Source organism: Flexivirga lutea, assembly GCF_054778955.1.
In genome coordinates, this window is the sequence record NZ_BAAGZB010000004.1 from 1 (window position 1) to 55,992 (window position 55,992).

Sequence of the window (55,992 nt, forward strand, 5' to 3'; positions counted from 1 at the left end):
CGGTTGGCGTTGTGCCGCGAACACGACGTGGTCCCCAACGTGTTCACCGACCTGGCCGACCTACGACTGATCCACGACACCAGCCCGCGGCCGGATCCGCGGCCGGATCCGCAGACGGATCCGCAGAGGGATCCGCAGACACGCCCCAAGCCGCCCGGACGGGTGCACCTCTTCCGCCCCCGCGGCGAGGTCCGCATCGAGTTCCCCGAGCCACCCCCACCATTCTGACGCGTCGGTGACCGCATGTGACGCCGTGCTGAGCTACGTCGCCGCCAGGCATGGATGACCGGGCAGCGTGCGCTGCAGCATGTCGCGCAACCAGTCGCGCCGGCCGGCGTCGAGCAGTGGCCAGGTCACCTCGACGTCGCGTTGATCGGCACAGAACTCGTCATCACCAGGCCGCCAGTGATCAACCACGTCGCCTCACTCTTCGCCGATCGCCTCACGCCATTCGGCGTCCTCGACCGCCGACGCCTCGGTGGCCTCGCTCGCCAGTTGCTGCGGATCGAGATCCGGGTCTCCGGGTTGGTCGTCATCGGTGCGCGCACCCGGATTCGCTTGGTGGGTGAACCTTTCCAGCTCGGCCAGCACCGTGGAGTGCTGGTCGGCGCACAACATCACCAGGTCACCGGGATTGGCCAGGTGCACCGCGTGCCGGGTCGCCTCGAGTTCGTCGAGCACAGTGAGCACCTGACGGCAGCGCGCTCCCTCGGCCATCGCCTCGCGCACACCTTCCTCGACGAGTGCAGCGGCTTCTCCAACGGGGCGGCGGCGCAGGTTGTCGTCCTCACGCACGACCAGCACGTCGAAGTAGCGGGCGGCGACCCGACCCAGCTCGCGGATGTCCTCGTCGCGGCGATCGCCTGCGGCACCGACCATCCCGATGCGGGAGATCCGGTGATCGGCAGCTCCCTGTCGCTGATCCACGTAGCCCTGCACGAATTCGCCGAGCCGCTGCATGCCGGGCGGGTTGTGGCAGTAGTCGACGAACACCTCGGCGTGGTTGACCTCGACCCGGTTCAACCGGCCAGGGGACAAGTAGTACGTCGTGGTGAAGGTGCGCAGGCCTTGCCGTATGTCGTGCAGCGGCGCACCCGCGGCGAAGGCGGCCCCTGCCGCGGCCAGTGCGTTGGCGACGTTCATCCGGGCGGTCCCGCCGAAGGTGGCGGGCAACAGGTGGGTCCAGGCAAGCGGCATGGAGCGACGCCCCTGCTTCAGGACGATCATCTCGCCCCGGTCCGACGGTTCCAGCACCACGGCACGGGCACCGCGCCGGCACTTCTCGTCGATGAAATCGCGCACCCGGCTGCCCGGCGGCTCCATGGAGAACCACACGATCGTCCCCGAGCATCGGCGGCGCATGGCACGCACCAGCGGGTCGTCGGCGTTCAGCACGGCATACCCGTCCCGCGGAACCGCTTCGACGACAACGGACTTCACCCGAGCCAGCTGTTCCAGCGTGTCGATGCCGTGCATACCCAGGTGGTCCGGTTGCACGTTGGTCACGATGGCGATGTCGTTGCGGTCGTAACCCAGGCCCTCGCGCAGAATGCCGCCGCGAGCGACCTCCAGCACGGCGAAGTCGACTCGCGGGTTCTGCAGCACCATCCGGGCCGATCGCGGGCCCGAGGCGTCCGCCTTGATGACCAGTCGTTCGTCGATCACGATGCCGTCGGTCGACGTCATACCGACCTTGCGGCCGAGGCCCTTCATGATGTGCGCGAGCATGCGGGACGTGGTGGTCTTGCCGTTGGTGCCGGTCACTGCGACGACGGGCACCCGCGACGGGGCACCGGGCGGGAAGAGCAGATCGACGACCGGCTTGGCGATGAACTGTGGCTCGCCGACCGTCGGATGCGTGTGCATGCGGAACCCCGGCGCCGCGTTGACCTCGCAGATCGCGCCGCCCGTCTCGCGCACCGGGGCCGTGATGTCCGGACAGATGAAGTCGATGCCGGCGACGTCCAATCCGATGAGTTGCGCTGCCTCCTCGGCGATCTCGACGTTGTCCGGGTGCGCGTCGAAAGTGCGGTCGATCGAGATGCCACCGGTGGACATGTTGCCGGTGAGCGCCAGCTTGACCATCTCGTCCTGCGGCGGCACGTCGCTCATCGCATAGCCCTGCTCGCGCACCAACTCGACCGCGGCGTCGTCGACGACGATCCTGGTGAGCACCTTCTCGTGCCCGACGCCGCGCCGCGGATCGGCGTTGGTGAAGTCGACCAGTTCCTCGACGGTGTGCTCGCCGTCGCCGACCACGTGCGCGGGAACGCGTTCGGCGATCGCGGCCATCCGGCCACCGATGATCAGGCATCGGTAGTCCTTGCCGGTGATGAACGACTCCACCTGCACCACGCCGCGCCGGCTCTGTGCCGCTGCCAGCGGGAATGCGTCACGCACCGCCAGCGCCGATTCCAGACCGAGGATCACCCCGCGGCCGTGGTTGCCGTCCAGCGGCTTGATCACAACGGGGAAGCCGATCTGGTCGGCCGCCTCGCCGGCTCCTTCCGCGGTGCGGACGGTGACCGTCTTCGGCACCGGCAGACCGGCCGAACCCAGCAGCGTCGCCGTGAGGTTCTTGTCCCCGGCGATGTCGACCGCCAGGGCCGACGTGCGCGACGTCATGGTCGCCCGAATCCGCTGTGCGTGCACACCCTGGCCCAGTTGCACGAGCGAGTACTGATTGAGCCGGTGCCACGGTATGTCGCGGCTGACGGCCTCCTCGATGATCGCCGAGGTGGACGGCCCGAACGCCATCCGGGCCGCTGCCCGCAGAAAGCGGTCGAGCTCTCGGTGGAAGTCGAAATCGGGTGTCGGCACAATGATCTCGTTGACGATGCGGATCGCGAGTTCACCGGCTGCGGTGCCGACCCGCTCGTCGAAGTAACCGAAGATGACGTTGTAGACGCCCGGTCGGCCGTTCGCACCCCGTGTCTTGCCACGGCGCATGTCGTGCCCGGCTTCCTGCTGCAGTTGCAGGGCGACATGCTCGGCGACGTGGCCGAGCCAGGTGCCCTCGCGCAGCCGCTCGACGAATCCTCCGCGATGGCCACGCGAGCAGGTGTGGTCCTCCAGCCCGGGTAACCACTCCAGGAGACGGTCGCTGAAGCCGGGGAGCTTGTCGGTGGGGAAGTCCTCGAGCTCACCCAGGGCGACCAGCAGATGGATCGCTTGCTCGTAGGCCCAGATGTTCGGGCCGCGATAGACGCGCGTGCGAAGGACCGTCAGTTGTCCGCTGGTCGGGAACTGCTCCATGGTTGCTGCTCCTGTCGGGGTTGTCGCCGGCGTTCCTCCGGAACGCGGCGAGTTGCTATCGGCGCAGGGCGGCAGCCGCCGTCGCGGTGTCGTGCCGGTCCCGGCTGGTGGAGACCGACAGATCGGCATACTTCTCGGAAAACTCCGTCAGTGTTGCAGTTTCGAGGTCGAAGATCGCGCCGTAGGGCAGCGTGTGGACGATCGCACCGGTGACCAGCAGCGGAGCGTCCCGCTCGGCTTGATGCGCGTCGGTGACGGCCGATCGGGCGTCGACGACGAAGACCGCACCCGACCCCACGACGGACAACTCGGTGCCGTCGGTGATCTCGGCAGCGGTGTCCTCATCGATGCCCATCCCCAGCAGGTTGGGCGAGGACGCGACCAGGGAGAGCAACCGGCCGTAGCGGGCGCGCTGGTCGAAGTGCTGGTCGACGATCACGCCTGGCAGCAGACCCAGCCCGGCGGTCAGCTGACTGGACCGCTGACGGGGGGTCACCCCCTCGTCGCCCATGGAGATCATGAACTGACTCATGATCGAGGCCCCGGCGGACGTGCCCGCGATGACGGCGCCGCGCTCGTAAGCGCGCAGGATCGCCGCGCCGAGCGGGGTGCCGACGATCAGCTGACTCAGTTTGAGCTGGTTGCCACCGGACAGGAACACTCCGGTGGCCTCGTCGACCAGTTGCTGCAGGCCGGCGTCGCTGCTGTGCGCCCGGTCCGACGGGTCCACCGCGTCGATCTGTGGCGCGCCCAGCCGGGAGAACACCGTCGAGTAGACGTCCACGACCTCGTCCGGGACCGACGATGCGGTCGGGATGATGACGATGTGCGACTTGCGGCCGCCGGCCAGTCGGACGAACCTGCGCAGGATGGTGACACGGCCGACCTTGTCCTCGGCGCCGCCGATGATCAGCAGGGATCGGGTGGCCGGATCAGGCGCAGGATCAGACATGGGGCGATTCTAGGGAAGGGCCCACTCGGTCGGCCTCCTCGACGTCGTCGCGCGAGATGCCCAGCATGAACAGCACCGTGTCGAGATACGGCACGGTGAGGTTGGTGTCGGCCTGCTCGCGCACCACCGGCTTGGCGTTGAAGGCGATGCCGAGCCCCGCACTCGCCAGCATGTCGAGGTCGTTGGCGCCGTCGCCGACGGCGACGGTGCGGGAGAGCGGCAGGCCCTCGGCCTCGGCGAACCGACGCAGGGCGCGGGCCTTCTCCGCACGGTCCACTACGGCGCCAGCCACTCGGCCGGTGAGCTTGCCGTCAACGACTTCCAGCGTGTTCGCGTGCGCGCGGTCGATGCCGAGTTCGGTGGCCAGGGGCTGCACGATCTCGAGGAATCCGCCGGAGACGACGGCGACCGAGAATCCCAGCCGGCGGACGGTGCGCACCAGCGTGCGGGCGCCGGGAGTCAACCGGACCGCTCGTCGTACGTCCTCGAAGACCGACACGTCCAGGCCAGCGAGGCAGCGCACCCGCTCGTGCAGACTCTGCACGAAGTCCAGCTCGCCGCGCATCGCACGCTCGGTCACCGCTGCCACTTCGGGCTCCCGACCGGCGTGCGCGGCCAGTAGTTCGATGACCTCGTCCTGGATGAGGGTGCTGTCGACGTCCATCACCAGCAACCGGCGACCGCGCCGGGCCAGCCCGCCGGGGGAGACCGCGATGTCGACACCGTGCTCGGCGGCCAACAGTGCCAGCGTCCGTCGCAGACTCGGCACATCGGCACCCGACAGGTCGAGTTCCAAGGTGGTGACCGGATCGCGGGAGAGCCGGCGGATGCGGTCGATGTTGGCTCCCTGGTCGCCGATCGCCGCGGTGACGGCGGCCAGGCCCGACGCCTGCAACGGCGCACCGAGCACCGTGACCGAGACACGTCCGGTGCGACGAGCGGGATTGTCGCCGAGACCCGGCTCGATCGTCGCAGTCAGCCCGAACTCCTGCGCCACCAGGCCGATCGCCGCGGTCAGTGCGTCGCTGTCTCTGGCCGGTTGCAGCAGCGCAGTCAGCAGCAGACGTCCACGCACCACCGCCTGCTCGAGGTCCAGCACGACGGCGCCCGCGTCGGCCGCGGCGCACAGCAGACGCGCCGAAACGGCTGGGCGGTCGTGGCCGGTGAGGGTGACCAGGAGTGTGTTCATGGGTGGAATCGATGATGGCACAGGGGCGTTCACGGCTGTATGACGGTGCCCTTACCGACGACGGTGATGCCGGACTCGGTCACCGTGAACCCGCGGGCGCGGTCCTCCTCGTGGTCCAGCCCGATGCTGGCCCCGTCGGGCACGTGCACGTCCTTGTCGATGATCGCCCGGCGGATCCGGCAATGCCGGCCGACGTCGACGTTGTCCATCAGGATCGCGTCGTCGACCTGGGCGAAGGAGTGCACCCGCACGTTGGTGGACAGGACCGAGTTGCCGATCACCGAACCGCTCACGATGCATCCGGAGGAGATCATCGATCCGGTCGCCATACCGCTGCGGTCGGATCCGCCGTGCACGAATTTGGCCGGCGGGTAACCGGTGTCGCTGGTGCGGATCGGCCAGGCGTAGTTGTAGAGGTTGAAGATCGGGTGAATCGAGACCAGGTCCATGTGCGATTCGTAGAACGAGTCGATCGTCCCCACGTCCCGCCAGTAGCCGGTGTCGCGTTCGGTGGAGCCCGGGATCTGGTTGTCCCGGAAGTCGTAGGCGTGCGCCTCGCCGCTGTCGACGAACGCCGGAATGATGTTGCCGCCCATGTCGTGCTTGCTGCCCGAGTCGTCGGCGTCGGAGGTGACCGCCTCGATCAGGGCGTCGGTGTCGAAGACGTAGTTGCCCATCGAGGCAAGCACTTCGTGCGGGGCGTCGGCGAGGCCGACCGGGTCCGAGGGCTTCTCGCGGAAGGCGGCGATGCGCTGACCCTGCCCCTCGGCGAGCTCGATGACACCGAACTGGTCGGCGAGCTCGATCGGTTGCCGGATGGCGGCGACGCTGGCGCGCGCGCCCGATTCGATGTGCCGATCGACCATCTGCTCGAAGTCCATCCGATAGACGTGGTCGGCACCCACCACGACGACGATGTCCGGCTTCTCGTCGTGAATCAGGTTGAGACTCTGGTAGATCGCGTCCGCCGACCCCGAGAACCACTGCTTGCCCCGACGCTGCTGGGCCGGCACCGGAGCCACGTAGTTGCCGAGCATCGTCGACATGCGCCACGCCTTGGCGATGTGCCGGTCGAGACTGTGTGACTTGTACTGCGTGAGCACGACCATTTTCAGGAAGCCGCTGTTGGCGATGTTCGACAGAGCGAAGTCGATCAGCCGGTAGATGCCGCCGAACGGCACGGCGGGTTTGGCCCGGTCCGCGGTGAGCGGCATGAGTCGCTTGCCCTCGCCGCCGGCCAGGACGATCGCCAGCACGGTTGGTCCACCTCGTCGCACCATGGACCTAACCTACGGTGCCCGCACCCGCTAGCGTCAGCTCTTGTGAGAGTCGATCTGCTGACCAAGGAATATCCGCCGAACATCTACGGCGGTGCCGGGGTGCACGTCGCGGAGCTGGTGCGGGCGTTGCGCGCGCTGGGTGACACGGTGCAGGTGCGCGCCTTCGGTCGTCCGGTGCCCGAGACGGACACCACCGGCTATCCGAACCTGCCGGAACTCGACGACGCGAACGCGGCGCTGCAGACGATGGGTGTCGACCTGCGCATCGCCGACGACTGCGCAGGCGCCGACGTGGTCCATTCACACACCTGGTACGCCAATTTCGGCGGCCACGTAGCGTCGCTGCTGCACGGCGTCCCGCACGTGGTGACCGCGCACAGTCTGGAGCCGATGCGGCCGTGGAAGGCCGAGCAGCTCGGCGGCGGCTACCGCCTGTCGTCATACCTGGAGCGGACGGCGTACGACGCGGCGGCCGCGGTGATCGCGGTGAGCCACGGGATGCGCAGGGACGTGCTGGCCAGCTATCCGGGTCTGGACCCGGACAAGGTGCGCGTCGTGCACAACGGCATCGATGCCCAGCTCTGGGACCGCGACACGGGTGCGGAAGCGACCGCGACGGTGCAGCGGCACGGCGTGGACCCGCAGCGTCCGAGTGTGATGTTCGTGGGCCGGATCACCCGGCAGAAGGGGTTGCCCTATCTGCTGCGTGCAGCTGCCGAGTTGCCGTCCGAGGTCCAGCTCGTGCTGTGTGCGGGGGCACCGGATACGCCGCAGATCCTGCGGGAGGTGGAGGAGTCGGTCGCGCGGTTGCGGCAGTCACGTGACGGAGTCGTGTGGATCGCGGACATGCTGCCACGCGCTGAGGTGGTCGCACTACTCTCTGCCGCAACGGTTTTCGTGTGTCCGTCGGTCTACGAACCGCTCGGGATCGTCAACCTGGAGGCGATGGCGTGTGGCTGCCCGGTCGTGGGCACGGCGACCGGCGGCATCCCGGAGGTGGTCGCCGACGGCGAGACCGGCTGGCTGGTGCCGATCGATCAGCTCGCCGACGGCACCGGCACACCGACGGATCCGGACGTCTTCGTCGCGGACCTGGCGCGCACGCTGACCGCCGCGGTGAGTGACCCCGCCGAGGCGCGCGGGCGCGGTGCGGCCGGCCGGGAGCGCGCGGTCCGCGAATTCGGCTGGGAGACCATCGCGCGGCGCACCCGGGAGGTCTACGACTCGCTGGTCTGAGGGCGCATGCCAGCCAGGTGCAGCGCGGCGGCGGTGGTGGCCTGTGCCATGGCGCGATCGGTCGCGGCTTGCAGGTCCAGCAGTGCCCGTTGTCGCCCCACGTCGGCGCTGAGGTCGATGGCGTGCGAGTGACCGAGCGCGAAATCGATTGCCGCGCCGACGATCCCGGCCGTCTGCAGGATCCGGATGGCCCGCCCCGGCAACCCGGACGGCAATCCCCACCGGCGCAGCGTGGCGACCTCGTCGGCCTGCGCACGCAACGAGGACCCGGCGAACGGCCGGATGTCCAGCGACTCCAGATCCGAAGTCGCCTCGGCGAGCCTGCCGCGCAGTTCGCGTTCGATCTGCGACTCGTGCAGTTCCTCCAGCCGGTGTGCCGGCGTCGGCGCGCAGTCGTATGCCGTGAGCCGTACCGCCATGCCCTCGTCGCCCTCCGGCCCGAAGATCTCCACGGACGGCACGAGCGCACCGCCGAGCGCGGGCACGTAGACGCATTCACCGGATTCGGTTGCCGCGGCGGTGAGTTCCGGGTTGCCTCGCGGCATCCCGGAGATGTCACCGGCGCGGGGGAGTGCACAGGCCAGGACGCGTTCCCCGAAATCCTGCCACGTAGCCAGGTGCTGGAGGTCGCCGGTGACGTGGTCGGCATCCGGCAGCGCGCGCCGGACGGCCTCCTCCAGATCGAGGTGGCCGGCCCAGGCGGCGGTCACCCACAGGCTGAGACGCACGGCGGCTGGCAGATCTGACATGGCGGCACCAGCGTAGAACGCGAGCCGCGGATCATCCGCTGACCGGTGCCCGATCGGCCGTGGCCACGCCGTAAGGTGCCTGACATGAGCGACGTGCTGGCACTGGCCGACGTGAGCGTGGTCCGCGGCGACAAGCGCCTGCTGGACGCTGTCAGCTGGGAAGTCGAGGAAGGCGAACGCTGGGTCGTCCTCGGCCCCAACGGTGCCGGGAAGACGACGCTGTTGCAGGTCGCTGCAGCCCGGATGCACCCGTCCTCCGGGGTCGCCGGCGTGCTGTCGGAGGTGCTCGGCGCGGTCGACGTCTTCGAGTTGCGTCCGCGCATCGGCCTGGCGTCCGCCACGATCGCCGAGCGCATCCCGGGCGGCGAGCGTGTCGGTGACGTGGTGGTGACGGCGGCATACGGCATGGTCGGCCGCTGGCGCGAGGTGTATGACGACCTGGATCACGCTCGGGCCCGGGAACTGCTCGACGCGCTCGGTGCCGGGCATTTGGTGGAGCGGCGCTACGGGACGCTGAGCGAGGGCGAACGCAAGCGGGTGCAGATCGCGCGGGCCTTGATGACCGACCCGGAGTTGATGCTGCTGGACGAACCGGCCGCCGGCCTCGACCTCGGCGGCAGGGAGGACCTGGTCAGCAGGCTGGGGGAGATCGCTCTCGACATCGAGGCTCCCGCCCTGGTGCTGGTCACCCATCACGTCGAGGAGATCCCGGTCGGCTTCACCGACGTGCTGTTGCTGCGGGACGGCCAGGTGGTCGCCGCCGGGCCGATCGAGGCGACGCTGACCGCCGAGAACCTCAGTGCCACCTTCGGACTCGACCTGACCCTCGAGCGGGTCGGTGACCGGTGGGCTGCCCGTGCGGTGCAACCACCCCGTGGACGGCACGCCGCAGGCTGAGCCCGTCTCCCGTAGGTTGTCCGCACCATGTCGCTGACCCAGATCCTGCTGATCACCCTTGCCGGCGTCGCCGCCGGCACGATCAACACGGTCGTCGGATCCGGCACGCTGGTGACATTCCCGACGCTGCTGGCGTTCGGATACCCCGCGGTGCCGGCCAACATCTCCAACTCGGTCGGCTTGGTCGCCGGCGGCGTCTCGGGGTCGTGGGGGTACCGCCGTGAAGTGGCCGGCGCCGGACCACGGCTGCGGCAACTGACGCCGATGTCCTTCCTGGGCGCGGCGGTCGGGGCACTCCTGCTGATCTGGTTGCCGCCCGCGGCCTTCAAGGCGATCGTGCCGACGCTCATCCTGATCGGCATCGTGCTGGTGATCGTCGGCCCCTGGTTGCAGCGCCGGGCGGCCGCGCGCCGGCCCGACGAGATGGCACCGGTGACCGTGCCGATGTCTGCGCCGGTTTCGAAGGCGCGTCAGTTCGCCCTGACCGGTGGGGTGTTCGTCTGCGGCGTGTACGGCGGCTACTTCGGCGCCGCCCAGGGTGTGCTGCTGATGGGTCTGCTGAGCGCCGTGCTGCCCGACTCCCTGCAGCGGCTCAACGGCATCAAGAACATCCTCAGCACGGTCGTCAACGCGGTGGCCGCACTGACCTTCATCGTCGTGTCGTTCCACAACGTGCGCTGGTCGGTGGCACTGCTCATCGCGATCGGCTCGGTCATCGGCGGCGTCATCGGTGCCAAGGTCGGTCGCAAGCTGCCGCCATGGCTGCTGCGTGCCTTCATCGTCGTGGTCGGCGTCATCGCGATCGTCACGCTGATCTGAGGTCGCTCCGCGCCACCGTCATCGCGCCGGAGCGCGCGTCCTAGGCTCATCTGCCGTGCCTGTCATCGAGATCACCGACCCCGCCGACGAACGCGTGCGCGACTATTTCCGGCTGACCGACGTGGCGCTGCGGCGCCGACTGGAGCCGGCGAACGGGCTCTACCTCGCCGAGAGCGAGAAGGTCATCCGGCGCGCCCTCGGTGCCGGGCACCGGCCGCGGTCCTTCCTGATGGGCCGCCGCTGGCTGACCGATCTGGCCGACCTGGTCGAGCAGGCGGACCGGCAGGGCGTGCCGGTGTATGTCGGTGCCGACGACGTCGTCGAGGCGATGACCGGGTTCCACCTGCACCGGGGTGCCCTCGCGTCGATGCACCGGCCGGTCCTGCCGGCATACGCCGACCTGCTGCGCGGGGCCCGACGTGCCCTGGTGCTGGAGGACATCGTCGACCACACCAACGTGGGCGCCATCTTCCGGTCCGCGGCCGCCCTCGGAGTCGATGCCGTGCTGGTCACGCCGCGGTGCGCCGACCCGCTCTACCGGCGCAGCGTGCGCGTGTCGATGGGCACCGTCTTCCAGGTGCCGTGGACCCGGATCGCACCGTGGCCGGCTGCGATCGACGACCTGCGGTCCCAGGGCTTCACGGTCGCCTCACTGGCGTTGCACGACGACGCCGTGTCGCTGGACCAACTCGCCGCAGATCCGCCACAGCGGCTGGCGATGGTGCTGGGCACGGAGGGCGACGGGCTGGGCGCCCGAACCGTAGAAGCCGGCGACCTGGTCGTGCGGATCCCGATGGCCGGCGGTGTCGACTCGCTCAACGTGGCGGCAGCCTCCGCAGTCGTCCTGTGGGCGACACGCCCTGTGGTCCAGGCATCCCCACGAGGGCGCACCGGGCAGTAGTTTCGAGGTGTCAACGGCATCGGTAGTCCGTCGAAAGGCGTGTCATGGACAGCAAGACCTGGTGGATCATCATCGCCATCATCGTGGTGATCGTCATTCTGGTGCTCATCGCGATGTGGCAGGGCAAGCGACGCACCGCCGCCCGGCGGGAAGAGGCGCAGGAGCTGCGCGGCAGGGCGAAGGGCAACGAGGAGACGGTCGCCGAGTCGCGCCACCGCGCCCAGACTGCTGCCGACGAGGCGCAGCAGGCACGCGCGGAGGCCGAGGCCAAGGCGCGGGAGGCCGATCAGCTGCAGGCGGAGGCCGAACACGAGCAGAAGACGGCCGAGGCCGTCGAACGCGACCACGCCGAGACGTTGCGCAAGGCCGATCGGCTCGACCCCGACACGCCCACCGACCGGCACGGCAATCGCGTCGAGGGCACCGGCTCCGGCGACCGCGACGGGGAGAGCCGCATCGACCCGGACACCGGCCGGCCGGTCGAGGAGGCGGCGCGCGAGCGTGATGTGCGCGCGGACCGCCCACGCACCGGTGGCGCGCACGCAGCCGCCGAGGACCGTGGTGACGACGACGAGCGTCCGGCGGCGGAGGACGGCGGCACCGACAACGACGCCGGAGAGGCCGACACCGGCGCGCCGGGCGTCGGGCGGCACTCCTCGGAGGGCGGCTGGGATCGCTTCAAGGACATCGGCGAGACACCGGACGACCGACCGGAACGCTGACGCGAGAGGCTATTTCGCCTGGTAGGTGGCGGTGATGACACCGCGGGCGAGCAGGCTGCCGGCGGTGGTGAACATCGCCACCGCCGGGCTGGCCGAGTCGTCGAGGCCGAGGTCGTCGCCGACCGCGTGCACCGCGAACATGTAGCGGTGGGGCCGGTCGCCGACCGGTGGTGCGGCGCCGTCATACCCCTTGTCACCGAAGTCGTTGCGCACATGGAAGGCGCCGGCCGGCAGGTTTGTGCCGTCGCCGGCGCCCAGGTCGAGTGACGTCACGTCGGCGGGTATGCCGAGCAGCAACCAGTGCCAGAAGCCGGACGGCGTGGGCGCATCGGGGTCGAAACAGGTGACGACGTAACCGTTGGTGCCCTCCGGCGCGCCGGACCAGGACAGCTGGGGAGACGTGTTGCCGCCGGTGAATCCCCAGTCGTCGTAGACCTGCTCGTCGGGAAGCGGGTCACCGTCGGCGAACGTCTCGCTCGTCACCGTGAGCGATGCCGTCTGCGGGAGGAGGGTGTAGGGGTCGGGGGCTTCAGGGCGTTCCAGATCCATGTGCCCAACGTACTCGGCTCACGCCTGTTGGCCAGCGGCCTGCGCGATGAGCGTGTATGACGCCCGCCGCTCCGCCGGGTCGTGCACGTTGGTGGTGATCATCAGCTCGTCGGCGCCGCAGGAGCGCGCGCGGTCGGTGATGCCGGCCAGCACCTCCTCGCCCGTGCCCGCGGTGACGAACCGGCCCAGTCCGTCGACCAGTTGTTGCTCCGTGGCGGTCCAGTCGTGGGCGACAGCCTCCTCCGGGGTCGGCAGCGGACCGGGCCGGTTCTGCCGCAGCCGGACGGTCGACAGTGCCGCGGCACGCTCGAGTTCGGTTGCACGCTGCGGAGTTTCAGCTGCGATCGCCGACACGGCGAGCATGCTGTGCGGCTCGATGAGACTGCCCGGGCGACCGTTGGGCTGGAACGAACTGCGATAGGCGTCGAAGGCGTCCCTGGGGTCGACACTGCCGAAGTGGCCGGCGAAGGCGAAGTTGGTCCCGAGCAGACCGGCGGCCTGGGCGCCATACAGGCTGGAGCCGAGGATCCACACCGGTGGCAGCGGCACGTCCGTGGGCTGCGCACTGATCGGCGCGAACGGGTGATCGTCGGGGAAACCCTCGACATACGCACGCAGTTCGGCATACTGCTGCGGGAAGTCGTCGGCGGTCAGGGCCTCCTTGCTGCGGCGCAGTGCGAACGCGGTGAGCTGGTCGGTGCCCGGCGCCCGCCCCAGGCCCAGATCGATGCGGCCAGGGTGCAGCGCCTCCAGCACCCGGAACGTCTCGGCCACCTGTAACGGCGCGTGGTTGGGCAGCATGATCCCTCCGGCGCCGACCCTGATGCGCGAGGTGGCAGCCGCGACGGTGGCGATCATCACCACCGGTGAAGAACTGGCGACACTGGGCAGGTTGTGGTGTTCGGCGACCCAATAGCGCTGGTAACCCAGCGATTCGGTGTGTTGCGCGAGCGCGATGGTCTCCTGCAGCGCATCGGATGCGGTGCGGCCGGCGGCGATGGGGGACAGGTCGAGCACGGAGAGCGGTATGGCGGCATCAGTCACCCCACGTCCAACACCGATCGCCGGGTCCGGCATTCCACGGAGCGGACAGCGTGCTTACCGCTCGGTAGGGTTCGACCATGGAACCCGTCTACTCCGGCGTCATCGCCTTCGCCCGCAGCGTCTTCGCCGTCCAGGGGCTGAAGTTCGAACGCACCGGAGCCGAGCACATCCCCCGCACCGGCGGGGCCGTGATCGCGATGAATCACATCGGCTACTTCGACTTCGCCTATGCGGGCTATCCCGCGCTGGACGTCGGCCGGAAGGTGCGCTTCCTGGCCAAGAAGGACGTTTTCGACCATCCCGTCTCCGGGCCGCTGATGCGCGGCATGCGGCACATACCGGTCGACCGCGCCGCCGGTGCGGACGCTTACCGCGCGGCCGTGGACGCATTGCGGCACGGCGAACTGATCGGTGTCTTCCCGGAGACGACCATCTCCCGGTCGTTCGAGCTGCGCTCCTTCAAGTCCGGCGCGGTGCGGATGGCGCAGGAGGCGGGCGTTCCGGTGATCCCGATGGTGCTGTGGGGCTCCCAGCGGGTGTGGACCAAGGGTCTGCCCCGGCAGATGTGGCGTCCGAAGGTGCCGGTGCGGATCGACATCGGCGCGCCGAGCCCGATCGCAGCCGACGCGGACCCGGACACCGAGACGGCGGCGCTGCGCGCCCGGATGGAGACGATGCTGCACGCTGTGCAGGACGGCTACGAACCGCTCACCGGTGACGACCTGAAGTACCTACCGGCCCGGCTCGGCGGCACCGCGCCGACGCTCGAGGAAGCCAATGCCATGGACACCGAGGAGGCGGAGGCCAAAGCCCGGGGTGTCGGTGGCTGACCACAGACTGTCAGCATGGCCAGCGTGACTTCGAGGACGATCGAGACAGTCGCTGACGAGACGCTCTCCGTGCTCGCCGGCCCCGGTGCGCGACTGCGCGACGGGCAACTGGAGGCGTTGCAGGCCCTCACTCGGCCGGGCGCGCGCGTGCTGGTGGTGCAGGCGACGGGCTGGGGCAAGTCCGCGGTCTACTGGATCGCCACCTCGTGGCTGCGCGCACAGGGCCGCGGACCGACCCTGGTGATCTCCCCGCTGCTGTCGTTGATGCGCGACCAGGTGGCGGCGGCGGAGCGTGCCGGCCTGCGGGCCGCGACCCTCAACAGCTCCAATGTCGGCCAGTGGCAACGGATCGAGCAGGCGTTGCAGGACGGCGAGGTCGACGTGCTGCTGGTCTCTCCCGAGCGGCTGGCCAACCCCACGTTCGGTGCGCGGGTGATGCGGTCGCTGACCGGGGCGCTTGGCCTGGTCGTGGTCGACGAGGCGCACTCGGTGTCCGACTGGGGTCACGACTTCCGGCCGGACTACCGCCGCGTCACCGATGTGTTGCGTCGGCTCAATCCGGACACGCCGGTGCTGGCGACCACCGCGACGGCCAACGCCCGGGTGGTCGACGACATCGCGGCCCAGTTCGGCGACGACACCCTGGTGTTGCGTGGGCCGCTGGCCCGTGCCAGCCTGCAGCTGGCCGTGCTGCCGCAACTGGACCCATTGCAGCGTTTCGCCTGGGTGGTGGACCACCTGGCCGAGCTGCCCGGCTCCGGCATCGTCTACACCCTGACGGTCGCGGATGCGGAGCGGCTCACCGAAGCCGTCCGGCACCGCTACGGCGCCGACGCGCCCGTGGCGGCATACACCGGGCAGCTCGATGGGGACACGCGTGAATCGCTGGAGGAGGACCTGCGGGCCAACCGGGTCAAGGCGCTGGTCGCCACCTCCGCGCTCGGCATGGGGTATGACAAACCGGACCTGGGTTTCGTCATACACGTCGGCGCGCCGCCGTCGCCGGTCTCCTACTACCAGCAGGTCGGCCGTGCGGGACGCGCGATCGACCACGCGTTGGTGGCGTTGCTGCCGTCGGCGGGCGACGACGGCGTATGGGACTACTTCGCGACCGCGACCATCCCGAAGGAGCCGCAGGTGCGCCGGCTGTTGGACGCTCTCGGCGGAGCCGAGCAGCCGATGTCGGTGCCGCAGCTGGAGGCGGAGAGCGGGCTGCGCCGCACCAAGGTCGACCTGCTGCTCAAGCAACTCGCCGTCGACGGCATCACCGAGCGCACCGCCGACGGGTGGAGCGCCACCGGCACCCCGTGGAGCTACGACCAGGAGCATTACGACGGGGTGCTGGCGGTGCGTCGTCGCGAGGCGGACATCATGCGCCGCTACATCCGCGGTGACCAGTGTCTGATGCAGCTGCTGCAGCAGTCGCTGGACGACCCGGAGGCCGAGCCGTGCGGCCGCTGCTCGGTGTGCCTGGGTCGGTTGCCGGAGCCGTTGCGGCCGGCGGCCGCGGCCGACACGGTCGCCGGGGTGCGTCAGTTGCTGCGATCGCAGCAGCAGGTGCTGGAGCCGCGCAAGATGTGGCCGGGCGGCGCATTCGGCCGACGTGGCCGGATCCCGGCCGGGGAGGCCGCCGAGGACGGGCGGGTGATCGTGCACGCCGACGCGACGGAGTGGGCGGACCTGCTCGCCGGCGCCCTGCGGGTCGATGCGCCGCCGCCGCCGGAGCTTCTGGAGGCGTGCGTGCGGACGCTCGCGCAGTGGGGATGGCTCGAGCGGCCCGAACTCATCGTCGCCCTGAACGCCGCGGGCCACCCGCAGCTGGTCGGTGGGGTGGCCGAGGCACTCGGCGCTGCCGGGCGGCTGCCCGTGCAACGGTGGACGACCGAGGGCACGCCACCGCAGGACGCCACGTCGGTCGACGAGGCCGGCTTCTGGCGCGACGCGGTCGAGCGCAGCGCCCTGCCCGACGTGGCGGGCCGATCGGTGCTGCTGGTGGTCGACGAGTCCTCGTCCGGCTGGGTCGTCACGGTCGCGGCGGCTGCTCTGCGCACGGCGGGTGCGCGCGCCATACTCCCGTTGCTGCTGCATCGCACCATCGGCTGACCGGCTCGGCTGCGTCTGTCAGGTTCGTCGCAGCGGACGTCGGGTAACTTCGTGGGCATGCGAGCACTCACGATCATTCCTGGACAATCCGGCAGCCTGGCGGTCGAGGACATGCCGGAGCCGGACGAGGCACTCGGAGACGTGCTGGTCGACGGCCTGGCCATCGGCGTGTGCGGCACCGACCACGAGCTCGCCGAAGGCGACTACGGCTGGGCTCCGGAGGGTTCGGAGCGGCTGATCATCGGACACGAGTCGCTGGGCCGCGTGCGCGAGGCGCCGGAGGGCGGCCGCTTCGCCGCCGGTGACCTGATCGTCGGCGTGGTGCGGATGCCCGACCCGGTGCCGTGCGGCGCTTGTGCGCACGGCGAGTGGGACATGTGCCGCAACGGCGAATACACCGAGCACGGCATCAAATCGCTGCACGGTTTCGCGGCGGAGCGGTGGCGGGTGCGCGCCGAGCACGCGGTCAAGCTGGATCCGGCGCTGGAGTCGGTCGGCATGCTGATGGAACCCACCACGGTCGTGGCCAAGGCCTGGGAAGAGGTCGACCGGATCGGGGCACGTGCCTGGTTCGAGCCGACATCGGTGCTCATCACCGGCGCCGGACCGATCGGCCTGCTGGCGGCGATGATCGGAGCCGCGCGCGGTCTGCAGGTGCACGTGCTGGACCGGGTCGAGGACGGCCCGAAGCCGCAACTGGTCAAGGACCTCGGCGGCAGCTACCACACCGACCCGGTCGACCAGGTGATCGACAAGATCGAGCCGGACATCATCATCGAGGGCACCGGCGCCACCCCGGTCATCAAGGCAGCGTTGGCCAATCCGAAGCCCTACGCGATCACCGTCCTCACCGGCATCTCCGACGAGGGCAAGGAGGAGACGGTCGACCTGGGCACCATCAACCGCACGGCGGTGTTGGGCAATGCGGCCATCGTCGGATCGGTCAACGCCAACCTGCGCCACTACGAGGCAGCGGCCGAGGCACTCGCCGCGGCGGATCACGCCTGGCTGGAACGCCTCGTGACTCGCCGTGTGCCGCTGGAGAAGTTCGCCGACGCGTTCGCGCCCCAGCCGCACGACGTGAAGATCGTGCTGACGATCTGAGCGTCGTCGGGAAGAATGTCGGGGTGCGTTCGACGGCCAGCATCATGCATCTGGACCTCGACGCATTCTTCGCGGCGGTCGAGCAGCGGGACAAGCCGTCGTTGCGGGGCAAGCCGGTGTGTGTCGGCGGCATCGGAGCCCGCGGTGTGGTGGCGACGGCGTCGTACGAGGCTCGGCGGTTCGGGGCGCGATCGGCCATGCCGACCGCGGAGGCACGGCGCCGCTGCCCATCCGGGACCGCGTTCCTCTATCCACGCGGCGACGCCTACCGGGCATCCAGCCGGATCGTGATGAGCCTGTTGCGTGAGGTGTCACCGGTCGTGGAGCAGGTCAGCGTGGACGAGGCGTATGTCGACCTGGCCGCCGCCGGTGGGATCGACCTCAGTCCGGACGGCGTGCGAGCGGTCGCACAGCGACTGATCGACGAGATCGCCTCGGCGACCGGGGGTTTGACCGCGTCGGCCGGCATCGCCACCTCCAAGATGCTGGCCAAGATCGGCTCGGACCTGGACAAGCCGGCAGGCCTGGTGGTCGTGCCGCCCGGTCAGGAGCTGCAAGTGCTGGCACCGTTGTCGGTGCGGGTGGTCAGCGGCATCGGCCCGGCGACCGAGGCGCGGCTGCGATCGTTCGGCGTCGAGACGGTCGCGGACCTGCAACGGATGGAACGTGCGGACCTGGTGAGCATCTTCGGCGCCGCGCACGGCGGCAGCCTCTACCAGCTGGCACGGGCACAGGACGACCGCGAGGTCGTGGTCGAACGCGAGGCCAAGAGCGTTTCGGCCGAGGAGACCTTCGAGCACGACGTGGTCGACCGCGAGGTGCTCGACGCCGAACTCGTCAGTCTCGCTCGACGCACTGCGGCACGACTCGGCAAGTCGGCGGCCTTCGCCCGGACCGTCACGATCAAGGTCCGCCAGCACGACTTCGCGACGTCCACGCGCTCCGAGACGCTGCTGCACCCGACGGGGGACGCCGGCGTGATCCTGGATGTGGCCCGTCGGCTGCTCGCGGCCGTGGATGTCTCGAACGGCTTGCGGTTGTTGGGTGTCGGCGTCTCCGGGCTCAGCACCCACGCGCAGGAGCAACTGCGTTTCGACACGCCGCACGAGGAGGACGAGGCGGTGCGACCGGCGTGGGACGGGACGGCCGACACCGAGGGTCTCGACATCCCGGCCACTCCGGCCGGTGACGTCCGGCGGACCCCCGGGCCGGCGGCGTACAGCGGTGAGGGGCCGCCGGCATGGTGGCCCGGCCAGGACGTGGAGCATGCCGAGCACGGCGCCGGCTGGGTCTGGGGCAGCGGTCTCGGTCGGGTGACCGTGCGTTTCGAGGGACCGACGACGGCGCCCGGGCGGGTGCGCACGTTCCGCTCGGACGACCCGCAGTTACGCACAGCGGAGCCGCCTCAATGGTGAGCATGCCGACCGAGGAGCCTTCCGTGGGGCTACGCGGGTCTGCTCGCCGCCGCGCATGGCGGTCACCGAAGGCTGGCCGCCGAATGCCGAAATGGCCCGTCAACGCTTGAGCCGCAGGGGAGTCGAGGTGGTCGAAGCAGGTGTCGACGCGCCACTGCCGTGGCCGGACGGATCGTTCGAGCTGGTCACGTCCCGCCATCCGGTGTCCACGCCGTGGCCGGAGATCGCAATGAACTCTTCGTGGCGCACGCCACCCGTCTGCTGGTGCGTGCGCATCAACCCTGAGGAGCGGAGCCCGGTCAGCCCGCGGAGGTCGCACGGCGTGAGCGGACGAGGCATTCCAGCTCGAGCCGCAGCACCGGTCTGCCGTGCTGATTGCGCAGGCAGCCCTCGACGACGACCAGGCACCGGCCCGGCTTGTCGGGCTCGACCGAGCACACCGTCGCCGCGCAGGTGAGCACGTCACCGGCGCGCACCGGCCGGACGAACTCCACGCGCCGGAAAGCGCGTCCGGCGATGACGTCATACCGCTGGTAGACGGCGGAGACCACGAGCCGCTGGTAGATCGACATCGTGTGCAATCCGCTGGCGATCAGGCCACCGAAGTCGCTGTCCGACGCGCGCGCCGGATCGACGTGGAAGTATTGCGGGTCCCACTGCGTCGCGAACGCACACAACTCCTGCTCGGTCAGCTGGTAGCTGCCGCAGTCCAGCTCCTGCCCGACGGGCAGCTCCTCGGCCGGGAGGAGCGTGTTCGGGCCCGGACCGTCCGTGCCGGCCGTTGTCACGCTGTCCTCGGGCCGGCGTCGTCGACCGGTGAGGTATCCAGGAACCACCCGTGGACCATGCCGTCCGGACGCCCTCGCTCCAGGAAGTACTCCGTGCCGAAGCCCGCGGCGAAGACCGGCTCGGGCATCGCCATGAAGGTGCCGATGTCGGAGACCTGGCTCCGGTGCGCTCGCATGGCGGCCCGGATGCGGTCGAGGTAGTCCGTAACGTCCACTGCCCAATGGAGTTCGGCCTCCGGCATACCCATCGGATTGCCGTCGTCCATCGGTCCGTCGGGGTCGAAGGGGATCTCCATCCCGGCGTCGCGGGCCGCCTGCATCGATGCGCGCATGACGTCGCGGTTCATGGTCTCCTCGAGCACGCGCGGTGCCTTGACGGCGAGCCCGGCTGCGGCGTAGGTGACGGCGTGCACCTTGACGTGGTCCGGGTGGCCGTAACTGCCGTGCCAGTCGTAGCCGACGAGGATGTCGGCCTCCTCCTCGTCGAGGATGCCCGCGAGTCGGGCAGCTGCCTCGGTGACCGGTGCCTGGTGGAAGGAGCGCGGATCGGAGTTCTGCTCCCAGCCGGTCATGCCGGAGTCGTGGTAGCCCAGCCAGGCAACGCGCGCCGTCCCGGTGACTCGCGCCGAGGCCTCCGCTTCGGCGCGTCGACGGTCCGCGAGGGATTCTGCAGGGCCGAGATCGTCCGGCACCTCACCGTGCTCGCCGCCGGTGGCGTAGACGACGACCACGCGGTGGCCTTCGTCGGACGCGCGGGACATCGAACCGGCGGTCTGTGAGCTCTCGTCGTCGGGGTGGGCGTGGAAGAACACGATGGTCGACACTCAGTCAATCTTGGCACCAGACACCGACACCCGATACAACCGGGGGATGACCATCCCGATGAGCGATCCGCATCCCGTCACCGGCCAGCTCTTCGAGTCTCCGGTGACCCCGGGCAGCGGTTGGCCGGGGGACACCGCGACGGCCGAGACGCCTGTCGCCGGATCCGCGGCCGGCGTGCGAAGCCTCGCCCGCTCTGCCGGTTCGATCAGTGAGCTCAACACCGCGGTCTCCGTATGCCGGGCCTGCCCACGTCTGGTGGCGTGGCGGGAGACGGTTGCCACCACGGGCCGCCGCAGGTCGTTCGCGGACGAGCCCTACTGGGGCCGGCCCGCTCCGGCATTCGGGGACCCGGACGCAACCCGGCTGATAGTGGGCTTGGCGCCCGCGGCGAACGGCGCGAACCGGACCGGCCGGATGTTCACCGGGGACCGCTCCGGTGACTGGATCTTCGCCGCCTTGCACCGCGGCGGTTTCGCGACGCGGTCGACGTCGGTCGCAGCCGGTGACGGCCTCGAACTGCACGGTATCCGGATGACGGCACCGGTGCACTGCGCGCCGCCGGCGAACAAGCCCACCACCGAGGAGAAGGCGACCTGCCGGCCCTGGCTGGAGAAGGAACTCCAGCTCTCGCAGGAGAACCTTCGGGTCATCCTGGTGCTGGGTGGAATCGGTTGGGACTCCACGGTTTCCACGGCCCGCGCCATCGGGTGGCAGATCCCGCGGCCGAAGCCGAGATTCGGGCATGGTGCTCGCGCCACGCTGCTGAGCCCGTCCGGCCCGGTGGAGCTGGTCGGCTGCTATCACGTCAGTCAGCAGAACACCTTCACCGGCCGACTGACCGAGGCCATGCTCGACGAGGTGATCGCCACGGTGCGCGCCCTCGGCTGACAGCCGGCAGACGGCACCCGCCGGCGCCAGGGCCCAGACCGCCCGGTGCCCGGAGTCGGCACAGGGGTGCTTCCGTAGGTGCGCGGCCGAGCATGCAATCCGAAACTGGCCAGTAGTAATCGGGATTCGCCGCGGCCGGCTCCTCCAGGTGCATATAGTGACTTACGCAAGTGGGGAACTTACCTTCAGGTAGGTTTCCGGGGGTACGGGGGTAAGTCATGAAGAATCGACGCGCGTGCTATGGGCTGCGTCTGCTGCGGAAGACCGTCGTCGGGCTGGGCCTCTTCGCCGCCGCCGCGGTGCTGACATGGCACGGCGCCGGTCTCGTCGCCCGATGGATGAATCGCGTCGAGCCGTCGCCGGTCAGTTTCGCCGAGGACGGTGCGACGGCGCAGCAGCTCGCGACCGCGAATCATGCGCCCGCCACGGCAGGCGGCAGCTTCCGGGTCGACGTCTCGATCGGCGAGGCGAATGTTCGCGGCGTGCCGGTCTGGAGCGACTCGGCGCCGGAGATCCAGGTCGACACCGACATCGACAGGCCGAGTGCGGGGTGAGCATCTGAGGTCCGAGATGGGCGGGGAGGCGCGGGGCCTCAATTGACCATAGGGTAAGTCCCGTGACGAACCACCTCGAGGCGCTGCGTCGGTCCGTGCGGCGCATGGAGAAGGCACGTGCGGAGCGTGATCGGCTGATCGTCGAGGCACGGGAGCACGGCGCGACCTGGCGATCGATAGCAGCTGCGGCGAGCCTGACCGAGCTCGCCACTCGGCAAGCGGCTACGCGGGCGAACGACGGCGAACTGCCGACCCCGGAGTAACGGCGGATGCCGCGCTGGCCGGACCTCGTGCAGGCTCCCGTCGGGCGATGTGGCACGGTGCGGGGGTGAACCTGCCACACGATGACATCGACCCGGACGGCCTGCTGGAGTACTCGGTCGTCTTCACCGACCGCTCGCTGAACCACATGTCGCAGCGCTTCGTGCGCGTCATGCAGGACATCATCGACGTGCTGCGCACGACATACAGCGCACACACCGTCGCGATCGTCCCCGGTGGCGGTTCCTACGGCATGGAAGCGATCGCCAGACAGCTGGCGACGGGCAAGCGCGCCCTCGTCATACGCAACGGTGCGTTCTCCTATCGTTGGTCGCAGATCTTCGACGCCGGACACATCACCGATGAGACGACGGTCTGCGCCGCGCGACCGGTCACGGACGAGCACCAGGCGGCGTGGCAGCCCGCACCCGTGGACGAGGTGGTCGCGGCGATCCGCGACAAGCGTCCCGAGATCGTCTTCGCCCCGCATGTGGAGACGGCATCCGGGATCGTGCTCCCCGACGACTACGTGCGCGCCGTGTCGACGGCCGTCCACGAGGTCGGTGGCCTCTTCGTCCTCGACTGCGTCGCATCCGGCGCACTGTGGGTCGACATGGGCGACCTCGGGGTCGACGTGCTGTTGACGGCGCCGCAGAAGGGGTGGAGCGGCACGCCATGCGCCGGTTACGTGATGCTCAACGAAGCGGCGCGCGCTGCCGTGGAGGCATCGACGTCCACCAGCTTCGCGATGGATCTGAAGAAGTGGCTCTGGATCACCGAGTCGTATGTCGGGGGCAAGACGCCCTACCACGCCACCATGCCGACCGACGGTCTCGCGCACAACGCCGAGCTGATGCTCCAGGCGCGGGAGATCGGCCTGGCGAAGCTGCGCGCGGCGCAGCTGGACCTGGGCGGCAAGGTGCGCGCGGTGCTGGCCGAGGCGGGCTTCCGGTCGGTTGCCGCCGCCGACTTCGCCTCTCCCAGTGTCGTGGTCGTGCACGCCGACGACCCGGAGCTGCAGAGCGGGGCGAAGTTCAAGGCGGTCGGCCTGCAGGTCGCGGCCGGCGTCCCGCTGCAGTGCGGCGAGCCGGAGGACTTCTCGACGTTCCGGCTCGGGCTCTTCGGTCTGGACAAGTTGTCCGACGTCGACGGCACCGTCGAGCGCTTCAAGGACGCGCTGGCTGCGCTTGACGGCTGAGTCGGCGTCCGCTCAGTCCTGCGGGACGATCAGGCCGGCGGTCTGGGTGCGTGCTCGCGCGAAGCGCTCGGCGACGTCCGCCCAGTTGGCGATGTTCCACCACGCCGTGACGTACTCGTCCTTGACGTTGCGGTACTGCAGGTAGAAGGCGTGCTCCCACATGTCGAGCATGAGTAGGGGAGTGAGGCCGACCGGCAAGTTGCCCTGGTGGTCGTAGAGCTGGCAGATCACCAGGCGCGCGCCCAGACTGTCCCAGGCCAGGATCGACCAGCCGGAGCCCTGGATGCCGAGTGCATTCGCGGTGAAGTGGGACCGGAACGCGTCGAACGAGCCGAAGAACTCGTCGATCGCCTGCCCGAGCTCGCCGTCCGGCTTGTCGCCGCCGTCCGGGCTCATGTTCGGCCAGAAGACCGAGTGGTTCACGTGCCCGGCCAGATTGAACGCGAAGTTCTTCTCCAGTAGATTCACCGGCCCGAGGTTCTCGGTCTCGCGGGCCTCGGCCATCTGCTCGATGGCCGTGTTGGCGCCCTTGACGTATGCCGCGTGGTGCTTGTCGTGGTGCAGCTCCATGATCGCGCCGGAGATGTGCGGCTCGAGGGCCGAATAGTCGTACGGAAGGTCCGGGAGGTCGTAGTCGGACACGTGGATCACCTTTCACGAGAACGAGTGTGGTCATATGCGACTATGTCGCATATGACCACCGTATCCCGCGGTCACGACTCCTTCGGCACGCGGCCCATCAGGTAGAACTCCTTGTTGGGCATCAGCCCGCTCCAGTGCACGAGCCGGTTGCTCATCGAGAAGAACGCTGTGATGGCGCCGACGTCATACACGTCGTCCTCCGAAAGGCCCTGGGAACGCAGGAGATCCAGATCGGCGTCGACGATCTCGGAGGGCCGCGAGGCGAGCTTCACCGCGACCGAGATGATCGTGTGCTGCCGCTCGTCGAGATCTGCCTTGCGCCAGTCGGTCGCCAGCTGATCGGAGATGTAAGGGTTCTTGGAGCGAATACGGGCGATCGCCCCGTGCGCGACGACGCAGTAAAGACAGTCGTTCTCGGCGCTCGTCGCCACCACGATCATCTCGCGGTCGGCCTTGGACAGCCCCGGCGTCTCGCGATCCATCAGCGAGTCGTGGAAGTCGAAGAACGCCCGCATCTCGTCGGGGCGTTGTGCGATGCCGATGAACACGTTGGGGATGAAGCCGGACTTCTCGCTGACCGCGGCGATGCGGTCCTGCAGATCCTGCGGCAACTCGTCCACATCGACCACGGGGAAACGCCTCATGATCTCGGGGTCGATCCGGCCAGCCATGTCGTTCTCCTTTTGTTTCAACGGGTTTCGTCGATCCAGTCGTCGTAGAAGGCGGGCATCTCCGATGCCCGGCCGGTGAATTCCGGTGCACGCTTGTCGAGGAAGGCGGCGACACCCTCCTTGCCGTCGCCCACGCTGGTCCAGAACATCCCGAGCGAGTCGACCCGATGCGCGTCCGCGGGATGGTCGTATGACGCGTTGCGCCGCAGCATCTGCCGGGTCAGGGCAACGGCGACAGGGGAGCGGCCCCTGGTCCACCGATCGACCAGGTGACGCGCGGCGGGCAGCAGCTCATCCGGCTCGTATGACGCTGTGGCCAGGCCGTTCTCGACCGTCGCGGCCGCATCCAGGATGTCCGCGGACAGGGCGAGGTCCAGGGCACGCGGAAGACCGACGATGCGCGGCAGGAACCACGAGGACGCAGCCTCCGGCACGATCCCGAGGCGGCCGAACACCAGCCCGAAGCGCGCGGTGCTCGACATCAGCCGTGCGTCCATCGCCAGGGTCATCGTCGCCCCGATCCCGACGGCCGCGCCGTTGATGGCCGCGACGACCGGTTTGCGGCAGTCGTGGATCGCCAGGGTCACCCGGCCGCCGGTGTCGCGGACGCGAGCCAGCTCGGGACCACCCAGATCGGTCAGGTCCGCGAGGGTGGGCCGCCGGTCCTCGTCGAGCCCGAACACGTTGCCAGGCGTCGACAGGTCCATTCCGGCACAGAACGCGCGCCCGGAGCCGGTGACGATCACCGCACGGACTGCGTCGTCGTCGTTGACCTCGCGAAAGGTGCGTTCCAGTTCGTCCGCCATCGTCACGGTGAAGGCGTTCAGCTGCTCCGGACGGTGCAGCGTGACCGTGAAGACTCCGTCGTCGACCGCGTGGTGCAGCGTCTCGAAACTCATCCGATGTCCTTCCGGTGCCGTGATCCGTCTTGCGGACCCTAACCGGGCGGACGCGGTCACTGGGCGACGTGTGGCAACATCCGAAGCATGGCTCGCATTGAGGACTACGCAATTCTGGGCGATCTGGAGACCGCGGCGCTGGTCAGCAACGAGGGTTCGGTGGACTGGCTCTGCCTGCCCCGTTTCGACTCGCCGGCCTGCTTCGCCGCGCTGCTGGATGATCCGAGCGCCGGGCGCTGGATCCTCGCACCGGTCGACGGCGGACCGTGCACACGCCGACGGTATGTCGACCAGACGCTCGTGCTGGAGACCGAGTGGGAGAGCGCCGAGGGCACCGTGCGGGTCATCGACTTCATGCCACCACGCGGCAAGGCGCCCGACATCGTGCGCATCGTGGAAGGCATCAGCGGCACGGTGCAGATGCGCGGGGAGCTGACGCTGCGCTTCGACTACGGCAACATCCGGCCGTGGGCACACCATGAGGGCGACCAGATGCTCGCCGTCGCCGGCCCCGACGCCATACGGCTGCGCACGCCGGTGCCCACGCACGGCCACGAGTGGTCCACGGTCTCGGAGTTCACCGTGTCGGAGGGGGACCGGGTGCCGTTCGTCCTGACCTGGTCGCCGAGCCACGAGTCGCGCCCCGAACCGGTCGACGCCGAGCAGGCACTGCAGGGCACGCTGGACTTCTGGCGCGAGTGGTGTGGCCGCGGCCACGACCTGTCCGGTCCCTACCGTGATGCCGTCCAGCGCTCGCTGCTGACGTTGAAGGCGCTCACCTACCAGCCGACCGGCGGCATCGTGGCGGCGGCGACGACGTCGTTGCCCGAGCAGCTGGGCGGCCCGCGCAACTGGGACTACCGCTATTGCTGGTTGCGCGATGCGACATACACCCTGCAGGCGCTGATCGCGGGCGGCTACCTCGACGAGGCGAGCGCCTGGCGCGATTGGTTGCTGCGTGCGGTCGCCGGGGACCCGGCGGACCTGCAGATCATGTACGGCCTGGACGGCACCCGGCGGCTGCCGGAGAGCGAGCTGGGCTGGCTGCGCGGCTACGAGAACTCCTCACCGGTCCGCGTCGGCAACGCCGCGGCCGATCAGCTGCAGCTCGATGTGTGGGGCGAGACACTCGACGGTCTGGCCCTGGCCCGCGAGGCCGGCCTGGCCAGCACCGAGGACGCCTGGGACCTGCAGGTCGCGCTGATGGAGCACCTGGAGGGCATCTGGGACGATAAGGACAACGGTCTGTGGGAGGTGCGCGGTCCGCGGCGACACTTCACCCATTCGAAGGTGATGGCCTGGGTGGCAGCCGACCGGATGGCCAAGGCCGTGCGCCGTCACCCGACGCTGCACGGACCGGCCGATCGCTGGGAGACCCTGCGCGACACCATCCACGCCGACGTGCTGGCGCACGGCTTCGACGAGGACCGCAACACGTTCGTGCAGTCGTATGGCGCCCAGGCCCTGGACGCGAGCCTGCTGATCATTCCGCGAGTGGGATTCCTGCCCGGGGACGACCCGCGCATGCTGGGCACGGTCGACGCGATCGAGCGCGAGCTGACCGAGGACGGCCTGGTGCTGCGCTACCAGAACGCCGAGTCCGACGACGGTCTGCCCGGCGGTGAGGGACTCTTCCTGGCCTGCTCGTTCTGGATGGTCGACGCGATGCACCTGGGTGGCCGGCAGGCCGACGCGGTCAAGCTCTTCGAGCGGCTACTGGACCTGCGCAACGACGTGGGCCTGCTCAGCGAGGAGTGGGACCCGAAACATCAGCGACAGCTGGGCAACACGCCGCAGGCGTTCAGCCACTTCGCACTGGTCACCAGCGCGTTGCAGCTGCATGCCGGACGTGGCCACAACAGCCACGAACCCATCCGGCACCCCGGCGTGCCTACGGACTGACCGAGGTCGGCGAACAACCCCGGACCGCGGTGTGCGGTCCGGGGTTGTTCGCGGCCGAGGCAGCGCGCGCTCAGTCCGGCGGGTGCGTCGCCCAGCGTCGTCCCGGACGATCGGGATCGTCGCTCAGCACGATCACGCTGGCCGGCGCCTGACCGGTCTTGGCGGTGATCAGCTCACGCGCGGCACGTTCCGCCCGGGAGCGCACACGCACGGTCGTCACGCCGACACCCGGCACGACGATCCGCCAGTGCGCCCCCCGGCGCTGCAGCAGGGCCGCATAGATGACCTTCACGGGTCGCGTCATCGAGTGACGGTGCGGCGACCGCCCATCCGGGTGTAGATCAACAGTGCGATCACGGCGCCGATGATCGAGCCGATGATGCCCGACGGCTGGAAGAAGCCGTTGCCGGCATCCTTGTGGAAGATCAGGTAACCGAGGAAGCCGCCGATGAACGATCCGATGATGCCCAGCACGATCGTGGCGAGGATCCCGATGTTCTGTCGTCCCGGTACCAGCAGGCGGGCGACGGCTCCCGCGATCAGGCCGACGACGATCAGGCTGATGATGAGACCAAGCATGGGTGAATGTGCTCCTTCAAAGGTGTTCGGGCAAATGTGTGGGGGCACGCGTATCGGCACCGCAGCTACCTCTGCTGCCGTGCCGTCGGCGAATCCCCGCGGACCGGTCGATCCGCACTGAACCGTCTCACCCCAGGGGCGGGTCCGGCACACCCCAACGGGTTATCTTTGCGGCGTGCGCGCACCCGAGACCGAACCCATTCGGCTGGCCCTCCTGGACGACTACGACGTCGTGCTCAAGGGACTCGCCCGGATGCTCGAGCCCTACCAGGACCGCGTCGTGGTGACGGAGATCGACGCGAACAAGCCCCTGGTCGACATCGTCGACATCGCGCTGTACGACTCGTTCGCCCAGGGCGAGGCGGACGCCGAACAGATCGATGTGCTGGTCGCCAGCCCCCGCGCCCGGCGCGTGGTGGTCTATACCTGGAGTTTCCACCCGAAGCTGGTGGCGTTCGCGCAGGAACGCGGCGTCGACGGGTATCTGTCCAAGACGCTGCCGGCACAGCAACTGGTGGAGGCATTGGAAGCGGTCCACGCGGGCCGGCGGGTGGTCAGCGATCAGTCGCGCGGGGCGCACGTCGGCCCCGGACTGGACTGGCCGGGGCGGCACGAAGGGCTGACCGATCGGGAGTCGGAGATCCTGGCCCTGATCACGCAGGGGCGCAGCAACGCCGAGATCGCCGCCCTCACCTATCTCAGTCCCAACACCATCAAGTCCTACGTGCGCAGCCTCTACCGCAAGATCGGCGCGGACAGCCGGACCAAGGCCGTGCTCTGGGGCATCCGGCACGGCTTCAGTCCGGACCACCACCGCATCGAACTCTGGCGCGACGGGCGGTGACATGGACGCGCGGGGCGGTGCAGGTGGAGGCGTGGTCGATCTGAACGCCGATCTGGGCGAATCCTTCGGCCGGTGGACACTCGGGGAGGACGCCGCGATGGTGCGGCTCGTGACCTCGGCCAACGTCGCGTGCGGCTTCCACGCCGGTGACCCCCAGGTGCTGCTGCAGACCTGCCGGGATGCCGTCGCGCACGGTGTCGTGATCGGCGCCCAGGTCGGCTACCGGGATCTGCCCGGCTTCGGCCGGCGCTTCATCGACGTCGCACCGGATGAGCTGTATGCCGATGTGCTCTACCAGATCGGGGCGCTGGACGGCCTGGCCCGCAGCGTGGGCGGTGTGGTGGCCTACGTGAAACCGCACGGCGCGCTCTACAACGCCGTCGTCCACCACGAGCAGCAGGCGGCGGCCGTGATCGCGGCGGTCCGTGACCACCCCGGCGCCCTGCCGGTGCTCGGGCTTCCGGGGTCGGTGCTGCTGGCCCTGGCCGAGGACGCCGGCCTGCGGGCGGTCCGCGAGGCGTTCGTCGATCGTGGCTACCGCGCGGACGGCACCCTCGTGTCGCGGCGGGACGCCGGGGCCCTGTTGGCACCGGACGCGGCGCTGCGGCAGGCGCTGAGCATCGCCTCGTCCGGCACTGTCACCGCGATCGACGGCACGCAGGTGCGCGTCGATGCGGAAAGCCTTTGTGTTCATGGGGACTCACCGGACGCCGCCCGTCTTGCCGCGGCGGTGCGACAGCAGTTGGCGGTCGCTGAGATCACCGTGCGGGCCTTCGTATGACGCCCGACGACGTGTCGATACGCCGCGCCGGGGACCGGGCGCTGCTGCTCGTGCTGCACGACCCTGGGGACGTCGAACTGCTGGACCACGTGCTGCGCAACGACCCTCCGGTGGGTGTGTGCGACCTGGTGCCCGCGTCGGAGACGATCCTGCTCACCACGCAGCAGGGTGTCCGACTGGCGGAGGTCGAGCGCGCGGTGCGTGCCCGGCTCAGCGATGCGACCAGCGATCAGGTGGCAGAGCCCGACCGGCAGGTCGTCGAGGTCGGCGTGCACTATGACGGACCCGACCTGGCGGAGGTCGCCCGTGTGCTGAGTATGACTCCGGCGGAGGTCGTCGCGGTGCACACCAGTCGACTGTGGCGCTGCCGATTCGTCGGTTTCACGGCCGGGTTCGGCTATCTGCGGCCCGACGAGCCGACGTTGGTCGTTCCTCGGCGGGATTCTCCGCGCACCCGAGTGCCGGCCGGTGCGGTCGCGCTGGCGGATGGTTACAGTGCCGTCTATCCGCGCACCTCGCCGGGCGGTTGGCAGTTGATCGGCACGACGACGACGGCCATGTGGGACCTCGACCGGGACCGGCCGGCACTGCTGACGCCGGGTGTCACGGTGCGTTTCGTGCAGTTGGAGGCCTGATGAGCCGATCTCTGCGGGTCGTGCGGACCGGCCCGTCGGCGAGTATTCAGGACCTGGGCCGTCCCGGCTGGTTCTCCAGCGGTGTGGGCGTCTCCGGTGCAGCGGACCGCGAATCGCTCTGTGCCGCAAATCGACTCGTCGGCAACCCGGCCGACGCGGCAGGCATCGAATGTGTGCTGGGTGGGCTGGAGCTCGAGGCGTTGTCGCCGGTCACCGTGGCGGTCACCGGAGCCACGGTGTCGGTCTCCGTCGACGGGCGTGCGGCCGACCACGGCACCGCGATCGACCTGCCGCGGGGTGCACTGTTGGGTCTCGGCACCGCCGCGGCCGGACTTCGGGCGTATGTCGCGGTGCGCGGCGGGATCACCGTTCCGCAGGTGCTGGGTTCGCGCAGCCGGGACACGCTCGCGGGGATCGGACCGGATCCGCTGGTGCCCGGCATGGTGCTGCCGGTGGGCGATGAACCGGCCGGTGCTGCCGAGCCGTCGGCTGCGCCGCCGCCGGGCCGGCCGGTGGTCCCCGCCCACGCGCCCGTGGTGCTGCGGGTCGAGCTCGGTCCGCGGCAGGACTGGTTCACCGAACCCGAAGCACTGTTCCGCGGCTGGTGGATCACCACCGATGCCGTCGACCGGATCGGTGCACGGCTGACCCGTGCGGCGGGTCAGCCGAAGCTGGCGCGCGTCCATGACCGAGAGCTGCCGACCGAAGGTATGCCGCTGGGCGCCATACAAGTGCCGCCGGACGGGGAGCCGGTGGTGCTGCTGGCCGATCACCCGATCACCGGTGGTTATCCGGTCATCGGCTGTGTCGTGAGCGAGGACGTGGGGCGAGCCGCACAGGCGCGGCCCGGGCAGCAGGTGATCTTCCGCCCGGCCGGCGCAGCTGCGCACCGCGGCACCGGATTGCCGCCCGCGATCCGGGTGACCGGTCACCCGGCCGATGACGAGGTTGCCGCAGTCGTCGCTGCGCTCGCGGCAGGCAGCTGAGAAGCGATCCAGGACATCAGGCGTCGTGACTGTCGAGCCAGCGGCGAACCTCCGCCGCGTCGCGGTCGAGCGCCGGCGGGGGAGTGGCCTCCCGGGTGCGGTAGGTGCTCCACCGGACGGGATGACGTATCTGCTCGGCCCAGCCGTCGGCGACGCGGATCGTCGGATCGAGCCCCAACGCATCGGCGAACGCGATGGCTTCCGGAATCGAATTGACCTTGCCCGCAGGCACTTTCGCCTCGTTCAAGATCTTCACCCAGTGCTCGACATCCGCTCGCGCGAGCAGCGCTTGCAGTCGCTGGATCAGTGCGGGACGGTGCCCGACCCGGTCGGCGTTGGTGCCGAATCGCTCGTCGACGGCCAGCAAGGGGTCGCCGAGCGCCTTGGCCAGGCGCTCGAACTGCAGGTCGTTGCCGCAGGCGATCGCGATGAGTCCGTCCCGGCACTGCAACGTCTCGTAGGGCGCGATGCTCGGGTGCTGGTTGCCGAGTCGACGTGCCGCGTGCCCGCTTTCCAGACTGGTCTGCCCCTGGTTGACCAGACTGCCGAGCAGGCTCGTCAGCAGGGAGACCTCGATCCGTTCGCCGCGGCCGGTGCGGGCGCGGGCGACGACGGCGGCCAGGATGCCGATGACGGCGTCCTTCCCGGTGAGCACGTCCACCAGTGCCACGCCTGCCTTGGTGGGCTCGCCGTCTGCCGCACCGGTGATGCTCATCAGCCCGCCGACGGCTTGCACGATGAAGTCGTAGCCCAGCAGTTCGCGACCGTCGCCGCTCCCGAAACCGCTGATGGAGCAATAGATCGAGCGCGGATTCGCTGCGGCGATCGCGGCGTGACCGAGGCCGAGCCGATCCATCGTTCCGGGCGCGAAGTTCTCGATGACCACGTCCGCACGCGTCGCGATCTGCCGGGCGGTCTCGAGGTCCGCCGGTTCCTTCAGATCGAGAGCGATCGACTGCTTGCTGCGATTGACGCTCTCGAAGTATGTCGATCCGTGAGCCGACCAGGGCGGACCCCACGCCCGAGTGTCGTCACCGCGGACGGGCTGTTCAATCTTGATCACCCGGGCGCCCAGATCGGCAAGGGTCATCGTCGCGAGCGGACCCGCCAGGACCCGGGAGAAGTCGGCCACGGTGAGTCCGTCGAGCGGACAGGTCAGTTCGTCGTCATCGGTCATGGAGCCCCTCTGCTGTTGATGCGCGACCGGGCACGCACCGAGGAGGATAGCTCGGACGAGAGCGAGATCGGTCAGCGTGTGCTGTGCCTGCGGTTGCGCAAGGCACCGACGATCTCGGCTTCGCGCTGCAGCAGCCGGAGGACGTGCGGATCCAGGACCGGGCCGGCGCCGTTCGCCATCGTGGTGTGGCTCCGGACCTCCCGTACGGCGTCCTCGAGCTGGGCCAGTTCGCTGATCAGCGCACGGACCGAACCGGGCACCGGTGCGGCAATCTCAGCGGCGGTGTCCTCGGCCGGAGTCGTGATCGTCATGGGGACCTCCAGTAGGCGAGCCCGCCGCCGGTGAGCAGCGGGATGTGTGTTGCCCCACTGCTAGAGGCGCGTTCCACAGTGACGGTCGGTTCTCGGCTCTGTCAACACTTTGCGGGTTCTGCAGACCAACTCCTTACCGTCCCTTGGCTCGGGCGTTGCCGGGCGGGCACCGGCACATGGTTATGCGGCGCACGGCTGGGTAGGGAGATCACGGGCCGAGAACACGTGACACGAGGAGGGGCATGCACCAGCCAAACGGGACAGGGGCCGTCGCGACACACCGACCGGTCCAGGGAGGCGGATCCGCAGATCAGCAGGTGGCCGCGCACGTACCGGGCGCGCGTCACGGCTGGAAGTGCGCGGTGTGGGGCCATCGCATCCGGTTCCGTGCGCAGGACCGCACGATGACCTGGGCCTGCGAGTGGTGCGGGGGAGAAGCCGGCACCAAGACCTACGATTCCGCTGCCGCGGCGCGCAGGTATGCCGCCGCGTTCGATCGTCCGGACAACGCCGACACCGGCAAGCGAGCGCCATACCTGGGCATGTTCCCGTTGCGGGTGTGGCGCTTCCTGCGCGTTCGCAAGGACCGCACGTCGTGACTGTGCAGACCGGCACGATCACCACCGCGGTCCCGGCGCGGCTGGACCGGTTGCCGTGGGCGAAGTTCCACTGGCGCGTCGTCATCGGGCTCGGCAGTGTGTGGATCCTCGACGGCCTCGAGGTCACGATGGTGGGCAACGTCGCCGCCCGGATGACCGAGAGCGGCAGCGGCATCTCGATCAGCTCTGCGCAGATCGGCCTGGCGGGCGCGATCTACGTGGTCGGGGCGTGCGTGGGTGCGCTGGTCTTCGGGCAGCTGACCGACCGCTTCGGGCGGAAGAAGCTGTTCATGCTCACGTTGGGCGTCTACATCACGGCCACCGTGCTGAGCGCCTTCGCCTTCGCGCCTTGGTATTTCTTCGTCATGCGGTTCTTCACCGGAGCCGGCATCGGCGGCGAATACTCGGCGATCAACTCGGCCATCGACGAACTCATCCCGGCGCGCGTCCGCGGACGGATCGACCTGATCATCAACGGGACCTACTGGGCCGGTGCGGCGGCCGGTGCTGCCGTCGCCATCCTGTTGCTCAACAAGTCCCTGCTCGCCGCGGATCTGGGCTGGCGGCTGGCATTCGGCCTCGGCGCGATACTCGGGCTGTTGGTGCTGTTGGTCCGGCGGCACGTGCCGGAGAGCCCACGGTGGCTGTTCATCCACGGTCGCCAGGACGAGGCCGAACGCATCGTCGGCGGCATCGAGCAGGAGGTCGAGGAGGAAACCGGTCAGGAGCTGTCGGAGCCGGGCGACAGCATCACCGTGCGGCAGCGCACGGCGATCCCGTTCCGGGAGATCGCCAAGGTGGCCTTCACCCTCTATCCCAAGCGCGCGATCCTGGGCTTCGCATTGTTCGTCGGTCAGGCATTCCTCTACAACGGCATCACCTTCGACCTCGGGACACTGCTCGGCAAGGCGTACCACGTGTCGTCGGATCGGGTGCCGATCTTCTTCATCCTGTATGCCGTCGCCAGCTTCCTCGGACCGGTCCTGCTCGGGAGGTTGTTCGACACGGTCGGGCGTAAACCGATGATCGCGGTGTCCTACCTCGGCTCCGCCGTCGCCGGACTGATCCTGGCCTGGATCATCGTCGAAGAAGCCGGCGGCGTCTGGGGATTCCAAGCGATGTTGATGGTGACGTTCTTCCTGGCCTCCTCGGGAGCGAGCGCGGCATACCTCACCGTCAGCGAGATCTTCCCGATGGAGACGCGAGCGTTGGCGATCGCCTTCTTCTACGCCATCGGCACCGCTGCCGGCGGCATCGCCGGCCCCCTGTTGTTCGGCCGCTTCATCAACTCCGGCGACAACTCGCTGATCGCCCTCGGATTCGTCATCGGCGCCGTCGTGATGGCCATCGGCGGCGCGGTCGAGTTGCTCTTCGGGGTGAGTTCCGAGGGAAAGAGCCTGGAGAGTATCGCAATGCCACTGACCGCCCAGGACGCGAAGGGCGATGAGCAGGACGCCGGGGAGAAGGCGGCCGGCGACCAGCAGGACAAGCACGAGGGGCAGGACGAGGGACACGACGAGGCACACGACGGCCGCACGTCGGCGGGAGAGGATGACCTTCGTCATGCCCGAAGGGAACGGATCAGGGCGAGGGAGGAGCGGCAACGGCTGCAGACCACCGGACGGGCGCGTTACCGGCCAGGGCCCGGCCGGGTCCTGTGGTCGCCCCGGATGTCCGTGTCCGACAGCACGGAGCCACCCGAGGTCCTCGACCACGAGATTGAGTCCATCGCAGGCGCATTGGCCGATCGCGGCCAGCTCACGGACTCTGCACTGTCACAGCTGGTGGGTGCCCGGTATTGGGGGCCGGGACGGTTCCGCAGGGCATTGCGGGAGGCGGTGGCCGAAGGGCGGGCCGTGCGCCTGTCGCGAGACCGGTACGGTCCGCCGGATCCCTCCGACGACCGGTAGCCGCCGACGGGTCGCTGACCGACCGCCAGTCCTGCGGAGGGCTTGCCGGACCGCTCGAAGATGAGGCCGCAGGCCGGGCCGTGAACGCGAATGGCTTTGTGAATCCGAGCGATTCGGACTCACAAGGCCGTTCGAACGTCCGTCGGAGGGGGGTTGTCCAATGTCCCGACCACTCCGAAGGCTGCGATCCCGCGGATTACCAGCAGTTTCAGGCTTGCTGGGTGACTGTTCCTGGTCCTGATGTCGTTGTGGTGATCGATTGCCGGCGCTCACAAGTGGTGAGGATCGTCGTCGGTAGCTTTCGGCGGCACCCGATGGGTTGTGTGGCGGGTGTCCTGTCAGGGCAGGTCGAGTGCGGCTTTCAATCCGTCGTTCACGGCTCGCATGGAGGCCGGGCTCAGGGCGCCGATGATGCCCTGGACCTCGTCCTCGTAGATCTCCACGATGTCGTCGCAGACGACGCTGCCGACCAGGTGATCGTCGTGGGCGAGCGGCACGATGCTGGGGATCCGTGGCTTGGCGGTGGTGGTCAGGCGCGCGGCCAGGGCCTGGCCCAGGTTTTTGTTGCGGCGGTGTTGGAGACGACCACGAACAGTTTCGGCTCGGCCAGTCCGATATCCGCGCGAACCACCTGGCCCCGGGACAGTGGCCAGGTCACTCGTTCGCCCAGTCGGGGATGCGGCGGCGGGCCACCCGCTGGCGCTCCGCTGTGGTGTCCTGCTGTTGCGCCGCCATCGCGGCGTAACCGGCTTCCTCGGCCCGTTCGCGCAGTGCCGTCAGTCCTGCCTCTAGGACGGCGTGCAGGTAGGACGCCTCGCTGGCTTCCGGATCGATATCGGTCCCGGTCATTTCCTGCAGCACTCGCCGGTACTCGGTTGACCGGCGCATGAACGCCAAGTCTCGCAGGTCGGCGGCTGTCAGCGGCAGCGAATTGCGCACCGTGTCACGCGCTTCCTTCATGCATCACATTATGCAGCATGTGCTGCATGCCAACGCTTTCGAATGCTGCCGTGCTGCCGACGGACCTCGAGGCCCGCATGGCGGGCCCGCGAGAGTGGGGACGAAGGCAGCTGGTGAGAGTTCGTCGCGAACGTGACGTCCGGGTGTGCGATTAGCCGTGGCCCTGAGTGCCGGATGACTCGGTGAAGCCGAGTGCGCGGTAGCCGGGCATCCGGCGCTTGAGCGAGGCGGCGAGGACGGGCGCCTGATGGTCGTGATAGTCGTGCGCCTCGACGAGCAGCTTGCCGGGTGCGGCTCGCACAACTCGCCCTGCGCACTGGACGAGTAACCCGTCGAATGAGACAGGAGCAGCGAGGAAGAGCGTGTCCAGGCGGGGGCGTCGAAGCCTTCACCGATGAATCGCGTTGTCCCGACGACCACTATGCCATCGCCGATATTCGCCTCCGACAATCGGTGGACTGCCTCGCGGCGCTGTGCGACGTTCATGCCTCTTTGGAGCACGATTGCGTCACGCCCGGGGCATCCGTGCTCATCACGACAAACGACATGCAACTGACCGAAATCGCCGATGTTTCATGTGACCTCGGTGCCAACCCTGCCGCCGTACGCTAATTCTTCATCTCAACAGCCAACCCGTCGTTCCACGCCACGGCACCTTTCCGCGCGATCATCCCGTCAACCGGGTTGGGCCATTTCTGACCGCCACAGTGGGGCCAACTGAGGTTGAACCGCCCGAGGTTCTGTGCCGCTGTCATACGGGTTGCAGCTCAGCTTCCTGAGCCGCGTAGTGCTTGGCCACCGCCTCGCAGGCCGCCGTCAGCGACGGGTACTCCCGCTGGTGCTCAGCCACCAGGCGTACCGCCCGCGACCGCAGCGCGGGATCAATCTTCTTCGGCATGAAACGCATCCTTTCAACTCACAAAGATGCGGCATCAAACCTGGGGCGGTTCAGGGTTGCCTCTGAACGAATGGTCCCGAGGATGCGAACGCACCGGGTGCGGCCGTCGACGTCGGCGCGAAGGTATCGCCAAAGACGACCGCCGTCGTCACGTAAGCCCTCACACCGACGGCTGCTGAGCCGTGGCGCATTGCGCGAAGACTGGTGACCTGCTAACCGACCGCAGAGTAGTCGTGGCCGTTGACTGACACCGGCCAGCAAGACCGTGGCGGCGGCCACGGCGACGGCGGCACGCGAAGCGTTCCTCGGCGGTTGACGCACCGGGGGATTACGTCGCTGAAGTTGAGCGCGGCGCAGCTGCGGCTGCCTTGTGAAGTGACAGGCAGAGTCAACGACGCCACAGCAACACAGGCAGGCGAGACGCCAATAGCCTTATGAATCCGAGCGATTCGGACTCACAAGGCCATTCGAACGTGTGTCCGGAGGGGGACTTGAACCCCCACCCCCGTTAAGGGACTAGCACCTCAAGCTAGCGCGTCTGCCATTCCGCCACCCGGACAAATTGGGTGCGTCGACCGACCTGCATGGCGCGGCCAACGAGCGGAAACACTAGCACGCAGCGGCCGGTTTCCTTCAATCGTGCCACCGCCTGCAACGCCCGGTGGCCGTTACCCCCGCAGCGGTCGCTCGCCCCTGGCGCGGACGACTCAGACGTCGAGGCCGAAGTCGCGGATCACGCCCGCGAGACCGCTGGAGTAGCCCTGACCGACGGCGCGGAACTTCCATTCACCGTTGTTGCGGTAGAGCTCGCCGAACACCAGCGCCGACTCGGTGGCGGCGTCCTCGCCGAGATCGAAGCGGGCGCCCTTGTCGGAGTTGGTGGGGTCATCGGCGTCGAAGACCCGGATGAAGGCGTCCGAGACCTGACCGAAGTTCTGACCGCGTGCCTCCGCCTGGTCGATGGAGGCCACGAAGGCGATGCGCTGCACGTCGGCCGAGACCTGACTGAGCGAGACCTTGATCTGCTCGTCGTCGCCCTCGCCCTCACCGGTCCGGTTGTCGCCGAGGTGCTGGACCGCGCCGTTATCGCCGGTCAGGTTGTTGTAGAAGACGAAGTCGGACTGAGTGCGCACCTTGCCGTTCTCGGCCAGCAGCAGCACCGACGCGTCCAGGTCGAACTGTGCGCCGTCGGTCGTCCGCGGATTCCAGCCGAGGCCGACGATCGCCGTCGTCATACCCGGTGCAGCCTTCTCCAACGAGATGTTCGCGCCCTTGCTGAGATTGACCGGCATGTGGTTGTCCCTTCGTGGAGTGGATGACTCGTCGTTCGCGGACACGACGCTAGCGCCTGCGCAGCAGGCTCGCCTCCGCCGCCTCCGAACCGCCTGTATGTCGGTGCCGCCCGGCAGACTGCAACCATGCTGTTGGAGCAGGTCATCTCGGTGTCGGAGGCCCTACGCGCCACACGGTCGCGGCTGGCCAAGCGGGACGCCGTGGCCAGCTTGCTGCGAGCCGCGACAGCGGATGAGGTGCCGCTGGTGGCGTCATACCTGGCCGGCGTGCTCCCGCAGCGGCGGATCGGGGTCGGCTGGCGGGGCCTGCGCGACGCGCCCGTGCCAAGTGGTTCGGCGACGGTCTCGGTGACGGAGTTCGACGCGGCGATGACCGCCGTTGCGGCGGTGAACGGCGCCGGAGCCGTCGCACGGCGCAAACAGTTGCTGGCCGACCTCTTCGGCAGACTGACCACCGCGGAGCAACGCTTCGCCACCGGGCTGATCCAGGGTGAGCTGCGACAAGGCGCCGGTGACGGCGTGATGCTCACCGCCATCGCAGCGGCCAGCGGCGTGCCCGAGGCGGACATTCGGCGGGCCGTCATGCTCGCCGGTTTTACTGCTCCGGTCGCCGCGGCCGCGATCAACCACGGCGCCGAGGCGGTGGCCGCGGTGGGGCTCGTGCTCGGCCGGCCGGTGCGGCCGATGCTGGCCGGCAGCGCACCGGAAATCGACGACGCCGTCGAGGATGGCCTGGCCCAGCAGATCGAGACCAAACTGGACGGCATCCGTGTGCAGGCGCACAAGGACGGTGACGACGTCCGGTTGTTCACCCGCAGCCTGGAGGAGATCACCGACCGGCTTCCCGAGGTCGTCGAGGCGGTGCGCTCGCTGCCGGCGCGCACGATCGTCCTCGACGGCGAAGCGATCGCGTTCGCCGCCGACGGTCGGCCGTTGCCGTTCCAGGTGACCGGCGCGCGCACTGCAAGCAGCGCCGAGCCTCAACGGCTGAGCGAGCAGACGCCGGTCACCCCGCAGTTCTTCGACCTGCTGCACCGGGACGGTGTCGATCTCATCGACCGGCCGCTGCGCGAGCGCGCCCGAGAGTTGGCGCAGGTCGTGCCCGCGCGCTGGCTGATCCGGCACGCCGACGTCGCGAGCGCCCAGCAGGCACGTGAGTTCTTCGCCGAGCGCGTCGCTCACGGCGACGAAGGCGTGGTGGTCAAGGACCTCGCCGCTCCCTACGCCGCGGGCCGGCGCGGCGCCGGGTGGGTCAAGGTCAAGCCACGGCACACTCTCGACCTGGTCGTGCTCGCCGTCGAGCGGGGCAGTGGACGGCGCACGGGCCTGCTGTCCAACATCCACCTCGGTGCACGCGACCCGGAGTCGGGCGGCTATCTGATGCTGGGCAAGACCTTCAAGGGAATGACCGACGAGATGCTGCGGTGGCAGACCGTGCGATTCACCGAGCTCGCCACGGACGACGACGGTTGGGTGGTCCACCTGCGACCGGAGCAGGTCGTCGAGATCGCCTTCGACGGACTGCAGCGATCCAGCCGCTATCCCGGCGGGCTGGCACTGCGCTTCGCACGGGTGATCCGCTACCGCGACGACAAGACCGCCGAGGAAGCCGACACCATCGATACCGTCCGGACGCTGGCCGGCGGGTGATCGCCCGCGATGCCCGTGGCAGGCTGCTCGTATGACGAACGAGGCGAGCAGCGACAACAAGCAGCAGGTGCGCGCCGAAGATGAGGCCGTGCGGATCACGCAGGACCTGATCGGCATCGACACCAGCAACTACGGCGACGGCAGCGGCCCGGGGGAGCGCAAGGCAGCCGAATACGTGATGGGCGAGCTGACCGAGGTCGGCCTCGACCCGGTCCTGCTGGAGAGTGAGCCCGGACGTGCGTCGGTGGTGGTGCGCATCGAGGGCTCTGACCCCTCCCGTCCCGGCCTCGCGGTGCACGGTCACCTGGACGTCGTGCCCGCGAACGCCGAGGACTGGCAGGTGGATCCGTTCGGAGCAGAGCTCAAGGACGGGTGCGTCTGGGGCCGCGGCGCCGTCGACATGAAGGACATGGACGCGATGATCCTGGCCTGTGTGCGGGAGCTGGCACGGACCGGCCGGAAGCCCGCCCGCGACCTGGTCATCGGCTTCTTCGCCGACGAAGAGGCGGGCGGTGTCAAGGGCAGCCGCTGGCTGGTCGACAACCACCCCGAGCTCTTCGAGGGCGTCTCCGAGGCGATCAGCGAGGTCGGCGGCTACTCGGTCACCTTCGACGGCAAGGCCGGTCAGCAGCGCGCCTACCTCCTGCAGACCGCGGAGAAGGGGATCGCCTGGCTGCGGTTGCACGCCCACGGACGCGCCGGTCACGGCTCGGTACCCAACGACGACAACGCCGTCGTCCGGCTAGCACAAGCCATCGCGCGCATCGACGCCCACGAATGGCCCCGCGAATACATCGCATCGGTGCGGCAGTTGCTGGACGGGCTGAGCGATCTGACGGGCGCGGCATACAGCGACGACGACCTGGGACCGATCCTCGGCAAGCTCGGCGGTGCGCGCGGCTTCGTCGAGGGCACGCTGCGCGACACCGCCAACTTCACCATGCTGGATGCGGGCTACAAGCACAACGTCATCCCGCAGTCGGCCTCGGCGTCCCTGGACTGCCGGTACCTGCCCGGCCACGAGGACGACCTGATGGGCACGATCCGCGAACTCGCCGGTGAGTATGTCGAGGTGGAGGTGCTGCACCACGACATCGCACTGGAGGCGCCGTTCGACGCGCCCCTGGTCGAGAAGATGAAGCGTGCACTGCTGTCACAGGATCCCGGTGCCGCGATCCTGCCCTACTGCCTGTCCGGCGGCACCGACAACAAGGCGCTGCAGCGATTGGGCATCGACGGCTACGGCTTCGCGCCCCTGCAGCTACCCGCCGATCTGGACTTCGCACCGATGTTCCACGGCATCGACGAGCGGGTGCCGGTCGAATCGCTGAAGTTCGGTGCGCGAGTGCTGCGGGAATTCCTTCAGGACTGCTGAGCTGTCTGGTTCGACTCCTCGCATCCGGGTGGCTGTCACCAGTATCACGCAGTGCGGCGGACGCGGATGATGCGGCGGCGCAACCACACCCGGCGCGCGCCGCCCAGGTAGAGCCGGCTGCGGGCCAGCTCCCAATGGCCGTACTCCGCGTGGTCGGCGATCACCTGGCGCACGTCGGACCGGCTGGTGTCGCGCGGGAAGTTGAGCACCCGGAACTCATACTCGGTCATCGCCGCCATTATCACCCAGCGAGACCGAATCCGCCGGATCGGCAGGGGCGTTGCTCTGTCCCGAATCACCGCCGACCCGGTACGGTCGAGCCATGACCGCTGAGCCGCGTGCCGCATTGTCCGCCCTGGTGAGTGCGCTGGAACGCCACTTGGAGGCCGCCGCATCCCGCCGCAGCGAGAACGACCCCTCGGTGGTGGCGGCATACCGCGATCTGGCGGACGCGTTCGAGGACTACGACGACGCCCTCATGGACACCTACGGTGAAGTGACGCCGCTGGAGGTCTACGTCGGTGATGACGACGAAGAGGACGACGACGAAGAGGACGACGAGGAAGACTCCGACGGCGACGACCTGGAGGACGAGCTCGAGGACGACGACGATCGCTACATCGGGCTGTCGGGCGACGACACCGACGACCTGGACTACGAGGACCCTGAGCCGGCCAGGTGACCGTCAGCGCAGCCGCGACACGTCGTCCAGCGCCTGCGCGATCTGCGGCGGTAGCTGCGTCTGGGCACTGGCGAGCACGGTGCGCAGTTGCGTCCGGTTGCGGACTCCGACAACCAGTGAGCTGATGCCCGGCCGCGTCCGGGCCCAGCTCAGCGCGATCTGCGCCGGGCTGACGCCCAGGCCTTCGGCGGCCGTGGCGACGGCGTCGACCACCGAGTCCGATCCCGCCCCCAGCCGTCGAGCAGCCCAGCCCGCGTGCCGCCCGGTCGCTGCTCGGGAGTCGGCGGGCACACCGCGGCGATATTTCCCGGTCAGCACGCCCCCGCCCAGCGGTGCCCAGGCCAGCACCCCGGCACCGATGTGCGCGGCGGCCGGCAGGATTTCGGCATCCGCGGCGCGCTCGACCAAGCTGTATTCGACTTCATCGGCGGTCAATGGGATGCGCGCATCGCGCAGCGCCGCATGTGCCGCCACCAGTTGCCAGCCGACGTAGTTGGACACGCCGACATACCGCGCACGTCCGCTGGTCACCGCGTGTTCCAGCGCCGACATGGTCTCGGCCAACGGCACGTCGTCGGCCCACGTGTGCACCAACCACAGATCCAGATGATCGGTCCGCAGCCGCCGCAACGACGCGTCGAGCTGGCTGAGCAGCGTCCCGCGGGAGGTGTCGACCACCCGGGCACCGGTCGTGCGTGAGATGCCGGCCTTGCCGATCAGCACCAGGTCGTCGCGGTCGCCGCCGGCGACGAGCCCGCCGAGGATCTCCTCGGCGGCGCCGTCGCCATAGCCGTATGCCGTGTCGATCGCCGTGCCACCGGCGTTGCGGAAGTCGTGCAGGATCTCCTCGGCGAAGACCTCGTCGACGCTGTCTCCCCAGTTCATCGTCCCGAGCGTGAGGTCGCTGACTCGCAGCCCCGACCTGCCCACATTCACCGATTGCACGCAGCAACCGTAATGGTCGGCACCCCGCGAGCCGTGGAGGCGCGGTGCCTGAGGAGGCCCCGAGGAGGCGCGAGGCACGAGCGGCCGTCGCGGAGGGTAGCGTCGTGGCCATGGATCTGGGTATCAATCTGGGCTACTGGAGCACGACCGGCACCGACGATTTGGCGGCGATGAAGGAACTCACGTCGGCCGCCGACGGCGCCGGTTACCGGGTGGCCTGGTTGGCCGAGGCCTACGGCTCGGACGTGCCGTCCCTCGCGGCATACCTGAGCGCCTTCACGACCCACCTCGAGTGGGGCAGCGCCGTGTTCCAGATCCCGGCACGGACCCCCGCGATGGCCGCGATGACGGCCGCCACGCTGGACAGGATCACCGGCGGTCGGTTCCGCCTCGGCCTCGGCGTGTCGGGTCCGCAGGTGAGCGAGGGCTGGCACGGTGTCCGCTTCGACAGTCCGCTGGGTCGCACCCGCGAGTACGTCGACATCATTCGGTTGGCGTTCGACCGCAAGAACGTCGAGTACCACGGCAGGCACTTCGAACTCCCGCTGCCGGACGGGCCGGGCAAGGCGCTCCGACTGCTCCTGCTACCCGAACGCCCCCAGGTGCCCATCTACCTGGCTTCCATCGGTCCCAAGAACATGGAGCTGACCGGTGAGATCGCCGACGGCTGGCTGGGCATCTTCGTCAGCCCCGAGCACCTGCCCGAGCAACTCGAGCAGTTGCGCACCGGGCGGACGAAGGCCGGCCACGCCGACGGTTCGCTGGACGGCTTCGACGTCGCGGCGCAGGTCGGCCTGAGCCTGGCCGACGACCTGGACACCGGCGCGGATCGGTTGCGCGCCAACGCCGCGCTGTATGTCGGTGGGATGGGCTCACGGAAGAAGAACTTCTACAACGCGCTGGCCCGGCGGATGGGGTTCGGCGAGGCGGCCCAACAGGTGCAGGACCTCTTCCTGGACCGCAAGCATCGCGACGCCGCCATGGCCGTGCCGCGCGACTTCATCGACCGGACGGCGCTCATCGGCCCCCGCGAGCACATCGCCGAGCGGCTGCACGCGTATGCCGCCGCCGGCGTGACCACGCTCAGCGTCTCGCCGGCGGGCGACACCCTCGAGGAGCGGATCTCGGCGGTGCGCACGCTCGCCGACATCATGGACGCCGAAGGGTTGCGCTGACGCGATGGCCACTGTTCTCCTGCTGCGGCACGGCCGCACGACCTCCAACACCTCCGGGGTGCTGGCTGGCTGGACACCCGGAGTCGCACTGGACGAGACCGGTGAACGTCAGGTCAACGAGGTGCGCAAGCGGCTCGAGCAGTTGCCGATCGTGCGGATCGTCAGCAGCCCGTTGCAGCGGTGCCAGCAGACCGCGGCAGCGGTGGCGGCAGGCGCCCCGGACGTTGCCGTCGAGACCGACGAACGCCTGGGGGAGTGCCGCTACGGAGGCTGGACCGGCCGCAAGATCAGTGAACTGGTCACGGACGACCTGTGGCGCACCGTGCAGGACCACCCCTCCGCGGCGGTCTTCCCGCCCTCGCCCGACTTCGCCCACGAATCGCTGGCGCAGATGTCCTCCCGGGCCGTCGCGGCCGTGCGGCAGCTCGACGCGGAGGTCGAGGCTGCGCACGGTCCCCGCGCGATCTGGGTGGCGGTGTCGCACGGGGACGTCATCAAGGCGTTGCTCGCCGATGCCCTCGGCAGCCACCTGGACCAGTTCCAGCGCATCGTCGTGGGTCCCGCGTCGGTCAGCGCCGTCCGGTACACCGCGCGGCGCCCGTTCGTGGTCCGGGTCAACGACAGCACCGGCGACCTGACCGACATACCCGACAAGGAGCCGTCGACCGGTGATGCGACACCTGGCGGCGAGACCGGCACGGATTCCGCGGATTAGGCTGGCGAGTATGCCGACAATTGAGTTCGACCACCCGGACCGGTTCATCGCCGGCACGGTCGGCCCGCCCGGTGCCCGGACGTTCTTCCTGCAGGCCGTTCAGGGTCGCCGTGTGATCTCGGTGTCCCTGGAGAAGGAGCAGGTCGCCGTCCTCGCCGAGCGCGTCAACGACCTGCTCGACGAGTTGTCGGTGGACGAGGACCTGCCGGTCGCCGACGAGGACAACGACCCGTTGACGCCGCCCATCGAGGACGAGTTCCGGGTGAGCACGCTCAGCCTGGCCTGGGAGCCGGAGCGGCAGGTGCTGATCATCGAGGCGCACGACCGGCAGGTCGAGCTGGAGCCCACCGGCGACGGTGAGGAGTTGCGGGAGGTCACCGACCCCGACGGCCAGCTGGTACGGGTGCTGCTCGGTCCCGCGCAGGCACGCGAGTTCGCACGACGCGGCCTGGCGTCCGTGGCCGACGGTCGCCCGGCGTGTCCCTTCTGCGGTGGTCCGCTCGACCCGAGCGGCCACATCTGTCCCCGTGCCAACGGCTATCGACGCTGAGCGACTGCAGCGGCTCCTGCTGGACGGGCCGCTGGAGGTCGAGGGCCGGTTGGTCGAGGCGTCCAACTTCGTGCTGCGAGTGTGGATCGACAGCGACGGCGAGCGAATCCCCGCTGTCTACAAGCCCGTCCGCGGCGAGCAGCCGTTGTGGGACTTCCCCGAGGGCACACTCGCGGGCCGCGAGTATGCCGCCTATCTCATCGCGCGCGTCGGTGGCTGGGACTGCGTGCCGGTCACCGTGCTGCGACCCGACGGGCCGCTCGGCGCCGGTTCGGTCCAGCAATGGGTCGGCCCGCTGGAACCGGTGACCGAGAACGATCTGCTGCGGATCGATCCGGTGGCCGCCGTGCCGTCGGACTACCTGCCGGTCCTCGGCGTGCACGACGAGGAGGACCAGCCGCTGGTCGTCTCCCACGCAGCGCACGCGACACTGCGGGACGTCGCCCTGCTCGACGTGGTCCTCAACAACGCCGACCGCAAGGCCTCCGCACTGATCGTCGACGACGATCATCTGTATGCCGTCGACCACGGACTCACCTTCCACGCGGAGGAGAAGCTGCGCACGGTGCTCTGGGGGTTCGCCGGAGAAACGTTGTCGCAGCGCGAGATCGGGCGGCTCGAGGCCGTCCGCGATGCCCTCGCAGGCGTGCTGGGCGAGACGCTGCGAGGCGTCATACAGCAGGACGAGCTGGTGGCCCTGCGCGACCGGGTCGAGGACCTGTTGCAGACGCGGCAACTGCCGGCGCCACCCGACTACCGGCATCCGCTGCCGTGGCCGCTCTGGTAGCACCCTTATCCTGGACAGCGTGACGATTGCTCCGTGGGCCTCGCCGAATCTGCCCGGTTTACAAGGAAAAGGCCGCCCCTTGGCGCTGTGGCGACACCGTGCCTCCGAGGTCGTGCCGCTCGAGATCAACGGGGCCGCGCGGATGTATGTCTGCGGGATCACGCCCTACGACGCGACTCATCTCGGTCATGCCGCGACCTACGTGACGTTCGACCTGGCCGGCCGGGTGCTGCGCGACGCCGGCCACGAGGTCCACTATGTGCAGAACGTCACCGACGTCGACGATCCGCTGCTGGAGCGAGCCACCCGCGACGGCGTCGACTGGCGTGACCTCGCGACCAGCGAGATCGAGCTCTTCCACACCGACATGACCGCGTTGCGGGTGCTCGCGCCGGATCACTACGTGAGCGTGGTGGAGACGATGGACCGCCATGTCGCCACGATCGAGGGACTGGTCGGCAAGGGCGTCACCTACACGGTGCCCACCCCGGACGCGGTCGAACCAGGGGCGCAGGACATCTACCTCGACCTGTCCACCCAGCCGACCTTCGGCGCGGCCAGCGGCTGGGACCGGGACCAGATGCTCGCGGTCTTCGCCGAGCGCGGCGGCGATCCGGACCGGGACGGCAAGCGTGATGCGCTGGATCCCCTGCTGTGGCGCGTGGAGCGCGCAGGGGAGCCGGCCTGGGACGCCGGCGAGCTGCGCCGTGGCCGTCCCGGCTGGCACGTGGAGTGCACCACCATCGCCTTGGACCATCTCGGGATGGGCTTCGACCTGCAGGGCGGCGGCACCGACCTGATCTTCCCGCACCACGAGATGTCCGCCGTGCAGGCTGTGGCGTTGACCGACGACCCGCCGTTCGCGCGCACCTACGCGCACCAGGCGATGGTCGCGTACGACGGCGAGAAGATGAGCAAGTCCAAGGGCAACCTCGTGCGGGTGTCCGACCTGCGCACGGCCGGTGTGGACCCGATGGCGATCCGTCTCGTGCTGCTCGACCAGCACTACCGGACGCCGTGGGAGTACACCGACGATCTGCTGGACACCGCCGTCAAGCGCTGGGACCGCTGGACACGGGCCTTGGCATCGCGCGGCGACGCCGGCGCCGCGGCGCTCATCGACGGCATCCGTGCCGCGCTGGCGCACGACCTGGACAGCGCCGGTGCGCTGCGGCTGGTGGACGACTGGGCCGCCGGTCCGGACGAGGGCGCGGCCAGTCCGCTGGTCACCGACGCGCTGGACGCGCTGCTGGGCCTGCGCGCCTGACTTATTCGTCGGTGTCGCGGCGGCGCAGGTATTTCTCGAACTCCCGCGCGATGGCATCACCGCTGGCCTCGGGCAGCTCGGTGGTGTCCTGGGTCTGCTCCAGCGAGTGGACGTAGTCGGCGACCTCGTCGTCGGACGCGGCGAGTTCGTCGACACCGTGCTCCCAGGCGCGTGCCTGCTCCACCAGGTCGGCGTGGCCGATGAGGGCGTCGAACAGCTCCTCCAGACGGGTCAGCAGCGCGAGGGTCGCCTTGGGGGACGGGCCGGCACCGGCGTAGTGCGGGACCGCGGCCCAGCAGGACAGCGTCGGTATGTCGCCCTGGTGCGCCGCGTCGGTGAAGACCCCGACGATGCCGGTCGGCCCCTCGTAGCGGTTGGGCTCGACGTCATACCGCTGCCGCGTCTCCTCGTGCTCCGAGGTCACGGTGACGGGGATCGGTCGGGTGTGCGGCACGTCGGCGAGCAGACCGCCGAGGGTGATGATCATGCCGACCTCGCACTCGGTCGCGAAGTCCATCAGCTCCTCGGTGAAGGCACGCCACCGCATCGACGGTTCGATGCCCTGCACCAGGATCACGTCCCGGTCCAGCGGGGTGTTCCGTGCCAGGAAGATCCGCGTGGTGGGCCAGACGACCTCGCGCCGTCCGGAGTCACTGGTGATCCGTGGTCGATTGACCTGGAAGTCGTAGTAGAGCTCGGGGTCGAGCGCGGCCAACGGGGTTGCGTCCCAGGTGTCGATCAAGTGCGTGACGGTCGCCGACGCGGTCTCGCCCGCGTCGTTCCAGCCTTCGAACGCGGCGATCATGATCGGGTCGCGCAGCAACGGCACGTCCTCGAAGTCGATCACCGGGTCCTCCTCATCGCCGTGAACATCACCGAGGTTCAGCTTAGGCCGTCGCGACGCCGCGGGAGACTGCCCATCGGCGTGGCGCTCCGGTCGTTAGACTCGTGCCATTCTGCGCAAACTCCCCGAAGGGATCCCACAGTGAGCAGCCGCTCCGACATTGCGTGTGTGACACCGTCAACGCGCGACACCTCCCTGGTTCGTCCAGATGCCACCGAAGCCCTCACCGACGCGATGACGCAGCGGGTGCTGCTGCTCGACGGGTCGATGGGGGTCTTCATCCAACGACACAAGCTGAGCGAGGAAGAGTTCCGGGGCGAGCGGTTCGCCGACTGGGACCAGGACGTCAAAGGCAACAACGACCTCCTGTCGCTGACGAACCCGTCGGTGATCAGCGCCATTCACGACGCCTACCTGGAGTCCGGCGCGGACATCATCGAGACCAACACCTTCAGCGCACAGCGCATCTCGATGGCCGACTACGGCATGGAGGAGTTGAGCTACGAGCTCAACTACGAGTCGGCGCGCTTGGCCCGGGCTGCCTGCGACGCCGCCAGCACACCCGATCGGCCGCGGTATGTCGCCGGTGCCCTCGGACCGACCAACCGGACCGCGTCGATCTCCCCGGACGTCAACGACCCGGGCGCGCGCAACATCTCCTTCGAGCAGCTGGTGGACGCCTACCACGAGCAGGCGCAGGGCCTGGTCGACGGCGGCAGTGACCTGCTGCTGATCGAGACGATCTTCGACACCCTCAACGCCAAGGCCGCGGTGTTCGCCCTGGAGACGCTCTTCGAGGAGCGGGGCCGCCGGTGGCCGGTGTTCATCTCCGGCACCATTACCGACGCATCCGGCCGGACCCTGTCCGGCCAGGTCACCGAGGCGTTCTGGAACAGCATCCGGCACGCCCGGCCGTTGGCGGTGGGATTCAACTGTGCCCTTGGCGCCGCCGACATGCGGCCGTATGCCGCCGAACTCGCCCGGATCGCAGACTGTTTCACCTTCTGCTATCCCAATGCAGGACTGCCCAACGCCTTCGGCGAATACGACCAAACCGCCGCCGAGATGGCCGACGTGCTGGGCGAATTCGCCAAGGACGGCCTGGTCAATGTGCTGGGCGGTTGTTGCGGCACGACGCCGGAGCACATCGCCGAGATGGGTGACCGGATCGAGGGCCTCGCGCCCCGCGTCCCCGCAGATGTGGCGCCCGCGCTGCGGCTGTCGGGTCTCGAGCCGCTGAACGTCACCGACGAATCGTTGTTCGTCAACGTCGGCGAACGCACCAACATCACCGGCTCGGCGCGCTTCCGCAAGCTCATCAAGGAGGGCGACTACCCGACCGCCCTCAACGTCGCCCGGCAGCAGGTCGAGGCCGGCGCCCAGGTCATCGACGTCAACATGGACGAGGGCATGATCGACGGCGTCGCGGCGATGGACCGCTTCTGCAAACTGATCGCGACCGAGCCGGACATCTGCCGGGTGCCGGTCATGATCGACTCCTCCAAGTGGGAGGTCATCGAGGCCGGACTGCGCTGTGTCCAGGGCAAATCCATCGTCAACTCGATCTCCATGAAGGAGGGCGTCGAGAAGTTCGTCGAGCAGGCGAAGCTGTGCCGCAAGTACGGCGCGGCGGTGGTGGTGATGGCGTTCGACGAGACCGGACAGGCCGACACGCTCGAGCGGCGCAAGGAGGTCTGTCAGCGCGCCTACGACATCCTGACCCAGGAGGTCGGCTTCCCGGCCGAGGACATCATCTTCGACGCGAACATGTTCGCGCTGGCGACCGGCATCGAGGAGCACCGCGCCTACGGCACCGACTTCATCGAGGCGACGCGCTGGATCAGTGAGAACCTCCCCGGCGTGCTCACCTCGGGTGGCGTCTCCAACGTGTCGTTCTCCTTCCGTGGCAACAACCCGGTGCGGGAGGCGATCCACGCGGTCTTCCTCTACCACGCGATCAAGGCCGGCCTGTCCATGGGCATCGTCAACGCCGGGCAGCTCGGTGTCTACGACGAGCTGGACCCCGTGCTGCGCGAGCGCATCGAGGACGTCGTACTCAACCGCCGGGAGGACGCCACCGAACGCCTGCTCGAGGTCGCCGAGGAGCACAACAAGGCGGCCGAGGACCAGAGCCCCGACGACAAGCTCAGGTGGCGCGAGGACCCGGTGCGCGAGCGCATCACGCACGCGCTGGTCAAGGGCATCGACGAATACATCGTCGAGGACACCGAGGAGATGCGTCTCGAACTGGCGGCGGCGGGGGAGCGGCCGCTCAACGTCATCGAGGGTCCGTTGATGGACGGTATGGGCGTCGTCGGTGATCTCTTCGGCGCCGGCAAGATGTTCCTGCCGCAGGTCGTCAAGTCGGCCCGCGTGATGAAAAAGGCTGTCGCCCACCTGATTCCGTTCATCGAGGCGGAGAAGAAGCCGGGCGACGCCGAACGCGCCAAGGGCAAGATCGTGATGGCCACCGTCAAGGGTGACGTCCACGACATCGGCAAGAACATCGTCGGTGTGGTCCTGCAGTGCAACAACTACGACGTCGTCGACCTCGGTGTCATGGTGCCCGCCCAGAAGATCCTCGACACCGCCAAGGCCGAGAACGCCGACATGATCGGGCTGTCCGGGCTGATCACCCCGTCGCTGGACGAGATGGTCAACGTCGCGTCCGAGATGGAACGCCAGGGTTGGGACATCCCGCTGCTCATCGGCGGTGCGACCACCTCCCGAGCACACACCGCGGTCAAGGTGACACCGAAGTACCACGGCGACGTGGTGTGGGTGAAGGACGCCTCACGGTCGGTGCCCACCGCCTCGGCGTTGCTGTCCGACGAACGCCACGACGCGTTCATGGCCGACATCAACGCCGACTACGAGTCGATCCGCAAGCGGCATGCCGCCAAGAACACCGAGCGGCCACTGCTCAGGTATGACGACGCGCTCGCCGAGCGAACGCCGATCGACTGGACCGACTATCAACCGCCGCGGCCGCGGTTCCTGCTGCAGCAGGCCCGAGACGTCGCCGACGACGGTGAGCTGGGCAAGATCGCGTCATACACGCGCACCTTCCACGACTACCCGCTGGAGAAACTGCGCGACTACATCGACTGGCAGCCGTTCTTCAACGCCTGGGAGATGAAGGGCAAATTCCCGGACATCCTGAACAACCCGTCCACCGGCGAAGCAGCGCGCAAGTTGTGGGACGACGCGCAGCAGATGCTCGACAAGGCCATCGAGCACCGCTGGCTGCGGGCGAACGCCGTGGTCGGTTTCTTCCCGGCCAACGCCGTCGGTGACGACATCGAGCTCTACACCGACGAGACGCGCGGCGAACTGCGCACGACCCTGCACCATCTGCGGCAACAGGGGCACCACCGGGCGGGCGTGCCCAACCGGTCGCTGGCCGACTACGTCGCGCCCAAGGACACCGGGTTGCGTGACTACGTGGGCGGATTCGCGGTCACTGCGGGCCTCGGCTCGCAGGAGAAGATCATGGAGTTCAAGAAGGAACTCGACGACTACAGCGCGATCCTGCTCGAGTCGATCGCCGACCGGCTCGCCGAGGCGTTCGCCGAACGGCTGCACGACGTCGTCCGGCACGAGCTGTGGGGATACGCGCCGGACGAGAAGTTGAGCAACGAGGACTTGATCGCGGAGAAGTACCGCGGCATCCGACCGGCGCCCGGTTACCCGGCCTGCCCGGACCACACGGAGAAGGCGACGCTCTTCGAGCTGCTGGACGTCACGAACCAGACCGGCATCGAGCTCACCGACTCCATGGCGATGTGGCCCGGCGCGGCGGTCAGCGGCTGGTACTTCTCGCACCCGGAGTCGCAGTACTTCGTGGTGGGCCGGCTCGGCAAGGACCAGGTGCAGTCCTACGCCGCCCGCAAGGGCTGGACGCTGCAGCAGGCGGAGCGCTGGCTCTCCTCGAATCTCGGCTACGAACCGGAGGACTGACCCATCAGCACACAACAGCACGTCGCTCGGAGTCGAGGCGACGGAGCCGGCGCGGGAGCGCCTCGAGACCACCACGCGCTGCCCGCGGCCGTCCTGTGGGACATGGACGGCACACTCGTCGACACCGAGCCCCTGTGGATCGCCGCCGAGCGGGAGCTCGTGGCGTCATACGGCGGGGAGTGGTCCGACGAGATGGCGCACCAGCTGGTCGGCAACCCGCTGCTCGTGTCGGGCCAGGTGATCCGGGACAACAGCCCGGTGACACTCTCGGCCGAGGAGATCGTGGACTATCTGCTCGAGCGTGTCATCGCCGGCATGCGCGCGCACGTGCCTTGGCGCCCGGGCGCCGAGCAGCTGCTGAACGACGTTGTGGCGCAAGGGATTCCGAATGCCCTGGTGACCATGTCCTACGACTCCTTCGCGGGCGTGCTGCTGGACAGCGTGGCATCCGGCACGTTCACGGTGGTGGTGACCGGTGACCGGGTGGACAAGGGCAAGCCGGACCCCGAGGCCTACCTCACGGCTGCTGCCGAGTTGGGTGTCGACCCCGGCAAGTGCGTCGCCATCGAGGACTCGATCCCGGGGGTGCGTGCCGCGGTGGCGGCCGGGGTGCCGACGATCGCCGTGCCGCACCTGATCCAGGTGCCCGACATCGCCGGGGCGATTCACGTCAGCACGCTGGACGGGCTACGCGCCGCGGACCTGGTCCGCATCGCATCGGGCGCCTGAGGTCACTCGTCGACCGGTGACGTCTCGCCGGCACGCACCGGATCCAGGGCGAGCCCGATGGCACCGTCCGGCAGCGGCGGGGGAGTGCCGCCGAACTCCGGGCACAGCGCTTGGTGGCTGCACCAGTCGCACAGCCTGGTGCGGTGCGGCCGCCAGTCGCCGGTCGCGGCCGCTCGCTCGATCGCCTGCCACAGCGCCTTGACCTTGCGTTCGGTCGCCAGCAGGTCCGACTCGTCGGGGACATATCGCACGATCTCGCTGTTGCCGAGGTAGACCAGCTGGAGCATGCGAGGAACCACACCGCGGGTGCGCCAGATCACCAGGGCGTAGAACTTCATCTGGAAGAGTGCCTTGGCCTCGAACAGCTGCGAGGGTGAGCGGCCGGTCTTGTAGTCGACGACGCGCAGCAGGCCACCGGGCGCCTCGTCGAGCCGGTCGATGTAGCCACGCAGCGTCAGCCCGTCGACCTCGGCCTCGACATACAGCTCCCGCTCGGCCGGCTCGAGCCGGGTGGGGTCCTCCAGGGCGAACCACCGGCGGACCAGCTCGGCGGCGTCGGCGAACCACGCCCTGCCATCGGCGCTCTGCTGGCCGACCAGGCTCGCCAGCTCGGGCTCGTGCTCCACCAGGGCCGCCCACTGGGGCTCCAGCAGCGCGACCGCCGCCTCGAGGGTCCGCTCCGCGGCCGGCACGTCGAAAAGCCGCTCGAGCACCGAATGCACCAACGTGCCGCGTGCGGCGGCGGCGGAGGGTTCCTCGGGCAACCGGTCCACGACCCGGAAGCGGTAGAGCAACGGGCACTGCATGAAGTCGCCGGCCCGACTCGGCGAGAGTGCCGGCCGCAGCGGGCGCGAACCGGTCTCGCCCGCCGCGTCGGCCGTGTCGGTTCTCCCTCGCATGCCATCCACGTTAACCGGGCGGTAGGACAGGGTCGGTCGGCCCTGGGCGGTACGAAAAGGTCGCTACTGTCGTCACTTTCTCGCGGTGTCGGGGCGTTTCGGGCGAGAGACTCGCTACTGTCGTCACTTTCTCGCCGTCTCGGGGCGTATCGGGCGAGAGACTCGCTACTGTCGTCACTTTCTCGCGGTTCCGGGACGGTCAGAGCGACCGTCATCCGAAAGACCACCGCCACGTAGGCTGGAGCCATGGCGAACGCGGACCGACCCGGCTGGCAGCTGGGGACGCTGCGCGGTGTGCCGATCTACCTCGGCCGGACCTGGCCGATCATCGCCGTCGTCATCATCGTCACCTTCGGGCCGCAGGTGCGCAACGCGTATCCGGACCTGGGCGGCACCGCCTATTTCGTGGCCTTCCTTTACACGCTGCTGCTGCTGTTGTCCGTGGTCGCGCACGAGGCCGCCCACGCCCTCGTCGGTCAGTGGCGCGGCTACCACGTGCGACGGGTCGTCGCCGACCTGTGGGGCGGACACACGGCATACGAAACCGATGACAGCTCGCCGATGTCCAGTGCCCTGGTCGCCGTCGTCGGGCCGCTCGCCAACGCCGTGCTCGCCCTCGCGGGCTGGCTGGCCCTGCACGCGGTCGCCGACGACCGGGAGGTTGCGAAGCTGCTCATCGGCGCGTTCGTCTTCACCAACGGGTTCGTCGCCGTTTTCAACCTACTGCCCGGCATGCCCCTGGACGGTGGATTCATCCTCGACGCCGTCGTATGGCGCCTCACCGGCTCCCGCACCGCCGGCCTGCTCGTGGCGGGCTGGTGCGGCCGCGTGCTGGCGGTGGCGATGGTGTGCTGGACGGTGGTGCTGCCCTTGGTCCGGGGAGAGACGCCGCAGGCCTACTACGTCCTGTGGTCGGTGCTGATCGCCGGCTTCCTGTGGTTCGGCGCCAGTGGTGCGGTCGCCCGGGCCCGGTCGGGACGGCTGTTCGCCCGCGTCCGGGTCGGTGACGTGCTGCGGCCGACCGTGGTCGTCCCCGATGCCACACCGGTGGGACAGCTGCCGCACGGGACCGACGTGGTCGTCGTGGACCCGCGCGGGATGCCGTGGGGTGTCATCGCCGCGGTCGACCTGCAGCACGCCGGCCGCACGGACCTGCAGACGGTCCGTGCGGCCGCCCTGGCGCGCGTCCAGCCCGCGGGCTGGATCGCCGAAGTAGCCTCGGTCGATGCCGACGTCACGGCGCTCGTGCGAGCGGCGCAGCACGTCGGCGGCGCCATACAGGATCTGCTGGTGGTGACCGACGGCCGGCCCGTCGGGCTGGTCTCGGTCCAGGTGCTGGGCGACGCGCTGGCGGCCGCCGAACACCCCACCGCGGCGTCCGTCTGAGCCCGGCCCGATGCCCGCCGTCTACTATTTCCGTTCGTGACCTCGCCCGAACCCACTGGCTCCGCCGCGCGTCGCGGCCCCCTCACCGCCGGCGAACGCGTGCAGCTGACCGACCCGAAGGGCCGCATGCACACGCTGCAGCTGACCTCGGGCAAGCAGTTCCACACCCACCGCGGCCACCTCGACCACGACGACCTGATCGGCCTGCCCGACGGCAGCACCATCACCAACACCGCGGGAACCGAATACCTGGTGCTGCGACCGCTGCTGTCCGACTACGTGATGTCGATGCCCCGCGGCGCGGCGGTGGTCTACCCCAAGGACTCCGGGCAGATCGTCGCCATGGCGGACATCTTCCCCGGTGCGCACGTCGTCGAGGCCGG

The 55,992-nt window shown here is 69.1% G+C and carries 58 protein-coding genes, 1 tRNA gene and 1 pseudogene (1 of these 60 only partly in view); 33 read left to right on the forward strand and 27 right to left on the reverse strand.

The features are described from left to right. A pseudogene (locus tag ACYVBN_RS14710) lies at positions 1-228 on the forward strand (hypothetical protein); the annotation flags it as partial. Between the two features lie 33 nt (positions 229-261). Here the strand turns inward: ACYVBN_RS14710 and ACYVBN_RS14715 are convergent. From ACYVBN_RS14715 to glgC, 5 genes are read right to left on the reverse strand one after another with little or no spacing between them, the layout of a single operon-like run. Continuing rightward, on the reverse strand, positions 262-417 hold the full coding sequence (locus ACYVBN_RS14715) for a hypothetical protein (RefSeq protein ID WP_460601177.1): 156 nt from the start codon (positions 415-417) through the stop codon (positions 262-264). A gap of 6 nt (positions 418-423) precedes the next feature. Continuing rightward, on the reverse strand, positions 424-3,255 hold the full coding sequence (cphA, locus tag ACYVBN_RS14720; RefSeq protein WP_460601178.1) for a cyanophycin synthetase: 2,832 nt from the start codon (positions 3,253-3,255) through the stop codon (positions 424-426). Positions 3,256-3,310: 55 nt separating this feature from the next. Then, positions 3,311-4,207, reverse strand: a complete 897-nt coding sequence (locus tag ACYVBN_RS14725; protein ID WP_460601179.1) for a cyanophycinase — start codon at positions 4,205-4,207, stop codon at positions 3,311-3,313. Further along, positions 4,200-5,396, reverse strand: a complete 1,197-nt coding sequence (serB, locus tag ACYVBN_RS14730) for a phosphoserine phosphatase SerB (RefSeq protein WP_460601180.1) — start codon at positions 5,394-5,396, stop codon at positions 4,200-4,202. The genes ACYVBN_RS14725 and serB overlap by 8 nt, the downstream gene beginning before the upstream one ends. Before the next feature lie 29 nt (positions 5,397-5,425). Beyond that, positions 5,426-6,676, reverse strand: a complete 1,251-nt coding sequence (glgC, locus tag ACYVBN_RS14735) for a glucose-1-phosphate adenylyltransferase (RefSeq protein WP_460601181.1) — start codon at positions 6,674-6,676, stop codon at positions 5,426-5,428. Between the two features lie 42 nt (positions 6,677-6,718). Here glgC and glgA point away from each other — a divergent pair, with 42 nt between their 5' ends. Continuing rightward, on the forward strand, positions 6,719-7,912 hold the full coding sequence (gene glgA, locus ACYVBN_RS14740) for an alpha-maltose-1-phosphate synthase (protein ID WP_460601182.1): 1,194 nt from the start codon (positions 6,719-6,721) through the stop codon (positions 7,910-7,912). On the opposite strand, the gene ACYVBN_RS14745 is transcribed toward glgA, so the two are convergent. After that, a complete protein-coding gene (locus tag ACYVBN_RS14745) occupies positions 7,894-8,661 on the reverse strand; it encodes a hypothetical protein (RefSeq protein WP_440283924.1) in 768 nt (255 codons plus the stop codon). The genes glgA and ACYVBN_RS14745 overlap by 19 nt on opposite strands. Before the next feature lie 84 nt (positions 8,662-8,745). Here ACYVBN_RS14745 and ACYVBN_RS14750 point away from each other — a divergent pair, with 84 nt between their 5' ends. From ACYVBN_RS14750 to ACYVBN_RS14765, 4 genes are read left to right on the forward strand one after another with little or no spacing between them, the layout of a single operon-like run. Further along, a complete protein-coding gene (locus tag ACYVBN_RS14750; protein ID WP_460601183.1) occupies positions 8,746-9,558 on the forward strand; it encodes an ABC transporter ATP-binding protein in 813 nt (270 codons plus the stop codon). 27 nt (positions 9,559-9,585) lie between these two features. Continuing rightward, positions 9,586-10,377, forward strand: a complete 792-nt coding sequence (locus tag ACYVBN_RS14755) for a sulfite exporter TauE/SafE family protein (RefSeq protein ID WP_460601184.1) — start codon at positions 9,586-9,588, stop codon at positions 10,375-10,377. A 55-nt stretch (positions 10,378-10,432) separates the two neighbouring features. After that, positions 10,433-11,278 (forward strand): TrmH family RNA methyltransferase, encoded by an 846-nt coding sequence (locus tag ACYVBN_RS14760; protein ID WP_460601185.1) that lies wholly within the window; start codon positions 10,433-10,435, stop codon positions 11,276-11,278. Positions 11,279-11,322: 44 nt separating this feature from the next. Next, a complete protein-coding gene (locus ACYVBN_RS14765; protein ID WP_460601186.1) occupies positions 11,323-12,000 on the forward strand; it encodes a hypothetical protein in 678 nt (225 codons plus the stop codon). Between the two features lie 9 nt (positions 12,001-12,009). On the opposite strand, the gene ACYVBN_RS14770 is transcribed toward ACYVBN_RS14765, so the two are convergent. Both ACYVBN_RS14770 and ACYVBN_RS14775 read right to left on the reverse strand, forming a co-directional pair. Continuing rightward, on the reverse strand, positions 12,010-12,549 hold the full coding sequence (locus ACYVBN_RS14770) for a YbhB/YbcL family Raf kinase inhibitor-like protein (RefSeq protein WP_460601187.1): 540 nt from the start codon (positions 12,547-12,549) through the stop codon (positions 12,010-12,012). A gap of 18 nt (positions 12,550-12,567) precedes the next feature. Then, on the reverse strand, positions 12,568-13,593 hold the full coding sequence (locus ACYVBN_RS14775) for an LLM class flavin-dependent oxidoreductase (RefSeq protein WP_460601188.1): 1,026 nt from the start codon (positions 13,591-13,593) through the stop codon (positions 12,568-12,570). 77 nt (positions 13,594-13,670) lie between these two features. Here ACYVBN_RS14775 and ACYVBN_RS14780 point away from each other — a divergent pair, with 77 nt between their 5' ends. The 4 genes from ACYVBN_RS14780 to ACYVBN_RS14795 are packed head-to-tail and all read left to right on the forward strand — an operon-like array spanning position 13,671 to position 19,045. Continuing rightward, entirely contained in the window at positions 13,671-14,423 is a 753-nt protein-coding gene (locus ACYVBN_RS14780; protein ID WP_460601189.1) for a lysophospholipid acyltransferase family protein, read from the forward strand. 15 nt (positions 14,424-14,438) lie between these two features. After that, entirely contained in the window at positions 14,439-16,526 is a 2,088-nt protein-coding gene (locus ACYVBN_RS14785) for a RecQ family ATP-dependent DNA helicase (RefSeq protein ID WP_460601190.1), read from the forward strand. A gap of 57 nt (positions 16,527-16,583) precedes the next feature. Beyond that, positions 16,584-17,630, forward strand: coding sequence for a glucose 1-dehydrogenase (locus tag ACYVBN_RS14790; protein ID WP_460601191.1), 1,047 nt, complete (start codon positions 16,584-16,586; stop codon positions 17,628-17,630). A gap of 23 nt (positions 17,631-17,653) precedes the next feature. Beyond that, the gene (locus ACYVBN_RS14795) at positions 17,654-19,045 is read left to right on the forward strand and encodes a DNA polymerase IV (RefSeq protein ID WP_460601192.1); all 1,392 of its coding nucleotides are present in this window, start codon (positions 17,654-17,656) and stop codon (positions 19,043-19,045) included. A 299-nt stretch (positions 19,046-19,344) separates the two neighbouring features. On the opposite strand, the gene ACYVBN_RS14800 is transcribed toward ACYVBN_RS14795, so the two are convergent. Next, complete coding sequence (locus ACYVBN_RS14800; protein ID WP_460601193.1) at positions 19,345-19,833, reverse strand: hotdog family protein; 489 nt, start codon at positions 19,831-19,833, stop codon at positions 19,345-19,347. Next, positions 19,830-20,657 carry a PIG-L deacetylase family protein gene (locus ACYVBN_RS14805; RefSeq protein ID WP_460601194.1) on the reverse strand — a complete coding sequence of 276 codons (828 nt, stop codon included), beginning with the start codon at positions 20,655-20,657 and terminating at the stop codon, positions 19,830-19,832. Before ACYVBN_RS14805 ends, ACYVBN_RS14800 begins: the two co-directional genes overlap by 4 nt. Positions 20,658-20,703: 46 nt before the next feature. Here ACYVBN_RS14805 and ACYVBN_RS14810 point away from each other — a divergent pair, with 46 nt between their 5' ends. The 4 genes from ACYVBN_RS14810 (at position 20,704) to ACYVBN_RS14825 (ending at position 23,559) form a co-directional block, all read left to right on the forward strand. Then, positions 20,704-21,546 carry a uracil-DNA glycosylase gene (locus ACYVBN_RS14810; RefSeq protein ID WP_460601195.1) on the forward strand — a complete coding sequence of 281 codons (843 nt, stop codon included), beginning with the start codon at positions 20,704-20,706 and terminating at the stop codon, positions 21,544-21,546. A gap of 218 nt (positions 21,547-21,764) precedes the next feature. After that, a complete protein-coding gene (locus ACYVBN_RS14815) occupies positions 21,765-22,100 on the forward strand; it encodes a hypothetical protein (protein WP_460601196.1) in 336 nt (111 codons plus the stop codon). Between the two features lie 62 nt (positions 22,101-22,162). Then, positions 22,163-22,363, forward strand: coding sequence for a hypothetical protein (locus ACYVBN_RS14820; protein ID WP_460601197.1), 201 nt, complete (start codon positions 22,163-22,165; stop codon positions 22,361-22,363). Between the two features lie 65 nt (positions 22,364-22,428). Next, the gene (locus ACYVBN_RS14825) at positions 22,429-23,559 is read left to right on the forward strand and encodes an alanine--glyoxylate aminotransferase family protein (protein WP_460601198.1); all 1,131 of its coding nucleotides are present in this window, start codon (positions 22,429-22,431) and stop codon (positions 23,557-23,559) included. Between the two features lie 12 nt (positions 23,560-23,571). Here ACYVBN_RS14825 and ACYVBN_RS14830 read toward each other — a convergent pair whose 3' ends face one another. The 3 genes from ACYVBN_RS14830 to ACYVBN_RS14840 all read right to left on the reverse strand — a co-directional run bounded on the left by ACYVBN_RS14830 (position 23,572) and on the right by ACYVBN_RS14840 (position 25,771). After that, the gene (locus ACYVBN_RS14830) at positions 23,572-24,201 is read right to left on the reverse strand and encodes a superoxide dismutase (RefSeq protein ID WP_460601199.1); all 630 of its coding nucleotides are present in this window, start codon (positions 24,199-24,201) and stop codon (positions 23,572-23,574) included. 71 nt (positions 24,202-24,272) lie between these two features. Next, positions 24,273-24,872, reverse strand: coding sequence for a peroxidase-related enzyme (locus tag ACYVBN_RS14835; RefSeq protein ID WP_440283907.1), 600 nt, complete (start codon positions 24,870-24,872; stop codon positions 24,273-24,275). 17 nt (positions 24,873-24,889) lie between these two features. Beyond that, positions 24,890-25,771 carry a crotonase/enoyl-CoA hydratase family protein gene (locus ACYVBN_RS14840; RefSeq protein ID WP_460601200.1) on the reverse strand — a complete coding sequence of 294 codons (882 nt, stop codon included), beginning with the start codon at positions 25,769-25,771 and terminating at the stop codon, positions 24,890-24,892. An 87-nt stretch (positions 25,772-25,858) separates the two neighbouring features. Here ACYVBN_RS14840 and ACYVBN_RS14845 point away from each other — a divergent pair, with 87 nt between their 5' ends. After that, entirely contained in the window at positions 25,859-27,673 is a 1,815-nt protein-coding gene (locus ACYVBN_RS14845) for a glycoside hydrolase family 15 protein (protein WP_460601201.1), read from the forward strand. 70 nt (positions 27,674-27,743) lie between these two features. Here the strand turns inward: ACYVBN_RS14845 and ACYVBN_RS14850 are convergent, their stop codons facing one another. Next, on the reverse strand, positions 27,744-27,977 hold the full coding sequence (locus ACYVBN_RS14850) for a hypothetical protein (protein WP_460601202.1): 234 nt from the start codon (positions 27,975-27,977) through the stop codon (positions 27,744-27,746). Then, positions 27,974-28,252, reverse strand: coding sequence for a GlsB/YeaQ/YmgE family stress response membrane protein (locus ACYVBN_RS14855; RefSeq protein ID WP_440282914.1), 279 nt, complete (start codon positions 28,250-28,252; stop codon positions 27,974-27,976). The genes ACYVBN_RS14850 and ACYVBN_RS14855 overlap by 4 nt, the downstream gene beginning before the upstream one ends. Before the next feature lie 175 nt (positions 28,253-28,427). Between ACYVBN_RS14855 and ACYVBN_RS14860 the strand changes: the two genes are divergently transcribed. The 4 genes from ACYVBN_RS14860 to ACYVBN_RS14875 are packed head-to-tail and all read left to right on the forward strand — an operon-like array spanning position 28,428 to position 31,498. Then, positions 28,428-29,096 carry a transcriptional regulator gene (locus tag ACYVBN_RS14860; RefSeq protein WP_460601203.1) on the forward strand — a complete coding sequence of 223 codons (669 nt, stop codon included), beginning with the start codon at positions 28,428-28,430 and terminating at the stop codon, positions 29,094-29,096. Positions 29,097-29,127: 31 nt separating this feature from the next. Further along, positions 29,128-29,877 carry a LamB/YcsF family protein gene (locus tag ACYVBN_RS14865; protein WP_460601204.1) on the forward strand — a complete coding sequence of 250 codons (750 nt, stop codon included), beginning with the start codon at positions 29,128-29,130 and terminating at the stop codon, positions 29,875-29,877. Further along, positions 29,874-30,512, forward strand: a complete 639-nt coding sequence (locus tag ACYVBN_RS14870) for a 5-oxoprolinase subunit B family protein (RefSeq protein WP_460601205.1) — start codon at positions 29,874-29,876, stop codon at positions 30,510-30,512. Before ACYVBN_RS14865 ends, ACYVBN_RS14870 begins: the two co-directional genes overlap by 4 nt. Continuing rightward, positions 30,512-31,498, forward strand: a complete 987-nt coding sequence (locus ACYVBN_RS14875; protein ID WP_460601206.1) for a 5-oxoprolinase subunit C family protein — start codon at positions 30,512-30,514, stop codon at positions 31,496-31,498. The genes ACYVBN_RS14870 and ACYVBN_RS14875 overlap by 1 nt, the downstream gene beginning before the upstream one ends. A gap of 16 nt (positions 31,499-31,514) precedes the next feature. Here ACYVBN_RS14875 and ACYVBN_RS14880 read toward each other — a convergent pair whose 3' ends face one another. Next, positions 31,515-32,675 carry a CaiB/BaiF CoA transferase family protein gene (locus ACYVBN_RS14880; protein WP_460601207.1) on the reverse strand — a complete coding sequence of 387 codons (1,161 nt, stop codon included), beginning with the start codon at positions 32,673-32,675 and terminating at the stop codon, positions 31,515-31,517. 71 nt (positions 32,676-32,746) lie between these two features. Then, complete coding sequence (locus tag ACYVBN_RS14885) at positions 32,747-32,986, reverse strand: hypothetical protein (RefSeq protein WP_460601208.1); 240 nt, start codon at positions 32,984-32,986, stop codon at positions 32,747-32,749. Between the two features lie 404 nt (positions 32,987-33,390). Here ACYVBN_RS14885 and ACYVBN_RS14890 point away from each other — a divergent pair, with 404 nt between their 5' ends. Further along, positions 33,391-33,585 carry a hypothetical protein gene (locus ACYVBN_RS14890; RefSeq protein ID WP_440282921.1) on the forward strand — a complete coding sequence of 65 codons (195 nt, stop codon included), beginning with the start codon at positions 33,391-33,393 and terminating at the stop codon, positions 33,583-33,585. Beyond that, the gene (locus ACYVBN_RS14895) at positions 33,582-35,495 is read left to right on the forward strand and encodes an MFS transporter (RefSeq protein ID WP_460601209.1); all 1,914 of its coding nucleotides are present in this window, start codon (positions 33,582-33,584) and stop codon (positions 35,493-35,495) included. The genes ACYVBN_RS14890 and ACYVBN_RS14895 overlap by 4 nt, the downstream gene beginning before the upstream one ends. A 338-nt stretch (positions 35,496-35,833) precedes the next feature. Here ACYVBN_RS14895 and ACYVBN_RS14900 read toward each other — a convergent pair whose 3' ends face one another. The 6 genes from ACYVBN_RS14900 to ACYVBN_RS14925 all read right to left on the reverse strand — a co-directional run bounded on the left by ACYVBN_RS14900 (position 35,834) and on the right by ACYVBN_RS14925 (position 38,645). After that, positions 35,834-35,992 (reverse strand): hypothetical protein, encoded by a 159-nt coding sequence (locus tag ACYVBN_RS14900; RefSeq protein WP_460601210.1) that lies wholly within the window; start codon positions 35,990-35,992, stop codon positions 35,834-35,836. Positions 35,993-36,149: 157 nt separating this feature from the next. After that, entirely contained in the window at positions 36,150-36,455 is a 306-nt protein-coding gene (locus tag ACYVBN_RS14905) for a hypothetical protein (protein WP_460601211.1), read from the reverse strand. Positions 36,456-36,606: 151 nt separating this feature from the next. Then, the gene (locus tag ACYVBN_RS14910) at positions 36,607-36,756 is read right to left on the reverse strand and encodes a hypothetical protein (RefSeq protein WP_460601212.1); all 150 of its coding nucleotides are present in this window, start codon (positions 36,754-36,756) and stop codon (positions 36,607-36,609) included. 450 nt (positions 36,757-37,206) lie between these two features. After that, entirely contained in the window at positions 37,207-37,353 is a 147-nt protein-coding gene (locus ACYVBN_RS14915) for a hypothetical protein (protein ID WP_460601377.1), read from the reverse strand. Between the two features lie 476 nt (positions 37,354-37,829). Beyond that, positions 37,830-37,912, reverse strand: a tRNA-Leu gene (locus tag ACYVBN_RS14920). Between the two features lie 148 nt (positions 37,913-38,060). Next, positions 38,061-38,645, reverse strand: coding sequence for a TerD family protein (locus ACYVBN_RS14925; protein ID WP_440282925.1), 585 nt, complete (start codon positions 38,643-38,645; stop codon positions 38,061-38,063). 126 nt (positions 38,646-38,771) lie between these two features. Between ACYVBN_RS14925 and ACYVBN_RS14930 the strand changes: the two genes are divergently transcribed. Further along, positions 38,772-40,295: an ATP-dependent DNA ligase gene (locus ACYVBN_RS14930; protein ID WP_460601213.1), complete on the forward strand. Its 1,524-nt coding sequence runs from the start codon at positions 38,772-38,774 to the stop codon at positions 40,293-40,295. Between the two features lie 31 nt (positions 40,296-40,326). After that, positions 40,327-41,670 carry a M20/M25/M40 family metallo-hydrolase gene (locus tag ACYVBN_RS14935; RefSeq protein ID WP_460601214.1) on the forward strand — a complete coding sequence of 448 codons (1,344 nt, stop codon included), beginning with the start codon at positions 40,327-40,329 and terminating at the stop codon, positions 41,668-41,670. A 44-nt stretch (positions 41,671-41,714) separates the two neighbouring features. On the opposite strand, the gene ACYVBN_RS14940 is transcribed toward ACYVBN_RS14935, so the two are convergent. Then, a complete protein-coding gene (locus ACYVBN_RS14940; protein ID WP_440282928.1) occupies positions 41,715-41,909 on the reverse strand; it encodes a DUF5703 family protein in 195 nt (64 codons plus the stop codon). Positions 41,910-41,992: 83 nt separating this feature from the next. Between ACYVBN_RS14940 and ACYVBN_RS14945 the strand changes: the two genes are divergently transcribed. After that, positions 41,993-42,352: a hypothetical protein gene (locus ACYVBN_RS14945; protein WP_460601215.1), complete on the forward strand. Its 360-nt coding sequence runs from the start codon at positions 41,993-41,995 to the stop codon at positions 42,350-42,352. 3 nt (positions 42,353-42,355) lie between these two features. Here ACYVBN_RS14945 and ACYVBN_RS14950 read toward each other — a convergent pair whose 3' ends face one another. Further along, entirely contained in the window at positions 42,356-43,297 is a 942-nt protein-coding gene (locus tag ACYVBN_RS14950) for an aldo/keto reductase (protein WP_460601216.1), read from the reverse strand. Between the two features lie 110 nt (positions 43,298-43,407). Here ACYVBN_RS14950 and ACYVBN_RS14955 point away from each other — a divergent pair, with 110 nt between their 5' ends. The 5 genes from ACYVBN_RS14955 to mshC are packed head-to-tail and all read left to right on the forward strand — an operon-like array spanning position 43,408 to position 47,791. After that, the gene (locus ACYVBN_RS14955; RefSeq protein WP_460601217.1) at positions 43,408-44,472 is read left to right on the forward strand and encodes an LLM class F420-dependent oxidoreductase; all 1,065 of its coding nucleotides are present in this window, start codon (positions 43,408-43,410) and stop codon (positions 44,470-44,472) included. A gap of 4 nt (positions 44,473-44,476) precedes the next feature. Continuing rightward, positions 44,477-45,187, forward strand: coding sequence for an MSMEG_4193 family putative phosphomutase (locus tag ACYVBN_RS14960; protein WP_440282932.1), 711 nt, complete (start codon positions 44,477-44,479; stop codon positions 45,185-45,187). A 10-nt stretch (positions 45,188-45,197) separates the two neighbouring features. Beyond that, positions 45,198-45,737, forward strand: a complete 540-nt coding sequence (locus ACYVBN_RS14965) for a DUF3090 domain-containing protein (RefSeq protein WP_460601218.1) — start codon at positions 45,198-45,200, stop codon at positions 45,735-45,737. Next, positions 45,715-46,524, forward strand: a complete 810-nt coding sequence (locus tag ACYVBN_RS14970) for a protein kinase family protein (RefSeq protein ID WP_460601219.1) — start codon at positions 45,715-45,717, stop codon at positions 46,522-46,524. The genes ACYVBN_RS14965 and ACYVBN_RS14970 overlap by 23 nt, the downstream gene beginning before the upstream one ends. 25 nt (positions 46,525-46,549) lie before the next feature. After that, the gene (mshC, locus tag ACYVBN_RS14975; protein WP_440282938.1) at positions 46,550-47,791 is read left to right on the forward strand and encodes a cysteine--1-D-myo-inosityl 2-amino-2-deoxy-alpha-D-glucopyranoside ligase; all 1,242 of its coding nucleotides are present in this window, start codon (positions 46,550-46,552) and stop codon (positions 47,789-47,791) included. A gap of 1 nt (position 47,792) precedes the next feature. Here mshC and ACYVBN_RS14980 read toward each other — a convergent pair whose 3' ends face one another. After that, complete coding sequence (locus tag ACYVBN_RS14980) at positions 47,793-48,638, reverse strand: PAC2 family protein (protein WP_440282935.1); 846 nt, start codon at positions 48,636-48,638, stop codon at positions 47,793-47,795. Positions 48,639-48,803: 165 nt separating this feature from the next. Here ACYVBN_RS14980 and metH point away from each other — a divergent pair, with 165 nt between their 5' ends. Together metH and ACYVBN_RS14990 are read left to right on the forward strand one after the other, a co-directional pair. After that, on the forward strand, positions 48,804-52,595 hold the full coding sequence (metH, locus tag ACYVBN_RS14985) for a methionine synthase (protein ID WP_460601220.1): 3,792 nt from the start codon (positions 48,804-48,806) through the stop codon (positions 52,593-52,595). A gap of 78 nt (positions 52,596-52,673) precedes the next feature. Further along, positions 52,674-53,324, forward strand: a complete 651-nt coding sequence (locus ACYVBN_RS14990) for an HAD family hydrolase (protein WP_440282940.1) — start codon at positions 52,674-52,676, stop codon at positions 53,322-53,324. A 2-nt stretch (positions 53,325-53,326) separates the two neighbouring features. Here the strand turns inward: ACYVBN_RS14990 and ACYVBN_RS14995 are convergent, their stop codons facing one another. Continuing rightward, the gene (locus tag ACYVBN_RS14995) at positions 53,327-54,223 is read right to left on the reverse strand and encodes a RecB family exonuclease (RefSeq protein WP_460601221.1); all 897 of its coding nucleotides are present in this window, start codon (positions 54,221-54,223) and stop codon (positions 53,327-53,329) included. A 246-nt stretch (positions 54,224-54,469) separates the two neighbouring features. Between ACYVBN_RS14995 and ACYVBN_RS15000 the strand changes: the two genes are divergently transcribed. Beyond that, a complete protein-coding gene (locus ACYVBN_RS15000) occupies positions 54,470-55,609 on the forward strand; it encodes a zinc metalloprotease (protein WP_460601222.1) in 1,140 nt (379 codons plus the stop codon). 36 nt (positions 55,610-55,645) lie between these two features. Then, a protein-coding gene (locus ACYVBN_RS15005) for a tRNA (adenine-N1)-methyltransferase (protein WP_460601223.1) crosses the window boundary here: on the forward strand, positions 55,646-55,992 show its 5' portion. 676 nt of this gene lie beyond the right edge of the window; only the first 347 of its 1,023 coding nucleotides appear in the window; the start codon lies at positions 55,646-55,648; its stop codon lies beyond the right edge, outside the window.

Coding starts and splice junctions, on each gene's coding strand:
- ACYVBN_RS14890 (WP_440282921.1), top strand. CDS start 33,391: ATGACCTGGGCCTGCGAGTGGTGCGGGGGAGAAGCCGGCACCAAGACC.
- ACYVBN_RS14785 (WP_460601190.1), top strand. CDS start 14,439: ATGGCCAGCGTGACTTCGAGGACGATCGAGACAGTCGCTGACGAGACG.
- ACYVBN_RS14880 (WP_460601207.1), bottom strand. CDS start 32,675: ATGACCGATGACGACGAACTGACCTGTCCGCTCGACGGACTCACCGTG.
- ACYVBN_RS14955 (WP_460601217.1), top strand. CDS start 43,408: ATGGATCTGGGTATCAATCTGGGCTACTGGAGCACGACCGGCACCGAC.
- ACYVBN_RS15000 (WP_460601222.1), top strand. CDS start 54,470: ATGGCGAACGCGGACCGACCCGGCTGGCAGCTGGGGACGCTGCGCGGT.
- ACYVBN_RS14930 (WP_460601213.1), top strand. CDS start 38,772: ATGCTGTTGGAGCAGGTCATCTCGGTGTCGGAGGCCCTACGCGCCACA.
- ACYVBN_RS14940 (WP_440282928.1), bottom strand. CDS start 41,909: ATGGCGGCGATGACCGAGTATGAGTTCCGGGTGCTCAACTTCCCGCGC.
- ACYVBN_RS14965 (WP_460601218.1), top strand. CDS start 45,198: ATGCCGACAATTGAGTTCGACCACCCGGACCGGTTCATCGCCGGCACG.
- ACYVBN_RS14915 (WP_460601377.1), bottom strand. CDS start 37,353: ATGCCGAAGAAGATTGATCCCGCGCTGCGGTCGCGGGCGGTACGCCTG.
- ACYVBN_RS14810 (WP_460601195.1), top strand. CDS start 20,704: ATGACCATCCCGATGAGCGATCCGCATCCCGTCACCGGCCAGCTCTTC.
- ACYVBN_RS14935 (WP_460601214.1), top strand. CDS start 40,327: ATGACGAACGAGGCGAGCAGCGACAACAAGCAGCAGGTGCGCGCCGAA.
- ACYVBN_RS14765 (WP_460601186.1), top strand. CDS start 11,323: ATGGACAGCAAGACCTGGTGGATCATCATCGCCATCATCGTGGTGATC.
- cphA (WP_460601178.1), bottom strand. CDS start 3,255: ATGGAGCAGTTCCCGACCAGCGGACAACTGACGGTCCTTCGCACGCGC.
- ACYVBN_RS14745 (WP_440283924.1), bottom strand. CDS start 8,661: ATGTCAGATCTGCCAGCCGCCGTGCGTCTCAGCCTGTGGGTGACCGCC.
- glgC (WP_460601181.1), bottom strand. CDS start 6,676: ATGGTGCGACGAGGTGGACCAACCGTGCTGGCGATCGTCCTGGCCGGC.
- ACYVBN_RS14780 (WP_460601189.1), top strand. CDS start 13,671: ATGGAACCCGTCTACTCCGGCGTCATCGCCTTCGCCCGCAGCGTCTTC.
- ACYVBN_RS14750 (WP_460601183.1), top strand. CDS start 8,746: ATGAGCGACGTGCTGGCACTGGCCGACGTGAGCGTGGTCCGCGGCGAC.
- ACYVBN_RS14840 (WP_460601200.1), bottom strand. CDS start 25,771: ATGAGTTTCGAGACGCTGCACCACGCGGTCGACGACGGAGTCTTCACG.
- ACYVBN_RS14790 (WP_460601191.1), top strand. CDS start 16,584: ATGCGAGCACTCACGATCATTCCTGGACAATCCGGCAGCCTGGCGGTC.
- ACYVBN_RS14755 (WP_460601184.1), top strand. CDS start 9,586: ATGTCGCTGACCCAGATCCTGCTGATCACCCTTGCCGGCGTCGCCGCC.
- ACYVBN_RS14885 (WP_460601208.1), bottom strand. CDS start 32,986: ATGACGATCACGACTCCGGCCGAGGACACCGCCGCTGAGATTGCCGCA.
- ACYVBN_RS14770 (WP_460601187.1), bottom strand. CDS start 12,549: ATGGATCTGGAACGCCCTGAAGCCCCCGACCCCTACACCCTCCTCCCG.
- ACYVBN_RS14850 (WP_460601202.1), bottom strand. CDS start 27,977: ATGACGCGACCCGTGAAGGTCATCTATGCGGCCCTGCTGCAGCGCCGG.
- ACYVBN_RS14725 (WP_460601179.1), bottom strand. CDS start 4,207: ATGTCTGATCCTGCGCCTGATCCGGCCACCCGATCCCTGCTGATCATC.
- ACYVBN_RS14945 (WP_460601215.1), top strand. CDS start 41,993: ATGACCGCTGAGCCGCGTGCCGCATTGTCCGCCCTGGTGAGTGCGCTG.
- ACYVBN_RS14905 (WP_460601211.1), bottom strand. CDS start 36,455: ATGAAGGAAGCGCGTGACACGGTGCGCAATTCGCTGCCGCTGACAGCC.
- serB (WP_460601180.1), bottom strand. CDS start 5,396: ATGAACACACTCCTGGTCACCCTCACCGGCCACGACCGCCCAGCCGTT.
- ACYVBN_RS14835 (WP_440283907.1), bottom strand. CDS start 24,872: ATGGCTGGCCGGATCGACCCCGAGATCATGAGGCGTTTCCCCGTGGTC.
- ACYVBN_RS14870 (WP_460601205.1), top strand. CDS start 29,874: ATGACGCCCGACGACGTGTCGATACGCCGCGCCGGGGACCGGGCGCTG.
- ACYVBN_RS14815 (WP_460601196.1), top strand. CDS start 21,765: ATGAAGAATCGACGCGCGTGCTATGGGCTGCGTCTGCTGCGGAAGACC.
- ACYVBN_RS14875 (WP_460601206.1), top strand. CDS start 30,512: ATGAGCCGATCTCTGCGGGTCGTGCGGACCGGCCCGTCGGCGAGTATT.
- ACYVBN_RS14925 (WP_440282925.1), bottom strand. CDS start 38,645: ATGCCGGTCAATCTCAGCAAGGGCGCGAACATCTCGTTGGAGAAGGCT.
- ACYVBN_RS14855 (WP_440282914.1), bottom strand. CDS start 28,252: ATGCTTGGTCTCATCATCAGCCTGATCGTCGTCGGCCTGATCGCGGGA.
- ACYVBN_RS14845 (WP_460601201.1), top strand. CDS start 25,859: ATGGCTCGCATTGAGGACTACGCAATTCTGGGCGATCTGGAGACCGCG.
- ACYVBN_RS14960 (WP_440282932.1), top strand. CDS start 44,477: ATGGCCACTGTTCTCCTGCTGCGGCACGGCCGCACGACCTCCAACACC.
- ACYVBN_RS14995 (WP_460601221.1), bottom strand. CDS start 54,223: ATGCGAGGGAGAACCGACACGGCCGACGCGGCGGGCGAGACCGGTTCG.